Genomic DNA, 55,424 nt, shown 5'->3' on the forward strand with positions numbered 1-55,424 from the left:
AGTAACGTCCTACCTGCATGGAGGCCGCCGGCGAGCGCCGGGGGCCTGCACCATCACGGCACGGTGGCCAGGGTGGGGGAATTTACGTGTCGATCAGTGGGGGAGTTCGGGTGTCGTTCGGGGGCGACGTAGAGCATGAGGTGTCGTCCGGTCGTTGTTGATCAAGACCGTGATCCTCGCGACCGATCTTCGGCGGTCACCGGACGACACGCATGGCATGCGGGGCACATGGTGCATGCACCTGGCTGCTCACTCTTGGCGACGAGTTCGATGGCCGCGAGAAGGACGCCGAGATCGCTCGTCGTCGTGTCGAACAAATTGACAGCTGAGCGCCGTCAAGCAAATGCTTCGAGCCAAAATCAACAACTTGCAAGCAAGGCATACAAATTGCGTTCGGGTCCTCACTTCGGGAGGTCTGCCATGTTCAAGCTGCTCTTGTGCGCTGTACTCTGGGCCTACGCCGGCGTATCCATCGCCGCGCCAGTAACGTTCTCGTTCGCGGGCTTTCTCATTGCAGTTGATGCACCTCTAGCGGGCGATTTCGCCGTCGGCCACTCGTTCAGCGGCACGATCACCATCGACTCGAACACTCCCGACAGTTCCCCGGGCAACCCAAATTTCGGCAGGTACTCCAGTCCGAACCTCGCGTTGACGGTGGGGGGACACTCCTTTGCCGACCCAGTCGGCCCCGGTGGCGTATTCGGCGTGTTGAATGGGTTTTCGGACACCCTGAACATCCTCGGAGATGCAACGGGGCCGACCGTTGCCGGACTTACGCCGGCCGGCTACTCCCTCTTCTTTGCCGATACCAGCGGTACGGTGTTTGCGGATGACTCGTTCCCGATCTGGCTGGATTTGAACGACTTCGATAGCGGCGCCACGTTTCGCCTGTCATTCCGAGACTTGAGCACCGGGGACATCTTCGGAATCACCGGCGTCATAAACTCTTTCGCCACGACTTCTGTCCCCGAACCCGGTAGCGTCTGGCTTGTCTTCGCCGCCCTTGTGCCGCTGCTCGCTGCCCGTCGCCGCAGCCGGGCTTAAGTCTCCTCCACACCGATCTCGGCCCAAGGCAGACCAGGTAGGGCTCGACTTCTTGCGCTCATCGCAGCCTCTCGTGAAACCAGACCGTGCACGATCAACTGGGCCTCGTCAGGCGCTCCGGGCATTACGTTCTTTGATGCTTGCGGCGATCTCTACGGCGCGCAGGCCCGCGCGTACATCGAAAGGCGCGATTGCGGGTAGGCTGAAATTGAGCAGCGAGACTCGGCTCAGCAAGCCCGCGCCCTTAACGTCCTTCGAGTAGCGCACGTCTGCGTGCTGCTTGCCACGCTTGTGGCCGAGCAGTTCGTACTTGCGGCGCCCGGTCGTGCCCGTTTCTTCAAGCGCGTTGGCGAAGGCATGACGAAGCGAGTGGAACACCTTCTTCCCGTTTCGCGGGATGCCAAGCTGATCCCCTAGGAAGCGGTCGTTGAACCACTTCCCTGCGTCCTTGCCGTAGCCCTTGTCTGCGTCGAAACGAAGTTCGGGGAACAGCCGCTCATGTCCCGCGGCACGTAGCGCGGCTGCGTAGCCGAGGAGGCCGAGCTCGACCAGGTGAGGGTGGATCGGAACGTCTCGCTGGGCGTTCACAGTCTTGAGCCGCTTCTCGGCACCTTCCACATCCGGCTCCTCGTCAGCCGGGTCGAGGTCCAGCTTGTCGGCACGGTCGAGCGAGAAGTGGATGTAGACGTTGCCCTTCTCGTCGAGCTTGAGGTCGTCCAGGTACAGCTGGCTAAGTTCGTTGAGACGGCCACCGGCATATATCCCCAACAGCGGCAACCAGTAGTAGAACGATCGGAAGTGACGCGACAGGACGCCACGGGTGTTCACCACCCGGCCCTTGGCGTACCACTCGCTGGAGAAGATCAGCGCGAGGTCTTCCTGCGAGAAGAGGTCGCGCTCGTCCTCGTCCTTCTCTGTCTTCTCCGGGCGACCGGACGCGAAGGTTGCCGCCGGATTCGCGGTCATGTAGGTCTTGCTCATCGCCCATCGAAAGCACTCGCCCAGCTTCGACACGTACGTGTGAACGGTATCGATCGACATGCACACAGCGCATGGGTTCGAAGAGATCCACTGCTCGATCTTGGGCCAAGTCAGTTCGTGGCCGAGGTCGCGACACATCTTGGAGAGGTCTGGGCCTGTAGGTAGCTGGCGAAGACGTTGCGCGTACTCGTCGACAATGTCCTCTCCTTCAGGCATCAGGCACAGTTCTCCCGACAGCCTGTCGCCGACAAGAGGGACGAACCACTTCAGCCGGTTCTCGCCCTGGCGAATCACCGTGGCACTCCAGGCGGGCTTGCTTTCAGCGCCCTTCGGGCGGCTCTTCATCCTGACAAACTCACGGATGATCGAGCTCACCGGCTTTGCGGCATGGCGGTGCTCTGACCCGTTTTCGCGTCGGACGGGCTCTGGCCGTTGCGCCGCGTCCTTAGCTGTCGCACGGGCCTTCTCGATCAACTCCTTGCTCAGGGTGGACAGGGTAGCGAGGCGGAAAGTCTCGACGTGGCTTTTCGCCACCCACAAGTCGTCCGTGCCGATGTCGATGCCACCTGGTCGGATGAGGAACAGCGCGTGCACTTCCGTGCTGATCCGACCGGAGCCGATCCTCTTGCCTTGCCTCAGTGTTTCGGCAACGAAGTCTGGCTCAAGGAACTGGACGTAGCCCGAGACGGAAGTCAGCTCGCAGAGGTCGGCGACGCTGTCCAGCACGTACCCGCCCGTGTCCTCTCGGTTGATCTGGTGTCCCGGCAGCACCTGACTGGGGTCCCAGCCTTCCCAGTGCAGCGCGTATGCGTACAAAGCGTTGCCGTGGTTGATCGCAAGCTCCGTCGCAAGGAGGAGGGGATCAGTACCAAGCGCTTCGGCGGCGTCTTTAAGGGGAAGAAGTCCCTCGCCCAGCAGGCGAGGACTCCCGTGAACGATGGCGGCGATGTCCAAGCGATCCAACTCGCGGAAAAAGCTGCGCCAGGTCGCTTGCACGACCGCGGCAACCTTCATCGCGGACGAGCGCTCCCGGCAGCCGGTTGAGCTATGGATCTCGCGCCGCCCAAGACGGCGCTGTAGGCGGGCCGGAACGCAGACCCGAGCAACGTAGATCCCACTGGTTCGCCTGAGCAGGCAGAGACCGTACCCCATTGTGACCCCACTTCGTAGTAGTGGGGTGCGCGGACGTCGGTCGTAGCCTCACAAAGTCCTTGTGCCAGAAGCACTTAGAGCATTCGTGGAGCGGGTGAAGGGAATCGAACCCTCGTATGAAGCTTGGGAAGCTGCCGTTCTACCATTGAACTACACCCGCAGCGGCGGCTAGTGTAGCGTGGCAAACCACCGTAATAACCTGCGTGGCGGCATGCGGGCCGCTCGGGCATCATGCGGCGCGCGATGAACGAGCCGATCCAGCTGCTGTACCTCGGCACCGAGGTGCCCGACCTCGGGACCTCGGCCTATGGCCCCTTCGTGCTGCACCCGCTCGGGTCGCTCGACGAGCTGAGCGATGCGCTGGGCCAGCAGGCGAGCGACGCGGTCGTGATCGCCTTCGATGCCGCCGACACGCTGTCGACACTTTCCGCCTGGCCGGCGCTGTCGCGCGCATTGCTCGATACCGCGATGGTCATCGTCGCGCCCGAACCCGATGCCGCCGAGGCCTTGCGCCTGCTGCGGCTCGGCGTGCAGGACGTGCTGCCGACGCGCGAGGCGGGCGCCGATGCGCTGGCGCGGTCGGTGCGGCTGGCGGTCGAGCGCAAGCGCGCCGAGCGCATGGCGCGCAAGGCCTATGCGACCGACCTGGCCACCGGCCTGCCCAACCACGCGCAGCTGATGGAACACATGACGCACCTGCTCGCGTTGCGCGAACGGGAGCCGGCGGCAATGGCGCTGCTCGCGGTGCGGCTCGACGGCCTGGCGGCCACCGAGGCCAGGCTCGGGGCCGAAGCCGCCAACGTGCTGCGCCGCAAGGCCGCCGTGCGGCTGCGCTCGGGCCTGCGCGCGAGCGATGTCGTCGCCTCGGTCGGCGGCGACACCTTCGCGGTGCTGCTGGCGTGGATCGACGACGAGGGGGCGGCCGACGGGGTCGCGGCCAAGCTCGGCGCCGCGCTGCGGCGGCCCTTCAGCGTTGCCGGGCAGGAGCTGAGCTTGAGCATCAGCGTCGGCGTCGGCCAGTACCCGTCGCAAGGCAAGGATGCCGACGGGCTGCTGCGGCGTGCGCTGGCCCATGCGACCGGCGTGGCCGCGGTCGGCGCTTCGGTGCACGGCCTGCGCAGCACCGAGCGCCGCGATCCGGCCGCGAACGACGAGCTCTGAGCTGGGCTCGGCAGCTCTGTCTGCGCTTCAGGCCTACTTCAGGATGTCGCCGAAGCAGAGGTACTTGACCTCGACATAGTCCTCGATGCCCTGGCGTCCGCCCTCGCGGCCGAGGCCCGATTGCTTGACGCCGCCGAAGGGCACCTCGGCGGTCGAGATCAGGCCGGTGTTGATGCCGACCATGCCGTATTCCAGCGCCTCGCCGACGCGGAAGATGCGGCCGACGTCGCGGCTGTAGAAGTAGCTGGCGAGGCCGAACTCGGTGGCATTCGCCGCGGCGATCGCGTCGGCCTCGCTGTCGAAGCGGAACACCGGCGCCACGGGGCCGAAGGTCTCCTCCTTCGCGCACAGCATCTCGCTGGTGACCTCGGCCAGCACCGTCGGCGCGTAGAAGCGCTCGCCGATCTTCTGGCCGCCGACGACGATGCGCGCGCCCTTGGCGACCGCGTCGGCGACGTGGCGCTCGACCTTGTCGATCGCCGCGAGGTCGATCAGCGGGCCCTGCGTGACGCCGGGCTCGAAGCCGTTGCCGACCTTCAGCGCCTGCGTCTTCTCGGACAGCCGGGCGACGAAGCGTTCGTAGATGCCGGCCTGCGCATAGATGCGGTTGGCGCAGACGCAGGTCTGGCCGGCGTTGCGGTACTTGCTCTGCATCGCGCCTTCGACCGCCGCGTCGAGGTCGGCATCGTCGAAGACGATGAAGGGCGCGTTGCCGCCGAGCTCGAGCGAGAGCTTCTTGATCGACGATGCGCACTGGCGCATCAGGATGCGCCCGACCTCGGTGCTGCCGGTGAAGGACAGGTGGCGGATGATGTCGCTCGAGCACAGCACCTTGCCGATCTCGATCGAGTTGTCGGCGTCGGCGCTGATGATGTTCAGCACGCCGGCCGGCATGCCGGCGCGCTGCGCGAGCTCCGCCACCGCCAGCGCCGACAGCGGCGTTGCCTCGGCGGGCTTGATGATCACCGGGCAGCCGGCGGCCAGCGCCGGCGCGACCTTGCGCGTGATCATCGCGATCGGGAAGTTCCACGGCGTGATCGCCGCGCAGACGCCGATCGGCTGCTTGATCACCAGATAACGCTTGTTCTGATCGGTGCTCGGGATCGTCTCGCCGTAGATGCGACGCGCCTCTTCGGCGAACCATTCGATGAAGCTGGCGCCATAGACCACCTCGCCGCGTGCTTCGGCCAGCGGCTTGCCTTGCTCGGCGGTCATGATGCGGGCCAGGTCGTCGGCGTGCTGGTTCAGCAGCGCGAACCACTTCATCATCACCGCGGCGCGCTCCTTCGCGGTCTTCGCGCGCCACGGGCCCCACGCCCTCTCGGCAGCAACGATCGCGTTGTGGCAGTCGACCGGGCCGCAGTTCGCGACGTCGGCGAGCTTCTCGCCGGTGGCCGGGTCGGTGATGTCGAAACGCGCATTGCCGGTGATCCATTCGCCGCCGATCAGCGCATCGGTCTTCAGCAGGCTCGGGTCGTTCAGGGTCGCCAGTGGCGTGGTCTTCATGTCCATTGCAGCAGTCTCCAGGGGGCTTGGCTGCAACTCTACTTCGCTCATCGGTAGCTCACTTTCGGCAGCACGCAAAGCATCTCGTACAGCAGGTTGGCGCCGAGCAGTGCGGTGTTGCCGCTCGGGTCGTAGGGCGGCGAGACTTCGACCAGGTCGGCGCCGACCAGCGTCAGGCCGCGGCAGCCGCGGATGATCTCCAGCGCCTGCGGCACCGTGAGCCCGCCGATCTCCGGCGTGCCGGTGCCACCGGCGAACGACGGGTCGATGCCGTCGATGTCGAAACTGAGGTAACAGGGCGCGTCGCCGATGCGTTCGCGCACCTGCTGCATCAGGGGGCTGAGTGATTGGTACCAGACCTCGTGCGCCGGCACGATCGTGAAGCCCTGGCGGCGCGGCCAGTCGAAGTCATCGGCGGCATAACCGGTGCCGCGCAGGCCGATCTGGAACACGCGGTCACACTGCAGCAGCCCCTCGTCGACCGCGCGGCGGAACGGCGTGCCGTGGGCATAGGGCTCGCCGAACATCTCGTCGTTGACGTCGGCATGCGCATCGACGTGCACCATCGCCACCGGGCCGTGCCGCGCGGCCAGCGCGCGCAGGATCGGCAGCGCGATCGTGTGGTCGCCGCCCAGCGTCAGCGGGATGCAGTTGGCGGCGAGCACACGTTCGTAGAAGCTGCGGATGATCGCCAGCGACTTGTCGATCGAGTAGGTGTTGATCGGCACGTCGCCCAGGTCGGCGACCTGCAGCGTGTCGAAGGGCGCGGCGCCGGTGGCCATGTTGTAGGGCCGCAATAACGCCGATTCGGCGCGGATCTGGCGCGGGCCGAAACGCGCGCCGGGGCGGTGGCTGGTGCCGATGTCCAGCGGCACGCCGATGAAGGCGGCGTCGAGCCCGTCGGGCCGGTCGGCCTGCGGCAGGCGCATCATCGTCGCGATGCCGCCGAAGCGCGGCATCGCATTGCCGCTCAGCGGTTGTGCGCGCGGCGTGGCGAGTCCATCACTCATCGTCGTACTCCGCAAAGAAGCGGCCCAGCTGCGCATCGGGAATCTGCTGCTCCGCGAAGCTGAAGGTGCCACGCTCGCGCATCTCGTCGGCGGCCCGGCGCACGAGGCCGAAGGTCGCGCGGGCCAGGCTGCCGCCGATGCTGATGCGGCGCACGCCCATCGCGCCGAGCTCCTGCACCGAGAGGCTGGCGCCGGTCAGGCCCATCACCACGTTCATCGGCGCCGCGACTTCGCGCACCAGCGCGGCGAGGACGCCTGAGTCGCGCACGCCTGGCACGAAGAGGCAGTCGGCGCCGGCTTGGGCGTAGAGGCGGCAGCGCTGGACCGCTTCGTCGAAGGCGTCCGGATGGCCGCACAGGAAGGCATCGCTGCGCGCCGTCAACGTGAAGTCCAGGCCGCTCGCATCGGCCGCCGCGCGGGCCGCGGCGATGCGCTCGGCGGCCGTGCCGGCATCGAACAGCGGCGCGGCGGCGTCGCCGGTCGCATCCTCGATGTTGCCGCCGGCCGCTCCGGCGTCGATCGCCAGCCGGATCGTCTCGGCCACGTCGGCGGCCGTCGGGCCGTAGCCGGCCTCGAGGTCGGCGTTCACCGGCACCGATACCGCATGCGTGATGCGCCGGATGTTGTCCATCATCTCGCTGCGACTCACGGCGCCGCTGCCGTCGGACCGGCCCAGGGAGTAGGCGATGCCGGCGCTCGTCGTCGCCAGCGCGGCGAAGCCGCCGGCCTCGAGCAATCGCGCGCTGCCGGCGTTCCAGGCGTTGGGCATCAGGAAGACGGCCTCCGCGCGGTGCAGGGCTCGAAAGGCTCGGGCGCGCGCAGCGAGGTCGGCGGCGGTGACATCGAGACGGGGCATCAGGCTTCCTTTCGTGATCGAGACGTGGCGTGCGGGCCAGTGTCAGGGCACCGCCCGCTGACCGAGCCGCTGTTCGAGCGCGGCGCCGCGTTGCGACCAGAACGCGGCGCTGAAGGGCAGTGCGCGGCGCAGGTTGGCCGGGGCCGAGGGCAGGTCGCTGGCGGTCATCGACAGGTCGATCAGTGCGCCGTGCGCGTTGCCGGCGACGGGCTTGCGGCCTTCTTCGTACTTCAGGATCGCATGGAAGTGCGTCGGACCGTAGGGGATCGCGCGCGAGAACGCCAGCTGCGCCTCGGGCGAGGTCGCGTGGTCGATGAAGGCCAGCGCCTCGGCACGGCGCTTCGTGCCCTTGACGATCGCCCAGTAATCGAGCTCGTAGATCGCATCGTTCCAGACGATCTCCATCTGCGTGGCGCCGGCCTGGCGCGCGGCGCCGATGCGGCCGTTGAAGGCGCTGGCCATCACCACCTCGCCGGCGGCCAGCCACTGCGGCGGCTGCGCGCCGGATTCCCACCACACGATGTGCGGCCGCAGCGTCTCGAGCTTGGCCAGCGCACGCGCCTGGCCGGCCTCGGTCGCCAGCACCGCGTAGACGTCGCGCCGGTGCACGCCGTCGGCCATCAGCGCGAATTCGAGGTTGTAGCGCGCGCCCTTGCGCAAGGCGCGCTTGCCGGGGAAACGCGCGACGTCCCAGAAGTCGGCCCAGGTGGCCGGCGCGCGCTTCAGCTTCGAGCCGTCGTAGGCCAGCACGGTCGACCAGACGAAGGCGCCGACGCCGCAATCGTGCACGCTGCCCGGCAGCATCAGGCTGCCGTGGGCGAGCTTCGTGCGGTCGATGCGCTCGAACAAGCCCTCGGCGCAGCCGAGCGCGAGCTCGGTCGACTCGACCTCGATCACGTCCCAGCGGACGGCCTTGGCCTGCACCATCGCGCGGATCGGCGCGAGATCACCGCTGGTCTCGGCGGTGGTCACCGCGAAGCCCTGCTGCCTCGCGAACGGCTGCACGAAGGCCACCGCCTGCGCCTGGCCGTTGGCGCCGCCGAAGTTGGCGAGCGTCAAGGGCTGTGCGTACGCCGCGCCGGCGACGGCCAGCACCCAGCCGCCCGCGATGCGGGCCCACGTCGACAAGACCATGTTCAGCTCCGGTGGGAGGGCTGTTCGTTCACGCGCGCCGGCCGCGTATCCATTCGAGCGCCAGCATCAGCCCGGTGGTGAAGATCGTCAGCAAGGTGGCGACGGCGGCGATCGTCGGATTGATGTTCTCGCGGATGCCGGTGAACATCTGGCGCGGCAGCGTCACCTGCTCCGGCCCGGCGATGAAGAGCGTGACGACGACCTCGTCGAACGAGGTCGCGAATGCGAACAGCGCGCCCGAGATCACGCCCGGCGCGATCACCGGCAGCGTGACGCGGAAGAAGGTCTCCAGCGGCGACGCACCGAGGCTCAGCGACGCACGCACCAGGTTGTGGTTGAAGCTCTGCAGGGTGGCGAGCACGGTGGTGACGACGAAGGGCGCGCCGAGCGCGGCATGCACCAGGATCAGCCCGAGGTAGGTGTCGGCCAGCCCGATGCGGGCGAAGAACAGGTAGCAGGCGACGCCGACGACGACGATCGGCACGACCATCGGCGCGATCAGCAGGCTCATCAGCAAGCCTTTGCCCGGGAACTGCACCCGCGCCAGGCCGACCGCCGTCAGCGTGCCCAGCACGGTGGCGATCAGCGTTGCGGCTGGCGCGACGATGAAGCTGTTCTTCGCCGCGCGCGCCCATTCGCCGGAGGTGAAGAGGTTGTGATACCACTGCAGCGACCAGCCCGGCATCGGGTAGGCGAGGAAGGAGCTGGCCGAGAACGACAGCGGCACGATCACCAGGATCGGCAGCAGCAGGAAGACCAGCAGCAGCACCGCGAACACGCGCAGCGCCCACCAGCCGAGCTTGTCGGCGAGCGTGTAGTACGCGGGGAACGTCGGGATCAGCGCGTGCATCGTGCTCAGCCCAGGCTCAGCTCGGTTTTGACGACGCGCCGGTACACCGCATAGAGCAGCAGCGTTGCCGTCAGCAGCACGGTACCGAGCGCGCAGGCCATGCCCCAGTTGATGTCCACATTGGTGTACTGCGCGATGTAATAACTCAGCATCTGGTCGTCCGCGCCGCCCAGCAGCGCCGGCGTCACGTAGTAGCCGATGCTCAAGATGAAGACCAGCAGCGCGCCGGCGCCGATGCCAGGCCAGGTCTGCGGCACATAGACTCTGAAGAACGCGGCCAGCGGCGGGCTGCCGAGCGAGACCGCGGCGCGCAGGTAGGTCGGCGGCACCGACTTCATCACGCTGTACAGCGGCAGGATCATGTACGGCAGCAGGATGTGCACCATCGCGATCACGACGCCGGTGCGGTTGAACAGCAGCGTCGCCGGCTCGCCGAGGATCGACAGCGACACCAGGCTCTTGTTCACCAGCCCCTCGCGCTGCAACAGCACGATCCAGGCCGCCACGCGCACCAGGATCGAGGTCCAGAACGGCACCAGCACCAGGATCATCAGCACGTTGGCGCGCCGCGCCGGCAGCGTCGACAGCCAGTAGGCGAGCGGATAGGCCAGCACCAGGCACCACAACGTGACGACCAGGCTGATCTCGAAGGTGCGCAAGAGGATGCGGGAAAAGACGCGCTGCTCGGGCTCGACGACGCCGATGCCGCCCTCGGCGCGGCGCTTCAGGTCCACCGCTGTCAGCAGGTAGTCCGGCGTCCAGCGCGAGCTGTTCTTGGCAATCGCTTGCCAGTAGCGCAGCTCGGCCCAGCGCTCGTCGAGCGCGAGCAGTTTCTCGCGCGTCTGCTCGGGTGTCAGCTTGTCGCCGAGCGGCAGCGCGCGGTAGGTGCCCATCACCAGCGAGCGGGCGCCGGAGGCTTCGGTGTTGAGGCGTCGTGCGACGGCACCGGCATCGGAGCCCTCGCTGATCGCACCGAGGTCGGCCACCAGCGCGGCAAAGGCCGCCACTGGCGGAGGGCTCGTGCGGTCCCAGTCGGCGAGCGCCGCGCCGGTGCGCGTCAAGGACTTTGCTATCTCGGGGTTCTCGATCGCCCGCTGCAGCAGCGCACCGATCGGCACGAGCAGGGTTGCCAGCAGGAACAGCAGCAGCGGCAATGTCAGCGCAATCGCCATCCAGCGCTTGCGCTGCTCGACGAGCGCGAGCGAGCGCTTCAGCGCCGGCGAGCCGATGGCAATGGTGGCGGTGGTCATCGTCTCGACTCCGGACGCTGCTGTGCTGCTAACGCCCTTACTGCGCGGCCCAGGACGCGAAGCGCTTCTCGAGCTCCTCGCCCTGGTCGGCCCAGAACTTGATGCCGAACTGCATCGCGTCCTTGACGTTCGCCGGTGAGGTCGGCAGGTTGGCCAGCACCTTGGCATCGAGCTTGGCCAGCGCCTTCTGGTTGGTCGGGCCGTAGGCGATGTTCTTCGCGTACTCGGCCTGCGCCTCGGGCGTGCTGGCGAAGGCGATGAACTTGTAGGCGGCGTCCTTGTTCGGCGTGCCCTTGACGATGACCCAGTAGTCGAGGTCGTAGATGCCGCCGGTCCAGGTGATCTTCAGGTTCTTGCCTTCCCGGTTCGCGGCGTCGATGCGGCCGTTGTAGACCGTGCTCATCACGACGTCGCCGGCCACCAGGTACTGCGGCGGCTGCGCGCCGGCTTCCCACCACTGGATGTGCGGCTTGAGCTCGGTGAGCTTCTTGAACGCGCGGTCGGCGCCTTCCTTGGTGCGCAACTGCGTGTAGACGTCGGCCACCGGCACGCCGTCGGCCATCAGCGCGAATTCGAGGTTGTAGCGCGCGCCCTTGCGCATGCCGCGCTTGCCGGGGAATTTCTTCGTGTCCCAGAACTCGGCCCAGCTCTTCGGACCGTCCTTGAGCTTGTCGCCGTTGTAGGCCATCACGGTGGACCAGACGAAGACGCCGATGCCGCACTCGGTGACGCCGGCGCGCAGGAAGTCGGCGCGGTTGCCGATCTTCGTGTAGTCCAGCTTCTCGAACAGGCCCTCGTCGCAGCCGCGCGTGACGTCGGGCGATTCGACCTCGACGACGTCCCAGGTGACCTTCTTGGCCTCGACCATCGCCTTGATCTTGGCCTGCTCGCCGTTGTATTCGACCGGCACGATCTTCGCGCCGCCGCTCTTCTCGAACGGCTCGACGAAGGCCTTCTTCTGCGCCGCGCCATTGGCGCCCCCGAAGTTGACGACGGTAAGCTGGGCAGACGCTGAATGAGCGAAAGCAGCCGCGAGAGCGGCGACGCCCAGAATGCTCTTCTTCATGACGGTTCTCCTTGAGGAGCGGGTGAGGGAGGGGATGTGCTCAGGCGTAGACGCGCAGGAAGGGCGGCGGGATCTGCAGCCACACCGTCTGCCCCGGCACCGGCTGCTCGCCGGCGGACAAGGGCAGCTTGACGGTGGCCTGGGCCTGGCCGGCCAGTGCGCAGCGCAGGCGCAGGTGGTCGCCGAAATAGATGACGTCGTTGACAGCAGCCTTCAGCACGTTGATGGCATCGCGCGGCAGCGCGAGGTGGGCTTCGATGCGCTCGGGCCGCACCGAGGCCAGCACGTTCGCGCCGGGCAGCGCGCCGTTGACGTTGATGCCGGCCAGGCGCTCGCCGGTCGGCAGCACCAGCTCGCAGGTGCCGCCCGCACCGCCCTGCGCGGCGCCGAGCGTGCCGGCCAGCTGCGTGCTGTCGCCGACGAAGCCGGCGACGAAACGGTTCGCCGGTGTTTCGTACAGCCGCTCGACGCCATCGATCTGCTGGATCTCGCCGTCGTTGAACACCGCCACCCGGTCGCTCATCGTCAGCGCCTCGCCCTGGTCGTGCGTGACGTAGACGAAGGTGACGCCGAGCTGGCGGTGCAACTCCTTCAGCTCGATCTGCATGTGCTCGCGCAGCTGCTTGTCGAGCGCGCCGAGCGGCTCGTCCATCAGCACGAGCTGCGGTTCGAAGACCAGCGCGCGGGCGAGCGCCACGCGCTGCTGCTGGCCGCCGGACAGCTGCGCCGGATGCCGCTGGTCGCGCCCGGTCAGCTGCACCATCGCCAGCGCTTTCGCGACCCGTTGCGCGATCTCGGCCTTGGGCAGCTTGCGCACCGTCAGCGGGTAGGCCACGTTCTCGGCCACCGTCATGTGCGGGAACAGCGCGTAGTTCTGGAACACCATGCCGAAGTGGCGCTTGTGCGGCGGCGTGCCGGTGATCGGCTGGCCGTCGAGCAGGATCTCGCCGGCGGTCGGCGATTCGAAGCCGGCCAGCATCATCAGGCAGGTGGTCTTGCCCGATCCGGAGGGCCCAAGCAGCGACAGGAACTCGCCGCGGCGGATATCCAGGTCGAGCGAGCGCACGACCAGCGTCTGTCCGTCGTACGTCTTCTGCACGCCGCGGAATTGCACCAGCGTGTCGCGAGCCGGCTCGGCCGTGGGCGGCGCGGCGCTGCCGTCGGTCGACACGACGCGCAAAGGGCTCGCGGGGCGTTTGTTCATCGGCATGCTTATCAGACCTCGGGCTCAGGCCAGCGCGGCGTCGAAGACGCGGGCCAGGATCGCGAGGCCTTCATCGATCAGGGCGTCGGAGGCCGTCAACGGCACCAGCACGCGGATCACGTTGCCGCTGGGGCCGCACGATAACAAGATCAGGCCGGCTTGGGCAGCCGCGGTGACGATCGCTTTCGCCAGCGCGCCGTCGGGCTGATGCGGATCGCCATCGCGAAAGAGCTCGATCGCCACCATCGCGCCGATGCCGCGCACGTCGCCGATCACGGCGTGCTTCGCGGCGATGGCCCGCAGGCCGGCGCCCAGCCGTTCGCCGAGCGCGCGGCTGCGTTCGAGCAGTTGCTCCCGGTCGAAGGCCTCGATCACCGCCAGCGCCGCCGCGCAGGCCAGCGGGTTGCCGGCGTAGGTGCCGCCGAGGCCGCCGGGTGCCGGCGCGTCCATCACCTCGGCGCGGCCGATGATGGCCGACAGCGGGAAGCCGCCGGCCAGCGACTTGGCCATCGTGATCAGGTCGGGCGCGATGCCGTCCCAGTGCTCGCAGGCCAGCCAGGTGCCGGTGCGGCCCGCGCCGGTCTGCACCTCGTCGGCGATCAGCAGGATGCCGTGGCGCTTGCACAGCGCGTGCAGGCGGCGCACGAAGTCCAGCGGCGCCACGTGGAAGCCGCCTTCACCCTGCACCGGCTCGAGGATGATCGCCGCCACGCGCGCCGGCTCGACGTCGTGCTGGAAGATCGCCTCGATCGAGGCCATCGCGTCGTCGATCGACACGCCGAGCAGCGCATTCGGGAAGCGCGCGTGGAAGACCTCGGCCGGGAACGGACCGAACCCGGCCTTGTAGGGCTGCACCTTGCCGGTCAGCGCCAGTCCCATCATCGTGCGGCCGTGGAAGCCGCCGCCGAAGGCGATCACCGCCGAACGCTTCGTGTAGGCGCGGGCGACCTTGATGGCGTTCTCGACCGCTTCCGCACCGGTGGTCATCAGGAAGCTCTTCTTGGCGAATGCGCCCGGCGCCAGCGCATTCAAGCGCTCGCACAGCTCGACGTACGGCTCGTAGGCCAGCACCTGGAAACAGGTGTGCGTGTAGCGCTCGAGCTGCGCGCGCACCGCGGCCGAGACGCCGGGGTGGCGGTGGCCGGTGTTGAGCACCGCGATGCCGCCGGCGAAATCGATGTAGCGCCGGCCCTCGACATCCCACACTTCAGCGTTCTCGGCACGCTCGATGAAGATCTCGTGGGCCTGCCCCAGGCCGGCCGGCAGCGCGGCGCGGCGGCGGGCCATCAATGCGGCGTTGTTCAGGTACGGGTCGCGGTGCATCGGTGTCTGTCCTTGCCTTCTGGCTGGCTTGGGGGGCGACTCTAGGCACGAGACCCGACAGCTACCATGTACAGCTTGTGGTCTTCGCTCGATGCACTGTGCAGGCGCGGCGACCTGTACAGATTCCGGAAGTCACGGTCTTCGCACGCATGTTCACGCTTCAACCCGAGTCGCCGGTGCGGCTGGTGACCCAGATCGTCGAAGGCTTCAGCCGGCTGATCGAGGAGGGGGCCTTGCGCGCCGGCACCAAGCTGCCCTCGATCCGCCAGTTCGCGCAGGCCCACGGCGTCAGCGTGTTCACCGTCGTCGAGGCCTACGACCGGCTGGTCGCCCAGGGCTGGCTGCAGTCGCGGCCGAATTCCGGCTTTTTCGTGCGCCGCCGGATCGGCGGCACGGCGGCGCCGGCGGCCACCAGCAGCGCGCTCGGCGGCAACGCCTTCGACGCGATGTGGTACCTGCGCAAGATCTTCGAGAACCGGCACCTGACGATGAAGCCGGGCTGCGGTTGGCTGCCGCGCGACTGGCTGTTCGAGGACGGCCTGAAGCGCAGCCTGCGCAGTCTGGCCGGCGAGGACGTCGACCTGGCGGGTTATGGCGATCCGAAGGGCTTTCTGCCGCTGCGCAAGCTGATCCGCGACACGCTGGCCGAGCAGGAGATCGCCGTCACGCCCGACCAGGTGCTGCTGACCCAGGGCAGCAGCCAGGCGCTGGACCTGGCTGCGCGGCGCCTGGTGCGTGCCGGCGATGCGGTGCTGGTCGACGATCCGGGCTACGCGAACCTGCTGTTCGGCCTGCGCTTCCTTGGCGCACGGTTGATCGGTGTGCCGCGCACGCCGGCGGGCTACGATCTGGCCGCGCTCGAGCGCTTGATCCAGCTGCACCAGCCGCGCGTCTTCTTCACGCAGCCGCGGTTGCAGAGCCCCACCGGCTCGGTGGCTCAGCTCGCGCACCTGCACCGCGTGCTGCAGCTGGCCGAGAAGCACGACCTGCTGATCGTCGAGAACGACATCTACGCCGAGCTCGACCCCGACCCGCGGCCGTCGCTGGCCAGCCTGGACCAGCTGAACCGCGTACTGCAGATCGGCAGCTACTCGAAGACCGTGTCGCCGAACATCCGCGTCGGCCACCTCGTCGCGCATCCGGATCTGATCGAGGACCTGGCGCAGCTGAAGATGATTGCCGGACTGACCTCGTCGGAGTTCGGCGAGCGGCTGGCCTATGGCGCATTGACCGAGGGTCGCTGGCGCAAGCATCTGAAGGGCTTGCGCGAGCGCCTGGCGCAGGCGCACGAGCGTGTCGCCGGCCGGCTCGACGGCCTGGGCTTCGAGCTCTTCGCCGAGCCCAAGGCCGGCATGTTCCTGTGGGCCCGCCATCCGGCCATCGCCGACGCCGCGCAGGCGTCGATGCAGGGCGCCGAGAGCGACATCCTGCTCGGCCCCGGCCACCTGTTCGCCGCCGACCTGCAGCCGACGTCGTGGATGCGCTTCAACGTCGCCTACTGCGGTGATCAGCGGGTCTTCGCCTTCCTCGAAGGGCAGATACCCCCCAGATAGAATCGCGGCCCTATGAAAGCCGCAGAAATCCGCTCCACGTTCCTGAAGTTCTTCGAGTCGAAAGGCCACCAGGTCGTGGCCTCGTCCCCGGTGGTGCCCGGCGACGACCCGACGCTGCTGTTCACCAACGCCGGGATGAACCAGTTCAAGGACGTCTTCCTCGGCTTCGACAAGCGGCCTTATTCGCGCGCCGCCACCTCGCAGAAGTGCATCCGCGCCGGCGGCAAGCACAACGACCTGGACAACGTCGGCTACACCGCGCGGCACCACACCTTCTTCGAGATGCTGGGCAACTTCAGCTTCGGCGACTACTTCAAGAAGGACGCGATCCAGTACGCCTGGGAGCTGCTGACGGTGAATTTCAAGCTGCCGTCGGACAAGCTGTGGGTCACCGTCTATGCCGAGGACGACGAGGCCTACGAGATCTGGAACCAGGTGATCGGCGTGCCGGCCGAACGCATCGTGCGCATCGGCGACAACAAGGGCGCGCGCTACGCCTCCGACAACTTCTGGATGATGGGCGACACCGGCCCCTGCGGTCCGTGCACCGAGATCTTCTACGACCATGGTCCCGACGTCGCTGGCGGCCCGCCGGGATCGCCCGAGCAGGACGGCGATCGCTACATCGAGATCTGGAACAACGTCTTCATGCAGTTCAACCGCACCGAAGACGGCACGATGCACAAGCTGCCCAAGCCCAGCGTCGACACCGGCATGGGCCTGGAGCGGCTGGCCGCGGTGCTGCAGCACGTGCATTCGAACTACGAGATCGACCTCTTCGTCGCGCTGCTGGCGGCGGCGAAGAAGGCGGTCGATGCGGCCGGCGGCGGTGATTGCGACAAGGATTCGCCGTCGCTGAAGGTCATCGCCGACCACATTCGCGCCTGCTCGTTCACCGTCGTCGACGGCGTGATCCCCGGCAATGCCGGCCGTGGCTACGTGCTGCGACGCATCGCCCGCCGCGGCATCCGCCATGGCTACAAGCTGGGCGCGCGCGCGCCGTTCTTCCACAAGCTGGTGCCGGCGCTGGTCGCTCAGATGGGCGAGGCGTACCCCGAGCTGCGCCAGGCCGCCGCGCGCGTCACCGAGGTGCTGCAGCAGGAGGAAGAGCGCTTCTTCAAGACCATCGCCAACGGCATGGAGATCCTGGAAGCGGCGCTGGCCTCGGGCACGAAGCAGCTCGACGGCGACACCGCGTTCAAGCTGCACGACACCTTCGGCTTCCCGGTCGACCTGACCGCCGACGTCTGCCGCGAGCGCGGCGTGACGGTCGACGAGGCGCGCTTCAACGTGCTGCTCGAGGAGCAGAAGCAGCGTGCCCGCGAGGCCGGCAAGTTCAAGATGGCGCAGGGGCTGGACTACACCGGCATCTCGACCACTTTCCACGGCTACGACCAGCTGGCGCACGACAGCGCCAAGGTCACCGCGATCTATGTCGACGGCACGCCGGTGGCCGGCGCGACGGCGGGCGACGACGTGGTGATCGTGCTCGACCACACGCCGTTCTATGCCGAGAGCGGCGGCCAGGTCGGCGACAGCGGCGAGCTGCGCAATGCGACGACGCGCATGCTGGTCGAGGACACCGTGAAGATCCAGGCCGACGTCTTCGGCCACCACGGCCGCATCACCGAGGGCTCGGTGGCGGTGGGCGACGGCTTCATCGCCCGCGTCGATGCCGACCAGCGCGCGAAGACCGTGCGCAACCACAGCGCGACGCACCTGATGCACAAGGCGCTGCGCGAGGTGCTGGGCGCGCACGTGCAGCAGAAGGGCTCGCTGGTCAACGCCGACCGCACGCGCTTCGACTTCGCGCACAACGCGCCGATGACAGACGATCAGATTCGCCGCGTCGAGGCGATCGTCAATGCCGAGATCCTCGGCAATGCGGCGACCGATGCCTCTGTGATGGCGCTCGACGATGCGCAGAAGTCGGGCGCGATGATGCTGTTCGGCGAGAAGTACGGCGACAAGGTGCGCGTGCTGTCGATCGGCACCAGCAAGGAGCTGTGCGGCGGCACGCACGTGCAGCGCACCGGCGACATCGGCCTGTTCAAGATCGTCGCCGAAGGCGGCATCGCGGCGGGCATCCGCCGCGTCGAGGCGGTGACCGGCGAGAACGCGCTGCACTACCTGCAGACGCTCGAAGCCACCGTCGGCGAGGTGGCTGGCGCGCTGAAGGTGACGCCGGGCGAGGTGCCTTCGCGCATCGGCAGCGTGCTCGACCACGTGCGCGCGCTCGAGAAGGAGATCGCCGCGCTGAAGGGCAAGCTCGCGTCCGCGCAGGGCGACGAGCTGCTGGCGCAGGCGGTCGACGTCAAGGGGCTGAAGGTGCTGGCGGCAACGCTGCAGGGCGCCGATGCGAAGACGCTGCGCGAGACGATGGACAAGCTGAAGGACAAGCTGAAGACCGCGGCGATCGTGCTCGCGGCGGTCGACGGCGACAAGGTCCAGCTGGCCGCTGGCGTCACTGCCGACAGCATTGGCAAAGTGAAGGCTGGCGAGCTCGTCAATTTCGTCGCGCAGCAGGTCGGCGGCAAGGGCGGCGGCAAGCCGGACATGGCAATGGCCGGCGGCACCAATGCCGCGCTGCTGCCGCAGGCGCTGGCGTCGGTGCAGGGGTGGGTGGCGGAGCGGGTCTAGTTCCCGCTCGTCCGGCGCGTTCGGAGTTGTTGGTCGCAGACATTCAGCGGCCTGTGCGCCAAAGCCGGCGGCGGGCACGCTGGCCGGGCGGAGGCCGCGATCGGCCCTGGGGGCCGATTGCCCTGCGCTGCTCGCGGACGCGGGATGGGCGGACAACTCGGCCCCGAGTACAGGGCCTCAGACACGTCCGCCCAGCTCCCTTCGGTCGCCGACCCGCGCCCGCTGCGCTGCTCGGCGCGACCTCCTGACTGCCCGGCCAGCGTGCCCGCCGCCGGCTTTGCAGAGATGGGGTGGCATGCGACGAGAAACCTCTGCGTGACGGGTGTTGGGTCTTCTTCGCGCACCTCAGTGGTTTTGCAAAGCCGGGTGCGGGCTGCGTGGCCCGGGCATTCAGAGATGAGCGCCGAGCAGCGCAGCGGGCGCGGGTCGGCGACCGAAGGGAGCTGGGTCCACGTGTCTGAGGCCCTGTACTCGGGGCCGAGTTGTGGACCCATCCCGCGTCCGCGAGCAGCGCAGGGTAGTCGGCCCCCAGGGCCGACCGCCATCTCGCCCGGGCCGCGCAGCCCGCGTCCGGCTTTGCCGCACCAATGGTTGCAAGACCTGCAACTCAACAGCGCACCGAAGGCTGCTTGAAGTACCTATTCCTTGACCGCCCCGGTCATCCCCGACACGTAGTACTCGACGAAGAACGAGTACAGCACCGCCACCGGTAGCGAGCCGAGCAGGGCGCCGGCCATCAGCGCCCCCCAGTGGTAGACGTCGCCCTCGACCAGCTCGGTGATCACGCCGACCGGCACCGTCTTGGTCTCCGACGACGAGACGAAGGTCAGCGCGTAGATGAACTCGTTCCACGACAGCGTGAACGAGAAGATGCCGGCCGAGATCAGCCCGGGCACCGCCAGCGGCAAGACGATCTTGGTCAGGATCTGCCAGCGTGTCGCGCCGTCGATCAGCGCGCATTCCTCGAGCTCGTAGGGGATCGAGCGGAAGTAGCCCATCAGCAGCCAGGTCGAGAACGGCACCAGGAAGGTCGGGTAGCTCAGGATCAGCGCGAAGCGCGAATCGAAGAGCCCGAGCTGGAAGATGATCGTTGCCAGCGGGATGAACAGGATGCTGGGCGGCACGAGATAGGCGAGGAAGATCGCCAAGCCCACCGAGCGTGAGCCGCGAAAGCGCAGCCGCTCGATCGCATAAGCCGCAAAGACGCTGGCCACCAGCGACAGCGTGGTCGCCACCACCGACACCAGCAGCGTGTTCAGCAGCCACTGCGGGTACTCGGTGTCGAACAGCAGCTTGCGAAAGTGCGCCAGCGTCGGCTTGAGGATCCAGAACGGGTTCGCGCTGCGCGACACCAGTTCCTCGTTCGGCTTGAACGAGGTCATCGCCATCCAGTAGAACGGGAACAGCAGCACGATCAGGAACACGCCGAGCGGCAGGTAGGTGCTGATCCAGCGCCGCGGCAGCGTGTCCAGGTAGTGCATGCCGCCCGAGTCGGCGGTGGGCTCGGCCTTCATGCGTCGCTGCCGCCTTGCTGCCAGCGCCGGCGCTGCAGCCCGAAGTAGCTGAACAGGATCGCCGCCAGCAGGAACGGGATCATCGCGGTCGCCAGCGCGGCGCCTTCACCTAAAGCGCCGCCGGGAATCGCGCGCTGGAACGACAGTGTCGCCATCAGGTGCGTGGCATTCAGCGGGCCGCCGCGCGTCAGCACGTAGATCAGCTGGAAGTCGGTGAAGGTGAAGAGCACCGAGAAGGTCATCACCACCGCGATGATCGGCGTCAAGAGCGGCAGCGTGACGTGGCGAAACTGCTGCCAGCGGTTCGCGCCGTCGATCGCCGCCGCCTCGTGCAGCGAGGGTGGCACCGTCTGCAGCCCGGCCAGCAGGCAGATCGCGACGAAGGGCACGCCGCGCCAGACGTTGGCGGCGATCGTCGACGCACGCGCCATCCACGGGTCGCCGAGGAAGTCGATGTAGCGGTCGATCAGGCCGAGCCGGGTCAGCGCCCACGACAGCACCGAGAACTGCGCGTCGTAGAGCCACCAGAAGGCGATCGCCGACAGGGCCGTCGGCACGATGAAGGGCAGCAGCACGATCGCGCGGATGAAGCTCTTGAACGGCAGGTGCCGGTTCAGCAGCAGCGCGAGCCAAAGGCCGAGAACGAACTTGAGCACGCTGGCGACCAGCGTGTAGACGATGGTGTTGAACAGCGACAGCAAGGCGATCGAATCGCCGGCCAGGAAGGCGAAGTTGTCGAGCCCGACCCACACACCGGCACGCCCGATCTTCGTGTCGGTGAAGCCGAGCCAGGTGCCCAGCCCGAGCGGGTAGGCCAGGAAGACCAGCAGCAGTGCGCCGGCCGGCAGCATGAACAGCGCGCCGAGCAGGTGGCGGTTGTCGAGCCAGCGCGCTGCCATGGTCGCGTCTTTCGGATGTCAGACCTTGTAGTAGCGGGCGGCGCGGGCGGCGGCGCGCTCGGCCGCTTCCTTCGGCGTCTTCGACCCGCTGGCGGCCTCGGCGACCATGTCGACGACGATGAAGTCGGCGATGGCGCCGGCCGAGGCATATCCCAGCTGCCCGGCGTAGCCATGGTGGCGCATGCGCGACAAGCCATGGCGGAAGGCTGCTGCCTTCGGCTCCTGCGTCCAGATGGGGCTGTTCTCGTAGGCCTTCAGCGGTTGCATCACGTAGCCGAGCGATGCGGTCTGCCACGGCACGTACTGCTCCTGCTCCATCATGAAGCGCAGGTACTCCTTGGCCGCCTTGGGGTACTTGCTGTACTTGAAGACCATGCCCTGCGTGATCTGGTGCAGCTCGCTGCCCTTGCCGGTGGGGCCCAGCGGCCAGTTGGCGTGGTCGATGTCATCGGCCATCAACTTGAGCTTCTCGTCGGGCGAGTTCTTCGCCACGTAGTAGACCGAGATCGCGTTGTTGGTGCAGCTGATCTGGCCGTCGAGGAAGGCCTTGTTGTTGCTCGGGTCCAGCCACGACAGCGTGCCGGGCGGGAAGGTCGCGTAGAGCTGCTTGACGTACTCCAGCGCGGCGATCGTTTCGGGGCTGTTGATGACGACGTTGCCCTTGCCATCGACCATCTGGCCGCCGAAGCCCCAGACGATCCAGTAGCACCAGGTCGTCGCATCGCCGCTGGCATGTCCGAGCGCGTGGCCCACCGGCGTGCCCTTGGCATGCATCGCCTGCGCGAACTTCAGGTAGTCGGCGGTGGTGGCCGGGAAGCTGTCGAAGCCGGCCGCCTTCATGTGGCTCTTGCGGTAGACCATCGCGCCGCCGTTGGCGCCGATCGGCAGGCCGATCCAGTCCTTGCCGCGCATGCCGTAGTCGCGGCACACGGGGTACCAGCCGCCGTACTTGCGGCCCAGGTACTCGGCCACGTCGGTCAGCGACACCAGCTTGTCGGGGTACAGGTGCGCGTCGTCGTACCAGCCGAGGATGATGTCCGGTCCGCTGCCGACGTTGGCTGCCACCGCGGCCTTCGGCCGGATGTCCTCGAAGCTCTCGCTGTCGACGCGCACCTCGACCTTGAACTGTTCAGCGAACTTCTTCGTGTTCGCCAGCCACAGCTCCTCGTCGCCGGCGACGAAGCGCTTCCAGCGCATCACGCGCAGCTTGGCGCCTTTTTCGACCTGCGGCGTCCAGGTGGCTTGCGACAGCGCGTCGGTCGACAGCACGGCGGCGCCGCCGGCGAGCAGGATGTCGCGTCGATTGAACTGCGCCATGGTGGTCTCCTTCGCTCCTGGGGTGGGTCTCATGCGGCGAGGCGCTCGCCGGTCTCGGGGTGAAACAGGTGCACACGTTGCGCGCTCAAGCGCAGCGTGTCGCCGATGCGCAGGTCGCGGCGCTCGCGCAGCAGCACCGTCAGGTCGTGCGGGCCGGCGCGGCACAGCAGGTGGGTGTCGGCGCCGGTCGGCTCGATCACCCGCACGGTGGCGGGCAGGCCGTCGGGTCCGGGCACCAGGTGTTCGGGGCGCACGCCGAGCAGGCAAGGACGGCCAGCCGGCGGCAGCGCGCCGTTCGCCGGCACGGCCACGCGCAGGTCGGCGCCGAGCTCGACGGCGGTGCCGCTGTCGCTCAACCGGCCGGGCAGGAAGTTCATCGCCGGCGAGCCGATGAAGCCGGCGACGAAGCGGTTCACCGGCGCGTCGTACAGGCCGAGCGGCGTGCCGATCTGCACCACGCGGCCGGCATCCATCACGACGATGCGGTCGGCCATCGTCATCGCCTCGATCTGGTCGTGCGTGACGTAGATCGAGGTCGTTGCCAGCCGCTGGTGCAGCGCCTTGATCTCGGTGCGCATGGCCACGCGCAGGGCCGCGTCCAGGTTCGACAGCGGCTCGTCGAACAGGAAGACGCGGGGCTTGCGCACGATCGCGCGGCCCATCGCCACGCGCTGGCGCTGGCCGCCGGACAGCTGCCGCGGGTAGCGCTCGAGGTAGGGCTGCAGGCCGAGCACCTGGGCCGCTTCGCCGACGCGCGCCTTCACCTGCGTTTCCGGCTCGTGCGCCAGGCGCAGGCTGAAGGCCATGTTCTCGAACACCGTCATGTGCGGGTACAGCGCGTAGTTCTGGAACACCATCGCGATGTCGCGCTCCTTGGGCGGCAGCCGGTTGACGACCTGGCCGGCGATGCGGATCTCGCCGTCGCTGATCTCCTCCAGCCCGGCGACCATGCGCAGCAGCGTCGACTTGCCGCAGCCGGACGGGCCGACCAGCACGCAGAACTCGCCATCGGCGACCTCGACGTCGACGGCGCGCACGACCTCTATCGTGCCGAAGCGCTTTCGCACCTGGTGCAGGCTGACGTCGGCCACCACGACTCCTGGACAACACTAAATCGTTCTACTAAAACGATACACAACGCCGACGCGAGCGCGCCGAGTGCTTACCCGTAGCGGCTGCGAATCCGGCCGGTGTATCGTTTTACTGTATCGTTCGATCCCACATGAGCACGATCCAGGATGTCGCGCGGCACGCCCGCGTCTCGGTCAGCACGGTGTCCAACGTGCTGAACGGCCGCGCCGATCGCATGGGGCGCGAGACGCTGGCGCGCGTCGAGGCGGCGATCGCGCTGCTCGGCTTCCGCCCGAACCGCGCCGCACGGCAGCTGAAGACCGGCCAGGCCGGCATGCTCGGGCTGCTGGTGCCGTCGATCGCCAACCCGATGTACGGTGCGGTCGCGCGCGAGATCGAGTCGGTGGCGCAGGAGCGCCACGGCTTGCGCGTCGTGCTCGGCAACACCTACCGCGATCCCGACAAGGAAGCCGGTTTCTTCCAGGACCTGCTCGAACACGGCGTGCGCGGCGTCGTCGTGATCTCGTCGCTGCAGGACGAGCGGCATCTGGAGCGCGCCGTCGATCGTGGGCTGGTCGTCGTCAGCGTCGACCGGCGGGCGTCGCCGGGCTCCGATTCGCGCGTCGACCACGTGTCGGTCGACAACGCCGAGGCCGCCCGCCTGGCCACCGAGTGCCTGATCGGGCACGGCCACCAGCGGCTTGCCTTCGTCACCGCGGCGGGGCAGACGATGAGCCGCAGCGAGAAGATCCGCGGCTTTCGCGCCGCCTGCGCGGCGGCCGGGCTCGAGGCCGATGCGATGGTGGTCGACGGGCATACGCGGTCGGAATACGGTGATGCCGAGATGGCCGAGCTCGGCCGCGCCGAGGCGCTGCGCCTGGCCGCCCTGCGCCAGCGGCCGACGGGTGTGATTGCTGTCAACGACATGCTCGCCTACGGCCTGATGGCGGGCTTGCGCGATGCCGGCCTCGCGGTGCCGCGCGATGTCTCGGTGATCGGCATCGATGGCCTGTTTCTCTCCGCGCTGGTGACGCCGGCACTGACGACCGTGCAGCTGCCGCTGCCGGCCATGGCCGTGACCATCGTCGAGCGCCTGGTCGGCCGGCTCGCCGACGCGGGCGTTCCGACGGGCGAGTTCCTGTTCCAGCCGACGCTGATCGAGCGCGAGTCGGTGGCCGCGCCGCGCCGCGTGGGCGCTGCACGCGCGCGGGCCTGATGCGATGACGCGCGTGCTGCTGACCCATGCCGCGACGGCCCGCGCGCACTACTTCGGCCCGCGCGCGCTGGCGGCCCTCGAGCGCCTGGCGCAGGTGCGTCTGAATCCGCACGACCGGCCGTTGTCGACCGCCGAGCTGATCGACGCCGCGCGCGGCTGCCGCTACGTCATCGCCGACCGCGCCACCGAAGGGCGCGCCGAGCTGTTCGACGGCTGCCCGGACCTGCAGGCCTTCGTGCGCTGCGCGGTCGACATCCGCACCGTCGACGTCGCCGCCGCCAGCCGCGCCGGCGTGCTGGTGACGCAGGCCAGCGCCGGCTACGTCGCCGCGGTGGCCGAATGGGTGATGGGCGTGAGCATCGACCTCGCGCGTGGCATCGGCGACGCGAATGCCCGTTACCACGCCGGAGCGCCGCCGGCGCCGCGGATGGGGCGCGAGATGCGCGGGGCGATCCTCGGGTTGGTCGGATATGGCCAGATAGCGCGTTATCTGAGCGGCCTGGCACAGGCCTTCGGCATGCAGGTGCTGGTGCACGACCCGCATGCCCCGCGCGACGCCGATGCGCCGCCGGCGCGGTCGCTGCCGCAGCTGCTGGCCGAGTCGGACATCGTCGTCTGCCTGGCCGCCGCAACGGCCGAGACGGAAGGGCTCTTCGACGCCGCGGCCTTCGCCGCGATGAAGCCGGACGCCTGCTTCGTCAATGCCGCGCGCGGCGAGCTGGTCGACGAGGCGGCGCTGCTGGCCGCACTGAATGCCGGCCGGCTCGCCGGCTGCGCGCTCGATGTCGGGCGCGCCGCCGACCAGCGGCCGAGCGACGCGCTGGCGCGCCATCCGCGCGTCATCGCCACGCCGCACATCGGCGGCCTGACGCTGCCGGCCGTCGAGCACCAGGCCTTCGAGACGGTCGAGCAGGTCGGCGCGCTGCTGCGCGGCGAGCTGCCGCGCGGGGCGGTCAATGCAGCGCACGCCGCGCGCCTCGGCAGCGACTCCGGGAGTCCCGGTTGACGAACGCGTCGGGCCACCCGCATACTGGCCGCGTCATGAAGCGCTCGCTGCAGCTATCCCCCCAAGTCCACGGCATGGCCGGCGGCGCGTGCATGCGCCTGCGGATCGCGATGATCACCATCGTCCATGCCACCACCCCCGGGCGGGCCCTGCACCTGAGCTGAACGAATCCAGTTTTCACCGCAAAGGCCCGCTCCACCCAGCGGGCCTTTGTCATTTCAGGAGACCGACGATGAGCCCTTCCGCACCGCCGATCACCGTGCGCCGCGCCACCCAGGCCGACGCCGCCGCCTACGCCCGGATCATGGGCGACCCGGACGTGCTGCCCGGCCTGCTGCAGGTGCCGTACACCAGCGAGGAGCTGTGGCGCACGCGCCTGGCCGAGATCCTGGCGCCCGGCAAGCCCGACCTGATCCTGGTCGCCGAGCGCGCCGGCGCCGACGGCCTGCCGCAGGTCGTCGGCAATGCCGGCCTTCACCCGGCAGGCCTGCAGGTGCGCCGCCGCCATGTGATGGGCTTGGGGCTGGCCGTCGCCAGCGAAGCGCAGGGCCAGGGCGTCGGCACTGCGCTGATGCAGGCGCTGTGCGACTGGTCCGACCGCTGGGGCCAGGTGCTGCGCATGGAGCTGAACGTCTTCGCCGACAACGCGCGCGCGATCGCGCTGTACACCCGCTTCGGCTTCCGCCAGGAAGGCGTGCACCGGGCCTACGCGCTGCGCGACGGGCAGTACGTCGACACCGTGTCGATGGCCCGGCTGCATCCGGCGCCGCCGCGCATCGACGCAGTGGCGGGGGGCGCTTGATTCGCTGCTGCGCCGCCGTCCTGTTCGCCGCGCTGGCGCTGCCCTGCGTCGCCGCCGGCGTGCCGCCGCAAACGGTCGAAGTGCCCAGCCTCGACCGTCGCGACGGCGCGGCCTTGATGCTGCGCGGCTACTGGTTCCCGCGGCCGGGTGAGCGGCCGGCGCCGGCGATCGTGCTGCTGCACGGCTGCGGCGGGCCGTACGAGCGCGGCGGCCGGCTGTCGCGCCGCATGCACGACTACGCCGAGCTGCTGAACCGCGAGGGCTGGCACGCGCTGGTGGTCGATTCATTGACGCCGCGCGGCGAAATCGAGCTGTGCACGCAGCGCATCGGCGAGCGTGCCGTCACGATGACGCAGCGGCGCCGCGACGCCCAGGGCGCCTTGCGCTGGCTGGCCGCGCAGCCCGGCGTCGATGCCACGCGGCTCGGGCTGCTCGGCTGGTCGAACGGCGGCTCGACGGTGCTCGCGACGCTGCAGCGCGGCCATCCCGAGCTCGCGGCGGCCGAGGTCAAGCCGGCCTTCGGCATCGCCTTCTATCCCGGCTGCGAAGACCCGCTGCGCCGGCGCTGGCAGCCGGCCGCGCCGCTGCTGATGCTGCTGGGCAGCGCCGACGACTGGACGCCCGCCGCGCCCTGCGAGGCGCTCGCCGCGCAGGCCGGCGCGGCGGTGCAGGTCGAGAGTTATGCCGGCGCGTACCACGGCTTCGACGGCGAAGCACCGCTGCGGCTGCGCCGCGACGTGCCCAACGGCGTGAAGCCGGGGCAGGGCGTGCACGTCGGCGGCGACCCGGCGGCGCGCGCCGCATCGCGTGAACGCCTGCAGCGCTTCCTGCGCGAACAAGCCGGCGCCGGGCGGTGACAATCGCCGCTTCAAACGACAGCGAGGGATGGTGATGAGCAGCGTGGTGCCGCACAGCAGCGAGAACGACATCGAGCGCCTGGAGGCGCTGTGCGAGCGGCTGGCCGGTTTCGGCGCCGATGTCTCGCTCGAATGGGTCGACGGCTTCCTGACCGCGCTGGCGGCCAGCCGGCGCGCGATCGCGCTGGACGAGGCGCTGCCGGCGATGTTCGACGATGCCTTCGCGCGCGCCTTCGCCGATCCCGCCGATGCCGCGCAGGCCACCGCCACTGCCCAGGCGCGATTCGACGTGCTCAAGGGCCAGCTCGACCCCGAGGCCTTGCTCGACGGGCCGGACACGCTGCGCATCGCGCCGCTGATGCTCAGCTACGACGACGACGCGCGCCGCGAGGTCGTCGAGGCCGGCCACATGAGCGCCGAGGAGGCCGAGGAGCTGCTGCAGACCGGCGCGCTGTGGGCCGAGGGCTTTCGCGCCGCGATCGAGGCGTTCGCGGCCGACTGGCCCGAAGCCTCGACCGACGACGAGGAAGACGCCTGGTTCGACGACTGCCTGATGCGCGTGATGGCGCTGATGCTGTCGCCGGCCGACCTGACCACCTACGCCGCCGAGCACTACCCTGGCGAGACGCTGAGCCGCGACGAGCTGATCGACGACGCCTGCTTCGGCGTGCAGGACCTGCGCGTCTACTGGCTCGACCATGCGCCGAAGCCGGAGACCCGCCGCGTCGAGCCGACGCCGGGGCGCAACGACCTCTGCCCCTGCGGCAGCGGCAAGAAGTTCAAGAAGTGCCACGGCGCGGGCTGAACGAACTGCCGGCTGCGCGCCACGAGCGGCAGGATCGGGCGCCTGAGCCGCGCGGCGCGCGGCCGACAATGAGCGCATCGCATCCTCCCGCACGGCGCCTGCCATGAAGATCGGTTTCGCCCTCAACGAAGTGCTGGCGCTGCTGGCACTGGCCACCGGACTGCTGAGCCTCGCCTGGTGGCGCCTGCGCCGTGGCGGCCGCCGCGACAAGCCCTGGTGGGCGCACTGGGGGGCGGACTTCTTCGCCGTCGTCATGCTGATCTTCACCTGCCGTGTCGCGCTGGCCGACTGGCAACGCGTGCCCACCAGCTCGATGGAGCCGACGCTGCGCATCGGCGACCTGCTGCTGATCAACCACCTGGCCTACGGCCCGCGGCTGCCGTTCACCAACACCGCGCTGCCGACCGGGCGCCCGCAGCGCGGCGACATCTTCGTCTTCCGCTACCCGCCGGACGTCTCGCAGTTCTACGTCAAGCGCGTGATGGGTATCGCCGGCGACCGGGTGCAGTTCCGGGACGGCGGCGTCGCGATCAACGGCGAGCCGCTGCGCCTGCGCGACATCGGCTGGGGCGAGCACGAAGCCGACCTCGGCACGCGCCTGGTGCGCGAAACCAGCGCCGGCCACGAGCACACGGTGAAGATCAACCCCTTCGTGCTCGGCCGCCTGCCGCTGACGATCGGCGAGCCGCACTGCCGCAGCGAGCGGCCCGGCGCCTGGGAGTGCACCGTGCCGCCGGACCACCTGCTGGCACTCGGCGACAACCGCGACAACTCGGCCGATTCGCGGGCCTGGGGCTTCGTGCCCGAGCGCGAGGTCTATGGCCGCGTCGATCGGGTGATATTGAACTACCGCGAGGGCGGACGCTGGTGGCACAAGCCGTCGTGAACGGCTCGCGCTAGCGGGTCGTCGAAGCAGCCGCCTTCGCCGCCTGCCAGCGGTCGAGCTTCTCGCGCGCGCCGTTGCGCGCCGGGTCCATCGCGTCGTCGTGGCCCGCGCGCGGGCAGGTCAGCTCGATCACGTAGCCGTTCGGGTCGCGGAAGTAGATCGAGTCGATGAACCCATGGTCCGAGATGCCGCGCGTCTCGACGCCGCAGGCCGGCCCCTTCTCGAACATCGCATCGAGCGTCGCGCGGTCGACCGCGAGCGCGATGTGCAGGTCGAAGTCGTGCTGCGGCTTGAACTCGAACGGCATGTCCGGCGCCTCGAAGAACGCGAGGAACGAGCCGTCGCCCAGGCGGTAGAAGGTGTGCAGCGTCTCGGTCTTGCGGCCGCTCTTGGTCTCGCCGATCTCCAGCGTGCCGGCCAGCGGCAGGCCGAGGAAGCCTTCGTAGAAGCGCCGCGTCTGCTCGGAATCGCGGCAGCGGTACGCGTTGTGGTGCAGGCCCTTGATCATCGCCGGCTCCGCCTCGAGTTCACACCGATGCCAGCTGCCCGCGCGGCAACTGTTGCGCGAAGCCGTTGATCGCCGCGTAGACCGTCTCCCAGGTCGGGCGCGTCTTCATCCGGTCGAGCCAGCGCCTGACGTTCGGATAGTCCGCCAGGTCGGAGCCGACGACCTCGGCCAGGTGCACGAAGGACGCGCCGTAGTAGTCGGCGATCGTCAGGCTGTCGCCGCACAGGTAGGGCTTGTCGGGGCCGAGCAGGTGCCGGTCGAGGATCGTCATCCAGCGCTTCGCGCGTTCCTGGCCCCACGCGACGGTGGCGCGCTGCGCCTCGTCGGTCGGCCGCTTGTGGTGCGGGAAGACCTGCACGTAGACGGTGCCGTACCCGAGGTCGCGGTTCAGCTGCGTATTGATCCAGTCCATCATCTCGTTGACCTTGGCGCGCTGCTTCAGGCCCTTCGGATAGGCCGGCGAGTCGATGCTGTCGGCCAGGTACTTCAGGATCGCCGAGCTCTCGGTGAGCCGGAAATCGCCGTCCTCGAGCACCGGCACCAGGCAGTTCGGATTCACTGCGCTGAAGGCTTCGCCCATGTGCTCGCCGCTGAACAGATCGACGACCTGCAGCTCGGCGGGGATCGCGTTGTCCTCGATGAACATCACCAGCGGACGGCTGGTGGTGGACGCTGGGTGGTAGTACAGCTTCATGGGCTTGGTCTCCCGGTGCTGGACCCAAAGGTGGGGCAACGAGGATGCACCCATCAGGCCGACAAGTCCATCAGGCGTAGCTCGGCACCGTGGCCTTGCCGCCGAACACGCGGTACGAATAGATCGTGTAGCCGCCGATCGCCGGCACGGCGACCGCGCAGCCGACGAGGATCACTGCCAGCGAGGCCGGCGCGCTGGCCGCCTGCCACACCGTCATGCGGTCCATCACGACGAAGGGGTAGAGGCTGTAGGCCAGGCCCAGCGCGCCCATCACGAAGACCCCGATCACCAGCGTGAACGGCAGCCAGCACAGCTTGCCGAGGATGCGGTGCGAATTCAGCAGCGCGCGCACGCCGAGCAGCGCGGCGGCGGTGGACAGCGGGATCGGCAGCAGGCCGATGAAGCCGGGCAGCGTGAACCAACGCTCGGCGACCGTCGGGCTGACGATCGGCGTCGCCACCGAGACCAGGCCGACGCCCAGCACCATCGCCGGCCAGGCACGCTTGGCCCAGGTCACGGCGCGCTTCTGCAGCTCACCTTCGGTCTTGAGAATGAGCCAGCACGCGCCGAGCAGCACGTAGGCCGCCGGCAGCGTCACGGCGATCGCCGCGGCGAACAGGTCGAAGGCCCAGCCGTCGGCGAAGCCGGTGATGTAGCGCCCCAGCATCCAGCCCTGCGAGACGGCGGCGATCAGCGAACCGGCGAAGAACGCGCGCGTCCACAGCCGCTTGTGTCCGGTCGGCGCCTTGACGCGAAAGTCGAACGCCACGCCGCGCAGGATCAGGCCGATCAGCATGAAGGCCACCGGCAGGTACAGCGCGCCCATCACGACGCCGTGGGCCTTCGGAAAAGCGATCAGCAGGATGCCGATGCCCAGCACCAGCCAGGTCTCGTTGGCATCCCAGAACGGGCCCAGGCTGCCGATCATCAGGTCCTTCTCGTCGTCGTCGGCATGGCGCAGCAGCATGCCGACGCCGAGGTCGTAGCCGTCGAGCACGACGTAGAGCAGCATCGCGAGCCCCATCAGGCCGAGGAAGGCGATGGGCATCCAGTGGGCGGCATTCATCATTCGTGTCCTCAGGCGAAGGCGCGGCTTTGCACCGGGGCGTGCGGCGCGAGCAGCGCGGCCTCGGGCTTCTCGGCCATGTAGCGCAGCACGGCGACGTAGGCGACCAGCAGGCAGGCGTAGACGGTCAGGTACAGCGCCAGCGTCAGCGCGATGTGCGGCGCGGGCTGCGTCGAGGCGACCTCGGCGGTGCGCAGCAGGCCGTGCACGATCCACGGCTGGCGGCCGATCTCGGTGACGTACCAGCCGGCCAGCGTCGCGACCCAGCCCGAAAAGCTCATCGCTGCCAGGGCCCAGAGCAGGCTGCGCGGCAACCGCTCGGCCACCCAGCCGCGGCGCCACAGCAGCGTGAGGCCGGTCCAGCCGAGCAGCAGCATCAGCACGCCGGTGCCGACCATGATGCGGAAGCCGAAGAACAGCGGCTTGACCGGCGGGTGGGCGTTCGGGAATTCATCGAGGCCGCGGATCACGGCATTGGCATCGTGCTTCAGCACCAGGCTCGCGCCGCCGGGGATGCCCAACGCGTAATCGTTGCGGCGCTCGGCCTCGTTGGGCCAGGCGAACAGCAGCAGCGGGGCGCCGGCCTCGGTTTGCCACACGCCTTCCATCGCGGCGATCTTCTGCGGCTGGTGTTCGAGCGTATTGAGGCCATGCACGTCGCCGACGACGATCTGCAACGGCACCAGCAGCGCGGCCATCGTCAGGCCCGTTCGCAGCGCCTTCGGTGTCGAGCGGTTGGTCGTGCTGCGCAGCAGCTGCCAGGCCGACAAGCCGGCGATCAGGAAGGCGACGGTCAGCGCCGACGCGAGCAGCATGTGCGCCAGCCGGTACGGGAACGACGGGTTGAACACCACCTCGAGCCACGAGCGCACGTGGAACTCGCCGTCGATGATCTCGTGGCCGGCCGGCGTCTGCATCCACGAGTTCAGGCTCAGGATCCAGAACGCGCTCAAGGTCGTGCCGAAGGCGACCAGGAAGGTTGCGACCAGGTGCATGCGCTCGCCGACGCGGCCGTGGCCGAACAGCATCACGCCCAGGAAGGTGGCTTCGAGGAAGAAGGCCGTCAGCACCTCGTAGCCGAGCAGCGGCCCGGCGATGTTGCCGGCCTTCTCCATGAAGCCCGGCCAGTTGGTGCCGAACTGGAAGCTCATCACCAGGCCGCTGACGACGCCGAGCGCGAAGGTCAGCGCGAAGACCTTGGTCCAGAAGCGGTAGGCCAGCAGCCAGCCGGTCTGGTGCGTCGACAGCCAGCGCCAGCGGAAGAACAGCAGCACCCAGCCGAGCGCGATGCTGATCGTCGGGAACAGGATGTGGAAGCTGATGTTGGCAGCGAACTGGATGCGGGCGAGCAGCAGGGCGTCCATGGTCTTTGTCAGTTAGGTCGTGCGGGGTTTGGCGCGGCCGGTGAATTCGAGCAGGCGTTGCACCTTCGCGCCCATGCGCATCAGCTGCGACAGTGTCTGCGCGTCGAGCCGCTGCACGTCGTCGAACCAGGTCGTCAGCATCTCGATCAGGTCATGCATGCCGCGCATGCGCTCCTGCGCGATGCGGTCTTCCTCGCTGGTCGGCGCTTCGAGCAGCGCGTTGCGCAGCATCGACAATGTCGGCTCGATCTCCCGCCGCCGCCGCTCCTCGGCCAGCGTGCGGAAGATCTCCCAGGCGTCGTGGGGTGCCTCGAAGTATTCGCGCCGGTCGCCCTGGAGGTGGCGCAGCTGCACCAGGCGCCAGGCCTGCAGCTCCTTCAGCCCCATGCTGACGTTCGAGCGGCTGAATTCGAGGTGCTGCGCGATCTCGTCGGCGTTGACCGGCCGCGGCCAGACGAAGATCAGCGCATAGATCTGGCCGACGGTGCGGTTGATGCCCCAGCGGCTGCCCATTTCACCGAAGTGACCGATGAAAGCGCGCATCAGCGGGGTGGGTGCATCCATGGCGGCGAGGCTCTTTCGGCAAAGCTTGATCTGGGTCAGAGTTTGCCTGAATTTCAGGAATTACTGAAAGTTCAAGATGCTTTGCCCGTGTGCCGCGGTAGGGGATCGGAGGCCTGCGCTACATTGCGCAGCCATGTCGATTCCGTTGCCTCTCGCAGGTCGCCATGTCGTGCTCGGCCTGTCCGGCGGCATCGCCTGCTACAAGTCCGCCGAGCTGGTGCGCGAGCTCACCAAGGGCGGCGCCACGGTGCAGGTGGTGATGACCGAGGCCGCGCAGGCCTTCATCACGCCGGTGACGATGCAGGCGCTGTCGAACCGCCCGGTCGCGCTGAGCCAGTGGGATGCGCGCGAGCCGAACAACATGGCGCACATCAACCTGTCACGCGAGGCCGATGCGATCCTCGTCGCGCCGGCGTCGGCCGACTTCATTGCCCAGATCGCGCAGGGGCGGGCGGACGAGCTGCTGTCGCTGCTGTGCATCGCGCGGCCGATCGAGCGCTGCCCGCTGCTGCTGGCGCCGGCGATGAACCGCGAGATGTGGGCGCATCCGGCGACGCAGCGCAACGTCGCGCAAGCGGTGGCCGATGGCGCGACGATCCTCGGCCCGGGCGCCGGTGACCAGGCTTGCGGCGAGATCGGCGACGGCCGCATGCTCGAAGCGGTGGAGTTGTGCGAAGAAATGATCGCCTTCTTCCAGCCGAAGCTGCTGGCCGGCCGCAGGGTGCTGATCACCGCCGGCCCGACCTTCGAGGCAATCGACCCGGTGCGCGGGATCACCAACCTCTCCAGCGGCAAGATGGGCTTCGCGATCGCCCGCGCGGCGCAGGAGGCGGGCGCCCAGGTCACGCTGGTCGCCGGACCGGTGCACCTGCCGACGCCGCGGCATGTGCAGCGCATCGACGTGCGCAGCGCCCAGCAGATGCATGACGCGGTGCTGCCGCAGGCCGCGGCGCACGACGTCTTCGTCGCCACCGCGGCGGTCGCCGACTGGCGGCCGGCGACGCTGGCCGAACACAAGATCAAGAAGGACGGCACGCAGCGCGTGCCGAGCTTCGAGATGACCGAGAACCCGGACATCCTGGCGGCAGTGGCCCGCCTGCCCGACCGGCCCTATTGCGTCGGCTTCGCGGCCGAGAGCCAGGACTTGGCGCGCCATGCGCGCGAGAAGCTCGTACGAAAGAACGTGCCGCTGGTGGTCGGCAATCTCGGCCCCGCCACCTTCGGCCGCGATGACAACACGCTGCTGCTGGTCGATGCCCACGGCGAACGCGAGATCGCCACCGCCGACAAGCTCGGCCTCGCGCGCGAACTGGTGCGCGAGATCGCCACTCGCCTATGAAATTGATGGACCCCAAGCTCACTTCGTTCGCTGCCCCCGAGGGGCGCTGTGCCCTTCGGGCGGCCGGGCGGGCACACGCATGACGACCATCGACGTGAAAGTGCTCGACCCCCGCATGGCCGAGCAATTGCCGCACTACGCGACGCCCGGCAGCGCCGGCCTGGACCTGCGTGCCTGCCTCGACGCGCCGCTGACGCTGGAGCCCGGCCAGTCGGCGTTGATCCCGACGGGGCTCGCGATCCACATCGGCGATCCCGGCCTGGCGGCGATGCTGCTGCCGCGCTCGGGCCTCGGCCACAAGCACGGCATCGTGCTCGGCAACCTGGTCGGCCTGATCGACAGCGACTACCAGGGCCCGCTGATGGTCAGCTGCTGGAACCGCGGTCAGCAGGCCTTCGTCGTGCAGCCGCTCGAGCGCATCGCGCAGATGGTCATCGTGCCGGTGGTACACGCCGCCTTCCGCCGCGTCGACGAGTTTGAAAGCTCGTCGCGCGGCGAAGGGGGCTTCGGCTCAACCGGCAAACACTGATCAGCTGCCGACCCGGCCGCCGTCGTTCTTCGTGATGACGATGGTCGCCGAGCGCGGCCGCTTGCCGGCACCGTAGCCGGCGTTGCTCGGCCACTGGCTGGTGTACTTGGCCGGATCGGCCAGGTTGGCCAGCGCGGTGTTCTCGCCCGGGTGCTGGATGTTGACGAACAGCGTCTTGCCATCCGGCGTCTCGGCCAGGCCGGTGATCTCCGAGCCGACCGGGCCGACCAGGAAACGCTTCAGCGTGTCCGCCGTCGGCTGCTTGCCGATGAAGGTGTCGACCGACAGCGCAGCGCCGGTCGCGCGCGCATGCGTGATCGTCTTCTTGCCGCCATCGCCCACCTGGCCCGGCAGCGCGGCCAGCATCATGCAGTTGGTGACGTCGGTGTAGGCGCCGTCGTCGGTCTGGATCCAGAAGATGCCGGTCGCGGCGCTGAACGCCACGCCGTCGGGGCTCGAGAAGTCGCGGTCGGCGGTCAGGCCGGACAGGTTGACGTCGGCTGCCGAGCCGGCTTCCGCGCCGAACAGGTAGACGTCCCAGGTGAAGCTCGTCGCGCCGGGCGTCGCATCCTTCAGGCGCACGATGTGGCCGTGCACGTTGCCCAGCTGCTGAGTCGAGGCGCCCTTGGTGTCGGTGTAGGTGCGCGGGTTCGCGCTGTCGGGCGCCGATTGCGACGAGCCGCTCGGCTCCGCGCGCCGGTTGCTGTTGTTGGTCAGCGTGTAGTAGACCTCGCCGGTGACCGGATGCACGGCGCACCACTCGGGGCGGTCCATCTTCGTCGCGCCGACGGCGTCGGCTGCCAGGCGCGCGTTGACCAGCACGTCGGCCTGGTTCGCGAAGGCGTACTTCGCATAGCCGGCGATCGCCGGGGTCGTGATCGACAGCTCGAGCCACTGGCCGGTGCCGTCGGCCGCGAACTTCGCGACATAGAGCTTGCCGGCGTCGAGGTACTTGTCGCCCGCCGCCATGCGGTTGGCCGCGTTGGCATCGGCGGCATCCCACAGCGCCGTCGAGACGAACTTGTACATGTACTCGTTGCGCGAATCGTCGCCCATGTAGGCCGCCAGCGGCTGGCCCGCGACCGGCTTCGAGAACGCCGCGCTCTCGTGCGCGAAACGGCCCAGCCCGCTGCGCTTCTTGGCCTTCTTCGACTTGTCGTACGGGTCGATCTCGACCATGTAGCCCATGCCGTTCATCTCGTTGCGGTAGTCATCGCTACCGTTGGTCGAGCTGCCCGTCTTCGCGTTGTTCCAGCGCGCGAAGCGGTCTTCGCTGCCGCCCGACTCCCAGCCATGGCGCGTCGCGACGCCCTCGGCGTTGCCGTAGCGGTTGTTGGCGGTGACGCTCCTGTCGTTGCCGCGTGCGGCGTTGTCCCCTGTGGCCCGCGTGAAGTAGCCGGCCCAGTTTTCCTCGCCGGTCAACAGCGTGCCCCACGGCGTCTTGCCGGTGCCGCAATTGTTCAGCGTGCCGCGCGTGACGGTGCCGGTCGTCGAGTACTTCGTCACCAGCAGCGCGTCGCCGCGCGCGGGGCCGGCGATCTCCATCTCGGTCAGCGCGGTGAAGCGGTTGTTGAAGGCCGAGCCGGCGAGGTATTCCCACGCGCCGGCGGCGTTCTTGCGCACCTCGACCACCGAGACGCCGTGCACCGCGACCTCCTTGTCGACCTCGGCGGCCGGGCGCGGCAGCGTGGAGGTGCCGCCGTTGGCATGCAGGAAGTGCGAATTGAGCTTCTCGTTGGTCGTCGCCTCGTGGTTCATCGCCAGCAGGCCACGGTCCGCCGCGGTGGTCGACGGCGTGCCGGTGGCGCTCAAGCCGAACCAGTCCATGCCGTCGTGGTGGTCGCCCGCGCGCTGCTCGAAGCTGCCGTCGCTGCCGTCGTTCTTGAACGCCGGCGTGGCCGAGCTCAGCGGGTCGCCGAGTGCATACAGCACGCTCGCCGTGTAGCCGGCGGGCACGACCACCGCATCGGCCAGGCTTTTCGACACGGCGTTGAAGGCGAGCAGCTTCTCGGTCGGCGCCGGCGCCGGCGCGGGGCCGTCGTCATCGGTCGAGCAGGCGGCCAGGCTCAAGCTTCCGAGAACGGCGGTGGCCGCACTGCCGACGCCGCCGCGCAGCAGGCTGCGGCGGCTCAGGCGTGCATCGAGCACGCTCTGGAAACTGGTATTGCCGGAATTGTTGTTGTCTTCGTCGTCGTGCAGGCGGGGACCGTGCGTGCTCATGGCGGGCGCTTGTGAGTGGATCAAGCGCGCGAGCCTAGGCAAGCGGGGTGAATCGGCCGTGACGCCTTCGTGTCAGCGGGATGACGCGGTGGCCGCGCCGCGAGCGAGCGATCAGTGCAGCGTGTCGGCGCCCGGACCGCCCGCCACCACGCTCAGCGGGCCTTCGGCGACCGAGCCGGCCTCACGCTCCTCGTCGGTCGCCGCGCGCACGGCGATCACCTGCACCCGCAACTGCAGCGCCATGCCGGCCAGCGGGTGGTTGCCGTCGAGCACGATGTGCGTCGGGTAGACCTCGGTGACGGTGTAGATCGTGTCGGTGGGCATGCCCACCGTCTGCGCGCCTTCGGGCAGTCCGTCGAACTGCATGCCTTCTTCGATCCCCTCGGGGAACAGCGCGCGGTCCTCGAAGCAGACCAGCTCGGCGTCGTAGTCGCCGAAGGCCTGCTCGGGCTCGAGGCGCACGTGGGTCTCGAAGCCGGCGGCCTGGCCGTCGAGCACTTCCTCGAGTTTCGGCAGCAGGTCGTCGCCGCCGTAGTAGAACTCCATCGGCTCGGTCAACTCATCGATCGCCTCGCCTTGACCGTCGGCGAGGGTCCACGTCAGGCTCACGACGCAGGGCTTTGAAATCAGCATCGAAGAATGATCGCACATCGTCTGCTGCGGGCAGCGCCGACAGTGCGCTGGCCTGAGCCGTGGTGACAATCGCGCCCATGGATGTCCATGCAATGACCGCCTTGCTCGGCGGCCTGACCCCGGCTCAGTTCATGCGCCGCCACTGGCAGAAGAAGCCGCTGCTGGTGCGCCAGGCCTGGGCCGGGGCGCGACCACCGCTCGAGCGCAGCGCGCTGTTCGCACTGGCCGGCCGCGACGACGTCGAATCGCGCCTCGTCGTGCGTGATGGCGATCACTGGCGCATGCGCCGCGGTCCGTTCACGCGGCGTGCGTTGCCGCCGCTCGCGCGGGCCGACTGGACCTTGCTGGTGCAAGGCCTCGACCTGCACGACGACGGCGCGCGCGCGATGCTCGATCGTTTCCGTTTCGTGCCCGAGGCGCGGCTCGACGACCTGATGGTCTCGTATGCCACGCCGGGCGGCGGCGTCGGTGCGCACCTCGATTCCTACGACGTCTTCCTCCTGCAGGTTCAGGGTCGGCGGCGCTGGCGCGTCGGGCCGGTGGCCGACCGCTCGCTGGTCGACGGCCTGCCGGTGAAGATCCTGCGCCACTTCGTGCCGACCGACGAGTGGGTGCTCGAGCCTGGCGACATGCTCTACGTGCCGCCGCTGTGGGGCCACGACGGCATCGCCGAGGACGAGTGCATGACCTGCTCGATCGGCTTTCGCGCGCCGGGCCGCGCCGCGCTGGCGTCCGAGCTGCTGCAACGGGCCGCTGATGAGATCGAGCCGCCGGAGGTCGATGCGCTGTACCGCGATCGATCGCAGGCCGCGACCGCCACGCCGGCGTTGATCCCGCCCGCGCTGAGCGACTTCGCGGCCGCGGCGCTGCGCCGCGCGCTCGCTGATCCGGCCGTGCTGGCGCGGGCGCTCGGTGTGCAGCTGACGGAACCGAAGGCGCAGGTCTGGTTCGACGGCGGGGCGCCGCTGCCGGATGGCGGCGCAGCGCTGGTGCTGGACCGCCGCACGCGGATGATGTACGACGCGCAGCACGTCTTCATCAACGGCGAGGCCTTCCGGGCCGGCGGCGCCGATGCACGCCTGATGCGGCAGCTCGCCGATCGGCGCCGCCTCGATGCGCGGGCGCTGGCGCGGGCGAGCGACACGGCGCGCGCCTTGCTCGAGGACTGGGCCGAGGCCGGCTGGCTGCATGCCGAACCGGCGTCACAATCCTGAGTGGAGGCCCCGATGGCAGACCGCAATGACCGGATCGATGGCCGCGACGCGTGTCTCGCCGCGCTGCGCGAACGCCTGCTCGCGCTGCCCGGCGAGGCGCCGCGTGTCGTCTGGTGCATCGACTCGGACTTCGCCGACTGGCCGTTCGATGACACGGCGGTGCTGCAGGCGCTGCAACGTTGGGCCCAGGCGCCCGGCCGGCTGCTGAAGGTGGTGGGCGTCGACTACGACGCTGTCACGCGCCGCTTTCCGCGCCTCGCGGCATGGCGGCGCGACTGGTCGCATTGCGTGCAGGCGTGGCAGCCGGCGCCGGATGAACGCGTTGATCTGCCGAGCGTGCTGCTGGCCGGCACATCGGCGGTCGAGTTGCTGGACCGCGAACGCTGGCGCGGCCGCACGCTGCGCGACGCGGCGGAACTGCGCCAGCTCGGTGAGGCGTGTGACGCGATCACGCAACGTTGCGAGCCCGCCTGGCCAGCAACGACGCTCGGTCTCTAGGGTTCATCCCTAGGATGGTTATAATCGCGGGCTGGGCTCAAGAGAGGCTCGAGCTTTCCTGATCCCGGACTGAACAAACTGCTCTGCAGGATCAGTCAAACCGTTACCGGTAATTGGTCGACACTTTTCACTGAAGGACACAAATGAACAAGTCGCTCCTGTTGGCTTCCATGGTTGCTGCCGTCGCACTGTCTGCTTGCGGCAAGAAGGAAGAAGCTCCGGCGCCCGCGCCCGTGGTCGTCGCTCCGGCCCCGGCCCCGGCTCCGGCCGCTTCGGTTGCCGACGCCGCTTCGGCCCCCGCCGCTGCCGACGCCGCTTCGGCCGCTGCCAGCAAGTAATTCGGCTTCAGCCGATTGCCAAGAAAGCCGCCCACCGGGCGGCTTTTTTCATCCCGTGAGCGAATGTGTGCGGGGCATCCCGCTCACGCTGCCGATGGCCGCTCGCTAGCATGCCGCCATGCGAATCCTGCTGGTGGAAGACGACAGCGCGCTGTGCCTGGGCATCGGCCGGGCCTTCGAGCGCGAAGGCTGGCGCGTCGATGTGCTGGGCGACGGCCAACAGGCCATGGCGGAGGGCCTGGCCGTGCCCTACGACGTGGCGGTGCTCGATCTCGGCCTGCCGCGGCGCGACGGCATGGAAGTGCTGCGCCACTGGCGCGGCCGCGGCGCCCGCTTGCCGGTGCTGCTGCTGACGGCACGCGACGACCTCAGCGACCGCGTGCAAGGCCTGGACGCCGGGGCCGACGACTACCTGGTCAAGCCCTTCGACGTGCCCGAGCTGGTGGCTCGCGTGCGCGCGTTGAAGCGCCGCGCCGACGGCCGCATCGACGAGGTGCTGGCGGTGGGCGAGTTGACGCTCGACGTCGCGCACCGCGAGCTGACGTTTCGCGGCGAGCGCGTGCGCATGAGCCCGCGCGAGATCGCGCTGACGCAACTGCTGATGCAGCGTGTCGGCCGCGTCGTGCCCAAGGAAAGCATCGTAGGCACGCTGTCGAGCTGGGAGTCCGACTTCAGCGAGAACTCGGTCGAGGTCTATGTGCACCGCCTGCGCAAGCGCTTCGCCGAGCTCGGCGTCGTCATCAAAACCGTGCGCGGCTTCGGCTACGTGATGGAGCCGGCCGCGCCTGGCGAGCCCGCGGCCTGATGCCCGAGCTGCGAACGCTGCCGGCCGGACGCCGGCACGGCCCCAGCCTGCGGCGGCAACTGCTGCAGCCGCTGTTCTGGGTCTGGGCGCTGGGCATGGCGGTCGCGGTCGCCGGTGCCTTGCTGCTGGCGCGCGCCGCGGCCAATGCCGCCTTCGATCGGGGGCTGCAGGACGAGGCGAGCGCGCTGGCCGCCAAGGTCATCTGGACCGACCGCGGACCGCTGCTCGACCTGAGCCGCCAGGCGATGGAGCTGATCACCTGGGACCGTGCCGACCGCAACGCCTTCGCGATGGTCGATGCCGACCGCAACGTGCTGGCCGGTGACGGGCAGGTGCCGGTGCCCGATTGGCATCGCCGCAGCACGCAGCAGCCGACGGTGTTCGAGGACCTGTATGGCGGCGAGCCGGTGCGGGGCGTGGTGTTCTCGGTGATGTCGCCGATGCTCGACCGCGCCGTCTCGATCATCGTCGTCGAGAGCACGCGCAAGCGTGCGCAGGCGACCCGCGACATCCAGATCGGCATCGTGCTGCCCTCGCTGGCGCTCGGTGCGATCACCTTCACCTTGCTGGCGTGGGGCATCCGGCGCGGCTTGCAGCCGCTGCGCGACGTCGCCGCCGAAGTCGCCGCGCGTGACACGCACGACTGGCGGCCTCTGCCGCTGCAGGACGTGCCCGCCGAGGCAGTGCCGCTGATCGAGCGCATCAACACCTTGCTCGACAACGTGCAGCACGCGATGTCGGTGCAGCGGCGCTTCATCGCCGATGCGGCGCATCAGCTGCGCACGCCGGTCGCCGGCATCCGCGTGCTGGTGCAGGACCTGCAGCAGGAGCTGTCCGCGGTTGCGCCGGCCAGCGGCGATCGGCCCTGGGAGCCGGTGCTCGCGCAACTGCTGGGCTCGAGTGACCGCATGGCGCGGCTGATCGGCCAGCTGCTGAGCCTGGCGCGTTCGGAGACGGCGTTGACAGTCGATGCCGATCACCGCGTGCACGAGCTGGTGCCGCTGCTGCGCGAGGCGACCGAGCCGCTGGTGCTGCGTGGTCTGCGCGAGGGCCGCAGCGTCGTGCTGGATGCGCCGCCGCTACCGGTCGAAGCGCGGGTGCACCCGATGTGGTTCGGGGAGGTCGTCGTGAACCTGCTCGACAACGCCTTGCGCTACGGCGGCGAGCACATCGTGCTGCGCGTGCAGGCCGCGCATACCGGTACGGGCGCGACCATCGAGATCGAGGACGATGGCGCCGGCGTCGCGCCCGAGCTGCTGCCGCGGCTGTTCGAGCCGTTCTGGCGCGGCGAGCGCGCCGATCTGCGCAACGACGGCGGCACCGGCCTCGGGCTCGCGATCGCCCGCGAGATCATCGAACGCATGGGCGGTCGCCTCGACGCGGCAACGCGCCCGGCGGTGCCGGGCATGCGCTTCACGATCCGGCTGGCCGCCTGACGGCGATCGGTGTCATTCAGGACGGCTGCTTGGCGAACGGTGCGCCGCCGAGCTTGAAGCCCGCACCGATGCCACGTTTGGCGAACCAGCCCAGGTTCATCTCGAGCGCGTAGCGCACCGGCTTGGTCGAGCAGTGCGACTGCTCGGACAGCGGCTTCATGTCGGCCAGATTGACGATGGTGCCGTCGTCGGCGACGAAGGCGATCGTCAGCGGCAACAGCGTGTTGCGCATCCAGAAGCACTGTTGGGTCGGCTCCTCGAAGATGAACAGCATGCCCTCGTTCGCCGGCATGTCGCGCCGGTACATCAGGCCGACCTGCCGCTCATCCGGCGCCTTGGCGACCTGGGCCTGGATGTTGTGCATGCCGGCGTTGAGCTTCAGCGTCGGCAGTTGCTGCGGCTGTTGCGCCGCGGCCGGCGCGAGCCAGACGAAGAGCGCGACGGCGGGCAGGGCGGCGGACCAGGAAAGGAGCGGCTTCATCATCGGCGCGTAAGTGGGCTGGCGGGGATTATCTCGGCTGGCGCCCGAGCCCGGCGGGTGCAGCAGAAGTGAAAACGCCCGGCTTCAGGCCGGGCGTTTCACGAAGCGGGCCGCCGTGACCGGCGACCGCAACGAACCAGGAATTACTTCTTGGCTTCTTCCTTCTTGGCTTCCTTCTTGGCTTCGGCGGGCTTCGCTTCGGCCTTCTTTTCTTCCTTCTTGGCGGCGGAAGCGGCGGCGGCCGGAGCGGCCTCGGCCTTCTTCTCTTCCTTCTTGGCGGCTTGGGCGAAAGCGCCAGTGGCGAAAGCGGCGGCGATCAGGGCGGCCAGGAGCTTGTTCATTTGTGAATGCCTTTCGAAAGTTTGAATTCACCTTCCTTCATTGGGAAGGCACCCACGAAACGTGCTGCCGCAAGGGTCGGTTGACAGCAGCGCTGACATAAAATTTGCCGGTTTACCCCAAACGGATGCGCAGAGCGCGGAGCCAAACCACATGTACCAGCACATCAAGGTGCCCGAGGGCGGGCAGAAGATCACTGTCAATGCGGACTTCTCCCTGAACGTGCCCGACCAGCCGATCATTCCGTACATCGAGGGGGACGGCACCGGCTTCGACATCACGCCCGTGATGATCAAGGTGGTCGATGCGGCGGTCGAGAAGGCCTACGGCGGCAAGCGGCGCATCCACTGGATGGAGATCTACGCCGGCGAGAAGTCGACCAAGGTCTATGGCCCCGACGTCTGGCTGCCCGAGGAGACGCTGGCCGCCCTGCGCGAGTACGTGGTCTCGATCAAGGGGCCGCTGACGACGCCGGTGGGCGGCGGCATCCGCTCGCTGAACGTCGCGCTGCGCCAGGAGCTCGACCTCTACGTCTGCCTGCGTCCGATCCAGTACTTCAAGGGCGTGCCGTCGCCGCTGAAGGAGCCGGAGAAGACCAACATGGTGATCTTCCGCGAGAACTCGGAGGACATCTACGCCGGCATCGAGTACGAGGCCGAGAGCGACAAGGCCAAGAAGGTCATCAAGTTCCTGATCGAGGAAATGGGCGTCAAGAAGATCCGCTTCCCGAATACCTCGGGCATCGGCATCAAGCCCGTCTCGCGTGAAGGCACCGAGCGCCTGGTGCGCAAGGCGATCCAGTACGCGGTCGACAACGACAAGCCCAACGTGACGCTGGTGCACAAGGGCAACATCATGAAGTACACCGAGGGCGGCTTCCGCGACTGGGGCTACGCGCTGGCGCAGCGCGAGTTCGGCGCGGAGCTGATCGACGGCGGACCGTGGTGCAAGTTCAAGAATCCGCGCACCGGCAAGGACATCGTCGTCAAGGATTCGATCGCCGACGCGTTCCTGCAGCAGATCCTGCTGCGCCCGGCCGAGTACTCCGTGATCGCGACGCTGAACCTGAATGGCGACTACGTCTCCGACGCGCTGGCGGCCCAGGTCGGCGGCATCGGCATCGCGCCGGGCGCGAACATGTCCGACTCGGTCGCCTGCTTCGAGGCCACGCATGGCACGGCGCCGAAGTACGCCGGCAAGGACTACGTCAACCCGGGCTCCGAGATCCTGTCGGCCGAGATGATGCTGCGCCACATGGGCTGGAAGGAAGCCGCCGACCGGATCATCTCGTCGATGGAGAAGTCGATCCAGAGCAAGAAGGTCACCTACGACTTCGCCCGCCTGATGGACGGCGCGACGCAGGTTTCCTGCTCCGGCTTCGGCCAGGTGATGATCGAGCACATGTAAGGCGCTCGAACGCCCGAAGCAAAGGCCCGCTGTCGCGGGCTTTTGCACTTCAGCGGACCCCTACCGCGATCCTAGGCCTCGGTCATCGCCGGGCTGGCAAGCACCGGCTGGATGCCCTGGGCCAGCTGGCCCTTCGGCCCCTGGACCATCTCGAACTGGACCTTTCCGCCTTGCTTCAGCGTCCGGAATCCATCCATCTCGATCGCCGAAAAATGGGCGAACACATCGGGTCCTCCGGCGTCGGGTTCGATGAACCCGAATCCTTTGGCGTCGTTGAACCACTTCACCGTACCGGTCTGCTTCACTTCAGAACTCCCCGAGCAATTTCTTGTGTTGCTGTGCGGAAAATTCTGGTCGGCATGAAAGATGCACGTCAAGGCGGCGATCTGGATGATCAGCGTCGTACTCTCCCTACAGGTACGCGGCGCGCGATGGCGCAAACGGCGTGCCGAGCATCTGGCGACCTGCTGCGCCGCTTTTCACGGCTTGCATCTGGCGCGGTTGCCGCAACATCCGGCGGTGGCACCTCGTGCGACACCCAACTCGATAGAATGAAGCATGCCCGATTCGACCCCGCCATCACCACCGACGCCGCCGCCTGTCGTGCCGCGTCGGGACGATGCGGGTGCGGTGGTCGCCGAGCGCAAAACCGCCCGGACCAAGCCGCCGCAGATGTACAAAGTGGTGTTGCTCAACGATGACTACACCCCAATGGAGTTCGTGGTCATGGTTTTGCAGCAATACTTCAAGCGCGATCTGGAGACGGCCACGCAGATCATGTTGAAGATTCATCACGAAGGACGCGGCGTCTGCGGCGTCTATACGAAAGACGTTGCAGCGACGAAAGTCGAGCTGGTGCTAGCCGCGGCCCGCCGTGCCGGGCATCCGTTGCAGTGCATTATGGAGGCCGCATGATTGCGCAAGAGCTTGAAGTCAGCCTGCACATGGCGTTTGTCGAAGCACGCCAGCAGCGCCACGAGTTCATCACCGTCGAGCACCTGTTGCTGGCGCTGCTGGACAACCCTTCGGCCGCTGAAGTGCTGAAGGCCTGCGCCGCCAACATCGACGACCTGCGCAAGAGCCTGACGACCTTCATCAAGGAAAACACGCCGACCGTCGGCGGTACGGAAGAGGTCGACACCCAGCCGACGCTGGGCTTCCAGCGCGTGATCCAGCGCGCGATCATGCACGTGCAGTCGACCGGCTCGGGCAAGAAGGAAGTCACCGGCGCCAACGTGCTGGTGGCGATCTTCGGCGAGAAGGACTCGCACGCCGTCTACTACCTGCACCAGCAGGGCGTGACGCGGCTGGACGTCGTCAACTACATCGCCCACGGCATCAAGAAGTCCGAGCCGCCGGAGCCGACGAAGTCCAACGAAGGCAACAACGAAGGCGAGAAGGAAGAGGCCACCGACACCAAGGGCTCGCCGCTGGACCAGTTCACGCAGAACCTGAACCAGCAGGCGCGCGACGGCAAGATCGATCCGCTGATCGGCCGCGAAGCCGAGGTCGAGCGCGTGATCCAGGTGCTGTGCCGCCGGCGCAAGAACAACCCGCTGCTGGTCGGCGAGGCCGGCGTCGGCAAGACGGCGATCGCCGAGGGCCTGGCCTGGCGCATCACGCAGAACGACGTGCCCGAGGTGCTGGCCGAGTCGACGGTCTACGCGCTCGATATGGGCGCGCTGCTGGCCGGCACCAAGTACCGGGGCGACTTCGAGCAACGCCTGAAGGGCGTGCTGAAGCAGCTGAAGGATCAGCCGAACGCGATCCTCTTCGTCGATGAGATCCATACGCTGATCGGCGCCGGCGCGGCATCGGGTGGCACGCTGGACGCCAGCAACCTGCTCAAGCCGGCGCTGTCCAACGGCGCGATGAAGTGCATCGGCGCCACCACCTTCACCGAGTACCGCGGCATCTTCGAGAAGGATGCGGCGCTGTCGCGGCGCTTCCAGAAGATCGATGTCGTCGAGCCGACGGTCGAACAGACGATCGAGATCCTGAAGGGCCTGAAGTCGCGCTTCGAGGACCACCACAACGTCAAGTACGCGCTGGGCGCGCTGCAGGCGGCGGCCGAGCTGTCGGCCAAGTTCATCAACGACCGCCACCTGCCCGACAAGGCGATCGACGTGATCGACGAGGCCGGTGCCGCGCAGCGCATCCTGCCCAAGAGCAAGCAGAAGAAGACGATCACGCGCAGCGAGGTCGAGGACATCGTCGCGAAAATCGCGCGCATTCCGCCGGCCTCGGTGTCGAACGACGACCGCGGCAAGCTGCGCAGCCTGGATCGCGACCTGAAGAGCGTGGTGTTCGGCCAGGATCCGGCGATCGACGCGCTCGCCGCGGCGATCAAGATGGCCCGCTCGGGCCTGGGCAAGCCGGACAAGCCGATCGGCTCCTTCCTGTTCTCCGGCCCGACCGGCGTCGGCAAGACCGAGGTCGCGCGGCAGCTGGCGTTCATCCTCGGCATCGAGCTGCTGCGTTTCGACATGTCCGAGTACATGGAGCGTCACGCGGTCAGCCGCCTGATCGGCGCGCCGCCCGGTTATGTCGGTTTCGATCAGGGCGGCCTGCTGACCGAGGCGGTGACGAAGAAGCCGCATTGCGTGCTGCTGCTCGACGAGATCGAGAAGGCGCATCCGGACGTCTACAACGTACTGCTGCAGGTGATGGACCACGGCTCGCTGACCGACAACAACGGGCGCAAGGCCGACTTCCGCAACGTCATCATCATCATGACGACGAACGCCGGCGCCGAGACGATGAACAAGTCGACGATCGGCTTCACGACCCGGCGCGAGCAGGGCGACGAGATGGCCGACATCAAGCGCATGTTCACGCCCGAGTTCCGCAACCGGCTCGACGCCATGGTCAGCTTCCGTGCGCTCAACGAGGACATCATCCTGCGCGTGGTCGACAAGTTCCTGCTGCAGCTCGAGAGCCAGCTGGCCGAGAAGAAGGTCGAGGTCACCTTCACCGACAAGCTGCGCGCTCACCTGGCAAAGAAGGGCTTCGATCCGCTGATGGGCGCCCGGCCGATGCAGCGCCTGATCCAGGACACGATTCGCCGTGCGCTGGCCGATGAGCTGCTGTTCGGCCGACTCGTGGACGGTGGCCGGCTGACGGTCGACGTGGACGATGCCGGCGAAGTGCAGCTGGACATCCAGCCGCCGCGCCGCAGTGACAAGCCGAAGACCGAGCCGACGCCTGCCTGAGGCCAATCACCCGGTGTAGCTGGCCGGATCCTGATCGAAATAGCGCGCCAGCATCCCGTACAACTCGGGATGCTCGGCGCGCATTGCTTTCGGGTTGACGAAGAAGGCCTCGCTGGCGACCGCGAAGTACTCGTCGACGCCCTCGGCACCGTACGGATCGAGCACCGTCTCTTCGCCGGCGTCGACCCGCTCGCAGAAGCGCTCGTAGTCGGCATCGATCAACGCGGCCCAGGCCTCTCGCTCGGCCACGGTCGGCAGTGGCGGTACGCCGTCCGCCTCGCCGTCGCCCATGTCGAGCACGTGGGCGAACTCGTGGATCACGACGTTGTAGCTCCACTCGGCCGTGTTGCCGGCCTCGTGCACGTCGTGCCAGGACAGCATCACCGGGCCGCCTTCCATCGCCTCGCCGGACAGCACTTCGTCGTAGGCGTGCACGACGCCATCGTCGTCGGTCACTTCGCGGCGCGCGACCACCTCGTCCGGGTGCACGACGATGCCGACGAAACCGCGATACGGCTCGAGCCCGAAGCGCAGCACCGGCAGGCAGGCCTGGGCCGCGATGCACACGGCCATCGCGTCGTCGACGACGAGGTCGCCGCCGCCGATGAACTCTTTCTGATCCAGGAACAGGCTCGCCAGCTGACGCAGCCGCTGCAGGTCTTCCGCCGGGCGGGCGGCGAGGAAGGGCAGGCGGACAACCGTCAGCTCCCACAAGGCGTCGGGGATCGCGCGGCGCTCGAGCGCCCGCGCTTCACGGTGGGAGCGCCAACGCGCGAGCCAGCGCTTCATGCGTGGGCGAGGTCGAGCGTCGCGAGGCCGGCGCGCGTCAGGCGCAGGGCGAGCGCGCGCGGATGCGGCCCGTCGAGATCCCAGTCGCCTAACACGTGACGTCGGCGGCCACCGGGCAGCGCATGCACCGCCGGGCGGTGCGTGTGGCCGTGCACCATGCAGTCGGTGCCGGCTTGCGCCAACCAGTCTGCCGCCGCGGCGGCATCGACATCGGCCCATTGATCCGGCGGCATGCCAGCCTGGTGCGCCGCACTGGCATCACGCATCGCCCGCGCGGCCGCCTGGCGCTCGGCCAACGGCAGGGCGAGAAACTGCCCCTGCCATTCTTCGCCGCGCACCTGGCTTCGGAACTGCTGGTAGGCGGTATCGGCCAGGCACAGCGCGTCACCGTGCGTCAACAGCAGGCGCTGGCCCCAGGCCTGCAGCAACGTCGGATCCTGCAGCCGCATCACGCCGCACTCGCGCAGCAGCGTATCGCCGACGAGGAAGTCGCGGTTGCCCGGCAGGAAGCCGAGCACACGCTTCGCGGCCGCCTCGCGCAGCACGTCGGCACAGGCCTTCTCGAAGCCATCGAAGCGCGCGTCGTCGCCGACCCACACCTCGAACAGGTCGCCGAGCATCAGCACCGCATCGGCCGGTGTCGTCAGCAGGTGCCGTCGCCAAACCTCGAAAGTACGCGGCATCGCCGCATGCAGGTGGACATCGGACAGCAGGTCGATCGCGTCCCAGGCGGGGTCGGCGTGCAGCTCGCCGGGGGCCGGCATCTCACTCGACTTCGACGACCTTCTGGATCAGCACGTCTTCATTGGGCACGTCGTCGTGGAAGCCCTTGCGGCCGGTCGCGACGCGCTCGATCTTGTCGACGATGTCGGTGCCCGAGACCACCTTGCCGAACACCGCGTAGCCCCAGCCCTGCGGCGACTCCGACTTGAAGTTCAGGAACTCGTTGTCGGCGGTGTTGATGAAGAACTGCGCGGTCGCCGAATGCGGGGCGCTGGTGCGCGCCATCGCCAGCGTGTACTTCTGGTTCTTCAGGCCGTTGCCGGCCTCGTTGGCGATCGCTTCGCGCGTGGGCTTCTGCTGCATGTCGGGCCCGAAGCCGCCGCCCTGGACCATGAAGCCCTTGATGACGCGGTGGAACACCGTGCCGTCGTAGTGGCCGGCGCGTACATAGGCGAGGAAGTTTTCGACGCTGGCCGGGGCCTTCGCATCATCGAGCTCGATGCGCAGCACCCCGGCGCTGGTGGTCATCTCGACGGTCTTGGTCATGTCATTTCTCCACGGTGGCTTTGTTGATCACGATCGGCTGCACGGGCACGTTCTGGTGGCCGCTCTTGTTGCCGGTGGGTGCGGTCTTGATCTTTTCCACGACCTGCTCGCCTTCGACGACGCGGCCGAACACGGCATAACCGTCCTTCGTGTCGGCAGCATTGAGGAAGGCGTTGTCGTTCACGTTGATGAAGAACTGCGAGGTCGCCGAATGCGGGTCGGAGGTGCGCGCCATCGCAACCGTGCCGCGCTGGTTGGTCAGCCCGTTGCGCGCTTCGTTCTGGATCGGCGCGCGTGTCGGCTTCTCCTTCATGTCGGCCGTCATGCCGCCGCCCTGGATCATGAAGTTGTCGATCACGCGGTGGAAGATCGTGCCGTTGTAGTGGCCGGCCTTCACGTACTGCAGGAAGTTCTCGACCGACTTCGGAGCCTTCTCGGCATCGAGCTGCAGCACGATGTCGCCAGCCGTCGTCGACAAGCGCACCTTCTGGGCCGCTGCAACGCCACAGAGACTGGCGCCGATCGCCAGCGCCAAAGCACAACGCATCAAAGAGGATCGCATCCGGTACAGGCTCCAGAGAGGGGTGAGTGAAATCCGTTCAGCGCGCGCCGAAGTCGCGCACCAGCTTCAGCTTGCGCTGCAGGCTCGGTTCGGCCCGCGGGTTGGAGCCGGCTTGCTCGTACGCACGCTGCGCCAGCCGCACGAACACGTCGCCGAGGTTCTCCAGCGCGGCGAAGTAGGTCGGGTCGTAGCGAAGCGCCTGTTCGAGCAACTCGCGTGCGCGGTCGAGCTGGCCGCGCGCCGCGTGCAGCACCGCGAGGTTGTTGTACGGCTCGGGCAGATCGGGATGGTCCTGCGTCAGGCGCTCGAAGACCGTGATGGCCTCGGCTTCGCGCCGCGTCTCGGAGAGCATCACGCCGCGCAGGAAGCGCAGCTTCACGTTGCTGGCCTGCGCCACCAGGGCCTGGTCGAGCCGCTGGAAGGCCAGCGCCGTGTCGCCGCTGCGGTACAGGCGCTCGATGTCGCGCGCCACGTCCGGCCCCTCGGCGGCGTGCACGACGACAGCGGCGGACAGCGCCGCGAGCGCGGCGGCGAGGCGAGAAAGGAAGGGAAATCGGGGCATCGGATCAGGAAGCGGAACCGGCCCATCGCCGAAGGGTGCCGCGAGGCGCCGCGACGGTGCGCCGCTATACTGAATCGATTGTAAGACCCGCCGCCGCCCGGTCCACCACAGCCCCACGGCGCGACGGCTCCTCCCGCACCCACCTCTTCGAGCCGACCCGGCGCCCAAGCGCTCCAGTCGGCCGCTTGCGTCGCCAGATTCCGATGAGCCTCCGCCTGTACAACACGCTCACCCGCCGCATCGAGCCCTTCGTGCCGATCGAACCCGGCCACGTGCGGATGTACGTCTGCGGCATGACGATCTACGACCTGTGCCACATGGGGCATGCGCGGATGATGATGGCCTTCGACGTCGTCTACCGCTGGCTGCTGGCGAGCGGCTACCGCGTCACCTACGTGCGCAACATCACCGACATCGAGGACAAGATCATCAGGCGTGCGGTCGAGCGCGGCATCACGATCCGCCAGCTGACCGACGAGATGATCGCCGCGATGCGCGAGGACATCGGCGCGATCGGCATCGCCACGCCGACGCACGAACCGCGGGCGACCGAGTACGTGCCGCAGATGCTCTCACTGATCGGCACGCTCGAAGACAAGGGCCTGGCCTACCGCGCCGACAACGGCGACGTGAACTACGCGGTGCGCAAGTTTCCGGGTTACGGCAAGCTCTCGGGCAAGTCGATCGACGAGCTGCGTGCCGGCGAGCGCGTGGCGGTGGCCGACGGCAAGGACGACCCGCTCGACTTCGTGCTGTGGAAGGCCGCGAAGGCCGACGAGCCGGCCGATGCGAAATACCCCGGCCCCTACGGCGAAGGGCGTCCCGGCTGGCACATCGAGTGCTCGGCCATGTCCTGCGCCGTGCTCGGCGAGCGTTTCGACATCCACGGCGGCGGCATGGACCTGCAGTTCCCGCACCACGAGAACGAGATCGCGCAGAGTGAAGGCGCGCTCGGCAAGCCCTTCGTCAACTACTGGTTGCACAACGGCTTCCTCAATGTCGACAACGAAAAGATGTCGAAGTCGCTCGGCAACTTCTTCACCATCCGCGACGTGCTGCAGAAGTTCGACGGCGAGACGCTGCGCTTCTTCATGCTGCGCACGCACTACCGCAGCCCGTTCAACTTCAGCGACGTGAATCTCGAGGATGCACGTTCGGCGCTGCGGCGGCTCTACACGGCGCTCGACGGTGTCGACGTGCCGGCGCAGGGCCCTGCGATCGACTGGGCGCAGCCGCAGGCCGCGGCCTTCCGCACCGCGATGGACGACGACTTCAACACGCCGGCCGCCCTGGCCGTGCTGTTCGAGCTGGCCAACGAGCTGAACCGCACGCGCTCGCCGCAGACGGCCGCCTTGCTGCGCCAGCTCGCCGGCACGCTCGGCGTGCTGCAGCAGGTGCCGCGGGCCTACCTGCAGGCGGGCAGCACGCTCGACGAAGCGACGATTCAGCAGTCGATCGACGCGCGTGCCGCGGCCAAGCAGGCGAAGAACTTCGCTGAAGCCGACCGCATCCGCCGCGAGCTGGCCGAGCAGGGCATCGAGCTGAAGGATTCGCCGCAAGGCACGACCTGGTTCCGGGCCTGACCGTGCCGACGAAGAGCAGTGCAGCGGGCGTCACGCCCGACTACTGGGACGACGCCTGCCGCCACCTCGGCCGGCGCGACCGGGTGATGAAGAAGCTGATCCCGCAGTTCGGCGAAGCGCGGCTGCAAAGCCGCGGCGATGCCTTCACGACGCTGGCGCGGTCGATCGTCGGCCAGCAGATCTCGGTGAAGGCGGCGCAATCGGTGTGGGACCGCTTCGCCGCCGCCGCGGGTGGGCTGTCGACCCGGCTCTCGCCGGGCGCGGTGCTGAAGCTCGATGCGCCGGTCTTGCGCGGCGCGGGCCTGTCGGCGCGCAAGACCGAATACCTCGCGGACCTGGCGCGCCACTTCGAGGCCGGCACCGTGCACGTCAAGCTGTGGCAGCAGATGGACGACGAGGCGATCATCGAGGAGCTGGTCGCCATCCGCGGCATCGGCCGCTGGACCGCCGAGATGTTCCTGATCTTCCACCTGATGCGGCCGAACGTGCTGCCGGTCGACGACCTCGGCCTGATCAAGGGCATCAGCCAGAACTACTTCAGCGGCGAGCCGGTGTCGCGGGCCGAAGCACGCGAGGTCGGCGAGGCGTGGGCGCCGTTTCGCTCTGTAGCCACATGGTACATTTGGCGCAGCCTCGACCCCCTCCCGGTCGACTATTGACGCCCTCGAAGCCCACGCGCGCTTCGCGTCACGCCGGACCCCTCCACTCAACCTGCTGAGGCGGATGAGCAAAAGACACTTCCTCGAGTTCGAGCAGCCGATCGCCGAGCTCGAAACCAAGATCGAAGAGCTGCGCTACGTGCAGAACGAGTCGGCCGTCGACATCTCCGAAGAGATCGACCGCCTCGACAAGAAAAGCCAGCAGCTCGCGAAAGAGATCTACGCCAACCTGTCGCCCTGGCAGGTGACGCAGATCGCGCGGCACCCGCAGCGTCCCTACACGCTCGACTACGTCAACGAGATCTTCACCGACTTCCAGGAGCTGCACGGCGACCGCTCGTTCGCCGACGACGCCTCGATCGTCGGCGGCATGGCGCGCTTCAACGGGCAGCCCTGCATGGTGATCGGCCATCAGAAGGGCCGCGACACGAAGGAGCGCGGGTTGCGCAACTTCGGCATGTCGCGCCCGGAGGGCTATCGCAAGGCGCTGCGCCTGATGAAGCTGGCCGAGAAGTTCGGCCTGCCGGTGTTCACCTTCGTCGACACGCCGGGCGCCTATCCCGGCATCGGCGCCGAGGAGCGCGGCCAGTCGGAAGCCATCGGCCGCAACATCTTCGAGATGTGCCAGCTCGAGGTGCCGATCATCTCGACGATCATCGGCGAGGGCGGCTCCGGCGGCGCGCTGGCGATCTGTGTCGCCGACCAGGTGCTGATGCTGCAGTTCTCGGTCTATTCGGTGATCTCGCCGGAAGGCTGCGCCTCGATCCTGTGGAAGACCTCGGAGCGCGCGAGCGATGCCGCCGAGGCGCTGGGCATCACCGCGCATCGGCTGAAGGCGCTGGGCCTGATCGACAAGGTCGTCAGCGAGCCGGTCGGCGGCGCGCACCGTGATTCGCGCCACATGGCCTCGCAGCTCAAGCGCGCGCTGGTGGATGGCCTGCGCCAGGTCTCGGACCTGAAGGTCAAGGACCTGCTGCAGCGCCGCTACGACCGCCTGCAGGCCTACGGCCGCTACGCGGACACCAAGGAACGTTGAGCGTCTCGCCCGCCACGCTGAATGCCGCCACCGTGGCGGTGGCCTTCAGCGGCGGACGTGATTCGCTGGCCTTGCTGCACGCCACCGTGCGGGCGGCGAAGCCGCTCGGGCTGTCGGTGGTCGCCTTGCATGTGCACCACGGGCTGCAGCCGCAGGCAGGCGACTGGGTGCGCTCTGCGATTCGCTTGTGCGGGCGCTGGCAACGCCAAGGCTGGCCGGTGCGCTTGCGCTGGCATCGCCTCGTGGGTGCGCCTGCCGCGGGCGACAGCATCGAGGCCTGGGCCCGCCGCGAGCGGTATGCGGCGCTCGAGCGCATGGCGATCGAGGAGGGCGCTTCGCTGGTGCTGCTGGCGCAGCACCGTCGCGACCAGGCCGAGACGGTGCTGCTGCAGGCGCTGCGTGGCGCGGGTCCGCGTGGCCTGGCCGCTATGCCACGTCGCTTCGAGCGCGGCGGCATCGACTGGGCCAGGCCCTGGCTGAATCAGCCGCGCACGGCGATCGAGCACTACGTGCAGCGCCATCGCCTGCGCCCGATCGACGATCCTTCGAATGCCGATCCGCGGTTTGCGCGCAGCCGCCTGCGGCTCGCGCTGTGGCCGGCGCTCGAAGGCCACTTTCCGCAGGCCGAGACGGCGCTGGTAGCCGTCGCCGAGCGGGCGTGGGAAGCGGCCGCGGCGCTCGTCGAACTGGCCGAATCCGATCTGCGCGCACTCGTCGATGAACGCGGTCTCGACGTCGCCGCATGGCAGGCCTTGTCCCCAGCGCGGCGCGCGAATGCGCTGCGGCACTGGCTGGCGGGCGCGCCGGAGAGCCTCGTGCAGCGCCTGCTCGTCGAGTTGCCCGATCGCCGGCAAGGCGCGTGGCCGCTCGATGTGCAGCGTCGCCTGAGCTGCTATCGCGGTCGACTGCGTTTCGTCGAGGGCGCCCCATCGCCGCGCGAGACGCCGACGCTCGACCTGTCGACCCCCGGGATTCACGAACTGCCTCAGTGGCAGGGCGCGATTGAAGTCACCGCCGTCGCGAGCGGTGGCATCGGCGTCGACGCGCTGCGGCAGGTGAGCATCGCAGCCCGCAGCGGCGGCGAATCGTTCCAGCGCGCGCCGCGCACACCCCCGCGCAGCTTGAAGAAGCAGTACCAGCAGGCCGGCATCGCGCCCGACGAGCGCAGCGGCCCCTTGTTGTGGTCCGGCGACCGCCTGCTCTTCGTCCCCGGC

54 protein-coding genes and 1 tRNA gene (1 of these 55 running past the window's edge) are annotated in these 55,424 nt (G+C 68.5%); 25 read left to right on the forward strand and 30 right to left on the reverse strand.

Annotation, left to right across the window (positions count from 1 at the left end; genetic code table 11):
- Positions 1-420 precede the first annotated feature (420 nt).
- Positions 421-1,044, forward strand: a complete 624-nt coding sequence (locus HLB44_RS22085) for a PEP-CTERM sorting domain-containing protein (RefSeq protein ID WP_173127168.1) — start codon at positions 421-423, stop codon at positions 1,042-1,044.
- A 108-nt stretch (positions 1,045-1,152) separates the two neighbouring features.
- On the opposite strand, the gene HLB44_RS22090 is transcribed toward HLB44_RS22085, so the two are convergent.
- Both HLB44_RS22090 and HLB44_RS22095 read right to left on the reverse strand, forming a co-directional pair.
- A complete protein-coding gene (locus HLB44_RS22090) occupies positions 1,153-3,177 on the reverse strand; it encodes a DUF6538 domain-containing protein (protein ID WP_343051471.1) in 2,025 nt (674 codons plus the stop codon).
- Positions 3,178-3,263: 86 nt separating this feature from the next.
- Positions 3,264-3,337 (reverse strand) — tRNA-Gly (locus HLB44_RS22095).
- Between the two features lie 83 nt (positions 3,338-3,420).
- On the opposite strand from HLB44_RS22095, the gene HLB44_RS22100 reads away from it, so the two are divergent.
- Positions 3,421-4,338 (forward strand): GGDEF domain-containing protein, encoded by a 918-nt coding sequence (locus tag HLB44_RS22100; protein ID WP_173127174.1) that lies wholly within the window; start codon positions 3,421-3,423, stop codon positions 4,336-4,338.
- Positions 4,339-4,371: 33 nt separating this feature from the next.
- On the opposite strand, the gene HLB44_RS22105 is transcribed toward HLB44_RS22100, so the two are convergent.
- From HLB44_RS22105 to gabT, 9 genes are read right to left on the reverse strand one after another with little or no spacing between them, the layout of a single operon-like run.
- Positions 4,372-5,850, reverse strand: a complete 1,479-nt coding sequence (locus HLB44_RS22105) for an NAD-dependent succinate-semialdehyde dehydrogenase (protein WP_173127177.1) — start codon at positions 5,848-5,850, stop codon at positions 4,372-4,374.
- A 41-nt stretch (positions 5,851-5,891) separates the two neighbouring features.
- Positions 5,892-6,854 (reverse strand): agmatinase, encoded by a 963-nt coding sequence (gene speB, locus HLB44_RS22110; RefSeq protein WP_246312410.1) that lies wholly within the window; start codon positions 6,852-6,854, stop codon positions 5,892-5,894.
- Positions 6,847-7,710 carry an isocitrate lyase/PEP mutase family protein gene (locus tag HLB44_RS22115; protein WP_173127183.1) on the reverse strand — a complete coding sequence of 288 codons (864 nt, stop codon included), beginning with the start codon at positions 7,708-7,710 and terminating at the stop codon, positions 6,847-6,849. Before HLB44_RS22115 ends, speB begins: the two co-directional genes overlap by 8 nt.
- Before the next feature lie 42 nt (positions 7,711-7,752).
- Positions 7,753-8,850, reverse strand: coding sequence for an ABC transporter substrate-binding protein (locus HLB44_RS22120; RefSeq protein WP_425500852.1), 1,098 nt, complete (start codon positions 8,848-8,850; stop codon positions 7,753-7,755).
- A gap of 22 nt (positions 8,851-8,872) precedes the next feature.
- Positions 8,873-9,694, reverse strand: a complete 822-nt coding sequence (locus HLB44_RS22125; RefSeq protein WP_173127189.1) for an ABC transporter permease — start codon at positions 9,692-9,694, stop codon at positions 8,873-8,875.
- A gap of 5 nt (positions 9,695-9,699) precedes the next feature.
- A complete protein-coding gene (locus HLB44_RS22130; RefSeq protein WP_173127191.1) occupies positions 9,700-10,944 on the reverse strand; it encodes an ABC transporter permease in 1,245 nt (414 codons plus the stop codon).
- A gap of 37 nt (positions 10,945-10,981) precedes the next feature.
- Positions 10,982-12,010: an ABC transporter substrate-binding protein gene (locus HLB44_RS22135; RefSeq protein WP_173127194.1), complete on the reverse strand. Its 1,029-nt coding sequence runs from the start codon at positions 12,008-12,010 to the stop codon at positions 10,982-10,984.
- A 40-nt stretch (positions 12,011-12,050) separates the two neighbouring features.
- Entirely contained in the window at positions 12,051-13,214 is a 1,164-nt protein-coding gene (locus HLB44_RS22140) for an ABC transporter ATP-binding protein (RefSeq protein WP_173127197.1), read from the reverse strand.
- A 24-nt stretch (positions 13,215-13,238) separates the two neighbouring features.
- A complete protein-coding gene (gene gabT / locus HLB44_RS22145) occupies positions 13,239-14,537 on the reverse strand; it encodes a 4-aminobutyrate--2-oxoglutarate transaminase (protein ID WP_173127200.1) in 1,299 nt (432 codons plus the stop codon).
- Positions 14,538-14,686: 149 nt separating this feature from the next.
- Here gabT and HLB44_RS22150 point away from each other — a divergent pair, with 149 nt between their 5' ends.
- Complete coding sequence (locus HLB44_RS22150) at positions 14,687-16,090, forward strand: aminotransferase-like domain-containing protein (protein ID WP_173127203.1); 1,404 nt, start codon at positions 14,687-14,689, stop codon at positions 16,088-16,090.
- A gap of 12 nt (positions 16,091-16,102) precedes the next feature.
- Entirely contained in the window at positions 16,103-18,730 is a 2,628-nt protein-coding gene (alaS, locus tag HLB44_RS22155) for an alanine--tRNA ligase (protein WP_173127206.1), read from the forward strand.
- Between the two features lie 638 nt (positions 18,731-19,368).
- Here alaS and HLB44_RS22160 read toward each other — a convergent pair.
- From HLB44_RS22160 to HLB44_RS22175, 4 genes are read right to left on the reverse strand one after another with little or no spacing between them, the layout of a single operon-like run.
- The gene (locus tag HLB44_RS22160; RefSeq protein WP_173127209.1) at positions 19,369-20,244 is read right to left on the reverse strand and encodes a carbohydrate ABC transporter permease; all 876 of its coding nucleotides are present in this window, start codon (positions 20,242-20,244) and stop codon (positions 19,369-19,371) included.
- Complete coding sequence (locus HLB44_RS22165; protein WP_173127212.1) at positions 20,241-21,143, reverse strand: carbohydrate ABC transporter permease; 903 nt, start codon at positions 21,141-21,143, stop codon at positions 20,241-20,243. Before HLB44_RS22165 ends, HLB44_RS22160 begins: the two co-directional genes overlap by 4 nt.
- 18 nt (positions 21,144-21,161) lie before the next feature.
- Positions 21,162-22,460, reverse strand: coding sequence for an ABC transporter substrate-binding protein (locus HLB44_RS22170; RefSeq protein WP_173127215.1), 1,299 nt, complete (start codon positions 22,458-22,460; stop codon positions 21,162-21,164).
- A gap of 29 nt (positions 22,461-22,489) precedes the next feature.
- Positions 22,490-23,551, reverse strand: coding sequence for a sn-glycerol-3-phosphate ABC transporter ATP-binding protein UgpC (locus tag HLB44_RS22175; RefSeq protein WP_173127218.1), 1,062 nt, complete (start codon positions 23,549-23,551; stop codon positions 22,490-22,492).
- A gap of 131 nt (positions 23,552-23,682) precedes the next feature.
- Here HLB44_RS22175 and HLB44_RS22180 point away from each other — a divergent pair, with 131 nt between their 5' ends.
- From HLB44_RS22180 to lepB, 7 genes are all read left to right on the forward strand, one after another.
- Positions 23,683-24,747 carry a LacI family DNA-binding transcriptional regulator gene (locus tag HLB44_RS22180; RefSeq protein ID WP_173127220.1) on the forward strand — a complete coding sequence of 355 codons (1,065 nt, stop codon included), beginning with the start codon at positions 23,683-23,685 and terminating at the stop codon, positions 24,745-24,747.
- Positions 24,748-24,751: 4 nt separating this feature from the next.
- Complete coding sequence (locus HLB44_RS22185; RefSeq protein WP_173127223.1) at positions 24,752-25,753, forward strand: NAD(P)-dependent oxidoreductase; 1,002 nt, start codon at positions 24,752-24,754, stop codon at positions 25,751-25,753.
- A gap of 35 nt (positions 25,754-25,788) precedes the next feature.
- The gene (locus HLB44_RS37960) at positions 25,789-25,917 is read left to right on the forward strand and encodes a hypothetical protein (RefSeq protein WP_281375214.1); all 129 of its coding nucleotides are present in this window, start codon (positions 25,789-25,791) and stop codon (positions 25,915-25,917) included.
- Positions 25,918-25,985: 68 nt separating this feature from the next.
- Positions 25,986-26,555, forward strand: a complete 570-nt coding sequence (locus HLB44_RS22190; protein ID WP_173127226.1) for a GNAT family N-acetyltransferase — start codon at positions 25,986-25,988, stop codon at positions 26,553-26,555.
- On the forward strand, positions 26,552-27,412 hold the full coding sequence (locus HLB44_RS22195) for a dienelactone hydrolase family protein (protein ID WP_173127229.1): 861 nt from the start codon (positions 26,552-26,554) through the stop codon (positions 27,410-27,412). Before HLB44_RS22190 ends, HLB44_RS22195 begins: the two co-directional genes overlap by 4 nt.
- A gap of 34 nt (positions 27,413-27,446) precedes the next feature.
- The gene (locus tag HLB44_RS22200; protein ID WP_173127232.1) at positions 27,447-28,217 is read left to right on the forward strand and encodes a UPF0149 family protein; all 771 of its coding nucleotides are present in this window, start codon (positions 27,447-27,449) and stop codon (positions 28,215-28,217) included.
- 103 nt (positions 28,218-28,320) lie between these two features.
- Positions 28,321-29,103, forward strand: a complete 783-nt coding sequence (lepB, locus tag HLB44_RS22205) for a signal peptidase I (protein ID WP_173127235.1) — start codon at positions 28,321-28,323, stop codon at positions 29,101-29,103.
- A 10-nt stretch (positions 29,104-29,113) separates the two neighbouring features.
- Here lepB and HLB44_RS22210 read toward each other — a convergent pair whose 3' ends face one another.
- The 5 genes from HLB44_RS22210 to HLB44_RS22230 all read right to left on the reverse strand — a co-directional run bounded on the left by HLB44_RS22210 (position 29,114) and on the right by HLB44_RS22230 (position 33,299).
- Positions 29,114-29,611 (reverse strand): VOC family protein, encoded by a 498-nt coding sequence (locus tag HLB44_RS22210; RefSeq protein ID WP_173127238.1) that lies wholly within the window; start codon positions 29,609-29,611, stop codon positions 29,114-29,116.
- Positions 29,612-29,630: 19 nt separating this feature from the next.
- Entirely contained in the window at positions 29,631-30,305 is a 675-nt protein-coding gene (locus HLB44_RS22215) for a glutathione S-transferase family protein (protein WP_173127241.1), read from the reverse strand.
- Positions 30,306-30,375: 70 nt separating this feature from the next.
- Positions 30,376-31,371, reverse strand: coding sequence for a cytochrome d ubiquinol oxidase subunit II (locus tag HLB44_RS22220; RefSeq protein WP_173127244.1), 996 nt, complete (start codon positions 31,369-31,371; stop codon positions 30,376-30,378).
- 11 nt (positions 31,372-31,382) lie between these two features.
- Positions 31,383-32,735, reverse strand: a complete 1,353-nt coding sequence (locus HLB44_RS22225) for a cytochrome ubiquinol oxidase subunit I (RefSeq protein ID WP_173127247.1) — start codon at positions 32,733-32,735, stop codon at positions 31,383-31,385.
- Positions 32,736-32,747: 12 nt separating this feature from the next.
- Positions 32,748-33,299 (reverse strand): GbsR/MarR family transcriptional regulator, encoded by a 552-nt coding sequence (locus tag HLB44_RS22230; RefSeq protein WP_173127249.1) that lies wholly within the window; start codon positions 33,297-33,299, stop codon positions 32,748-32,750.
- 133 nt (positions 33,300-33,432) lie between these two features.
- Here HLB44_RS22230 and coaBC point away from each other — a divergent pair, with 133 nt between their 5' ends.
- Together coaBC and dut are read left to right on the forward strand one after the other, a co-directional pair.
- Positions 33,433-34,638: a bifunctional phosphopantothenoylcysteine decarboxylase/phosphopantothenate--cysteine ligase CoaBC gene (coaBC, locus tag HLB44_RS22235; RefSeq protein WP_173127252.1), complete on the forward strand. Its 1,206-nt coding sequence runs from the start codon at positions 33,433-33,435 to the stop codon at positions 34,636-34,638.
- A gap of 79 nt (positions 34,639-34,717) precedes the next feature.
- Positions 34,718-35,167, forward strand: coding sequence for a dUTP diphosphatase (dut, locus tag HLB44_RS22240; protein WP_173127255.1), 450 nt, complete (start codon positions 34,718-34,720; stop codon positions 35,165-35,167).
- On the opposite strand, the gene HLB44_RS22245 is transcribed toward dut, so the two are convergent.
- Positions 35,168-37,387, reverse strand: coding sequence for a PhoX family protein (locus HLB44_RS22245; RefSeq protein ID WP_173127258.1), 2,220 nt, complete (start codon positions 37,385-37,387; stop codon positions 35,168-35,170). It lies immediately after the preceding gene.
- Positions 37,388-37,498: 111 nt separating this feature from the next.
- On the reverse strand, positions 37,499-38,020 hold the full coding sequence (locus tag HLB44_RS22250) for an FKBP-type peptidyl-prolyl cis-trans isomerase (RefSeq protein WP_173127261.1): 522 nt from the start codon (positions 38,018-38,020) through the stop codon (positions 37,499-37,501).
- A 77-nt stretch (positions 38,021-38,097) separates the two neighbouring features.
- Here HLB44_RS22250 and HLB44_RS22255 point away from each other — a divergent pair, with 77 nt between their 5' ends.
- From HLB44_RS22255 to HLB44_RS22275, 5 genes are all read left to right on the forward strand, one after another.
- Entirely contained in the window at positions 38,098-39,234 is a 1,137-nt protein-coding gene (locus HLB44_RS22255) for a cupin domain-containing protein (RefSeq protein WP_173127264.1), read from the forward strand.
- Positions 39,235-39,246: 12 nt separating this feature from the next.
- Positions 39,247-39,732: a hypothetical protein gene (locus tag HLB44_RS22260; protein WP_173127267.1), complete on the forward strand. Its 486-nt coding sequence runs from the start codon at positions 39,247-39,249 to the stop codon at positions 39,730-39,732.
- A gap of 143 nt (positions 39,733-39,875) precedes the next feature.
- A complete protein-coding gene (locus tag HLB44_RS22265; RefSeq protein ID WP_173127270.1) occupies positions 39,876-40,070 on the forward strand; it encodes a hypothetical protein in 195 nt (64 codons plus the stop codon).
- A gap of 118 nt (positions 40,071-40,188) precedes the next feature.
- A complete protein-coding gene (locus HLB44_RS22270; RefSeq protein WP_173127273.1) occupies positions 40,189-40,875 on the forward strand; it encodes a response regulator in 687 nt (228 codons plus the stop codon).
- The gene (locus tag HLB44_RS22275; protein ID WP_173127275.1) at positions 40,875-42,311 is read left to right on the forward strand and encodes a sensor histidine kinase; all 1,437 of its coding nucleotides are present in this window, start codon (positions 40,875-40,877) and stop codon (positions 42,309-42,311) included. The genes HLB44_RS22270 and HLB44_RS22275 overlap by 1 nt, the downstream gene beginning before the upstream one ends.
- Before the next feature lie 16 nt (positions 42,312-42,327).
- Here HLB44_RS22275 and HLB44_RS22280 read toward each other — a convergent pair whose 3' ends face one another.
- Both HLB44_RS22280 and HLB44_RS22285 read right to left on the reverse strand, forming a co-directional pair.
- The gene (locus HLB44_RS22280) at positions 42,328-42,792 is read right to left on the reverse strand and encodes a DUF192 domain-containing protein (RefSeq protein ID WP_246312411.1); all 465 of its coding nucleotides are present in this window, start codon (positions 42,790-42,792) and stop codon (positions 42,328-42,330) included.
- 143 nt (positions 42,793-42,935) lie between these two features.
- On the reverse strand, positions 42,936-43,133 hold the full coding sequence (locus HLB44_RS22285; RefSeq protein WP_173127280.1) for a hypothetical protein: 198 nt from the start codon (positions 43,131-43,133) through the stop codon (positions 42,936-42,938).
- Between the two features lie 151 nt (positions 43,134-43,284).
- Between HLB44_RS22285 and icd the strand changes: the two genes are divergently transcribed.
- On the forward strand, positions 43,285-44,538 hold the full coding sequence (icd, locus tag HLB44_RS22290) for an NADP-dependent isocitrate dehydrogenase (protein WP_173127283.1): 1,254 nt from the start codon (positions 43,285-43,287) through the stop codon (positions 44,536-44,538).
- A 71-nt stretch (positions 44,539-44,609) separates the two neighbouring features.
- Here the strand turns inward: icd and HLB44_RS22295 are convergent, their stop codons facing one another.
- Positions 44,610-44,843 (reverse strand): cold shock domain-containing protein, encoded by a 234-nt coding sequence (locus tag HLB44_RS22295; protein ID WP_173127286.1) that lies wholly within the window; start codon positions 44,841-44,843, stop codon positions 44,610-44,612.
- A 253-nt stretch (positions 44,844-45,096) separates the two neighbouring features.
- On the opposite strand from HLB44_RS22295, the gene clpS reads away from it, so the two are divergent.
- Positions 45,097-45,453 carry an ATP-dependent Clp protease adapter ClpS gene (gene clpS / locus HLB44_RS22300; protein ID WP_173127289.1) on the forward strand — a complete coding sequence of 119 codons (357 nt, stop codon included), beginning with the start codon at positions 45,097-45,099 and terminating at the stop codon, positions 45,451-45,453.
- Complete coding sequence (gene clpA / locus HLB44_RS22305; protein ID WP_173127292.1) at positions 45,450-47,750, forward strand: ATP-dependent Clp protease ATP-binding subunit ClpA; 2,301 nt, start codon at positions 45,450-45,452, stop codon at positions 47,748-47,750. Before clpS ends, clpA begins: the two co-directional genes overlap by 4 nt.
- A 6-nt stretch (positions 47,751-47,756) precedes the next feature.
- On the opposite strand, the gene HLB44_RS22310 is transcribed toward clpA, so the two are convergent.
- Genes HLB44_RS22310 through HLB44_RS22330 form a run of 5 tightly spaced genes read right to left on the reverse strand, consistent with a single transcriptional unit; the run spans position 47,757 to position 50,932 of the window.
- Positions 47,757-48,539, reverse strand: coding sequence for a M90 family metallopeptidase (locus HLB44_RS22310; RefSeq protein WP_173127295.1), 783 nt, complete (start codon positions 48,537-48,539; stop codon positions 47,757-47,759).
- Positions 48,536-49,303: a UDP-2,3-diacylglucosamine diphosphatase gene (locus HLB44_RS22315; protein WP_173127298.1), complete on the reverse strand. Its 768-nt coding sequence runs from the start codon at positions 49,301-49,303 to the stop codon at positions 48,536-48,538. The genes HLB44_RS22310 and HLB44_RS22315 overlap by 4 nt, the downstream gene beginning before the upstream one ends.
- A gap of 1 nt (position 49,304) precedes the next feature.
- Complete coding sequence (locus HLB44_RS22320) at positions 49,305-49,808, reverse strand: peptidylprolyl isomerase (RefSeq protein ID WP_173127301.1); 504 nt, start codon at positions 49,806-49,808, stop codon at positions 49,305-49,307.
- 1 nt (position 49,809) lies between these two features.
- A complete protein-coding gene (locus HLB44_RS22325; RefSeq protein ID WP_246312432.1) occupies positions 49,810-50,355 on the reverse strand; it encodes a peptidylprolyl isomerase in 546 nt (181 codons plus the stop codon).
- A gap of 52 nt (positions 50,356-50,407) precedes the next feature.
- Complete coding sequence (locus HLB44_RS22330; RefSeq protein ID WP_173127307.1) at positions 50,408-50,932, reverse strand: tetratricopeptide repeat protein; 525 nt, start codon at positions 50,930-50,932, stop codon at positions 50,408-50,410.
- Between the two features lie 203 nt (positions 50,933-51,135).
- Between HLB44_RS22330 and cysS the strand changes: the two genes are divergently transcribed.
- From cysS to tilS, 4 genes are all read left to right on the forward strand, one after another.
- Complete coding sequence (cysS, locus tag HLB44_RS22335; protein ID WP_173127310.1) at positions 51,136-52,515, forward strand: cysteine--tRNA ligase; 1,380 nt, start codon at positions 51,136-51,138, stop codon at positions 52,513-52,515.
- Positions 52,516-52,517: 2 nt separating this feature from the next.
- A complete protein-coding gene (locus HLB44_RS22340) occupies positions 52,518-53,174 on the forward strand; it encodes a DNA-3-methyladenine glycosylase family protein (protein ID WP_343051474.1) in 657 nt (218 codons plus the stop codon).
- 64 nt (positions 53,175-53,238) lie between these two features.
- Positions 53,239-54,210: an acetyl-CoA carboxylase carboxyltransferase subunit alpha gene (locus HLB44_RS22345; protein ID WP_173127313.1), complete on the forward strand. Its 972-nt coding sequence runs from the start codon at positions 53,239-53,241 to the stop codon at positions 54,208-54,210.
- Positions 54,207-55,424, forward strand: partial view of a tRNA lysidine(34) synthetase TilS gene (gene tilS / locus HLB44_RS22350; RefSeq protein WP_246312412.1) — the 5' portion only. Its footprint extends 81 nt past the window's final position; 1,218 of the gene's 1,299 nt are visible here — the first part of the coding sequence; its start codon is at positions 54,207-54,209; the stop codon falls past the right edge of the window. Before HLB44_RS22345 ends, tilS begins: the two co-directional genes overlap by 4 nt.

It is taken from the genome of Pseudaquabacterium terrae, from assembly GCF_013266755.1.
Classification (GTDB): domain Bacteria; phylum Pseudomonadota; class Gammaproteobacteria; order Burkholderiales; family Burkholderiaceae_C; genus Pseudaquabacterium; species Pseudaquabacterium terrae.

Excerpts from the sequence above, each read along its gene's own strand:
- cysS (WP_173127310.1), top strand. The coding sequence starts at position 51,136 with ATGAGCCTCCGCCTGTACAACACGCTCACCCGCCGCATCGAGCCCTTC.
- HLB44_RS22265 (WP_173127270.1), top strand. The coding sequence starts at position 39,876 with ATGAACAAGTCGCTCCTGTTGGCTTCCATGGTTGCTGCCGTCGCACTG.
- HLB44_RS22315 (WP_173127298.1), bottom strand. The coding sequence starts at position 49,303 with ATGCCGGCCCCCGGCGAGCTGCACGCCGACCCCGCCTGGGACGCGATC.
- HLB44_RS22310 (WP_173127295.1), bottom strand. The coding sequence starts at position 48,539 with ATGAAGCGCTGGCTCGCGCGTTGGCGCTCCCACCGTGAAGCGCGGGCG.
- HLB44_RS22130 (WP_173127191.1), bottom strand. The coding sequence starts at position 10,944 with ATGACCACCGCCACCATTGCCATCGGCTCGCCGGCGCTGAAGCGCTCG.
- HLB44_RS22320 (WP_173127301.1), bottom strand. The coding sequence starts at position 49,808 with ATGACCAAGACCGTCGAGATGACCACCAGCGCCGGGGTGCTGCGCATC.
- HLB44_RS22260 (WP_173127267.1), top strand. The coding sequence starts at position 39,247 with ATGGCAGACCGCAATGACCGGATCGATGGCCGCGACGCGTGTCTCGCC.
- HLB44_RS22170 (WP_173127215.1), bottom strand. The coding sequence starts at position 22,460 with ATGGCGCAGTTCAATCGACGCGACATCCTGCTCGCCGGCGGCGCCGCC.
- HLB44_RS22140 (WP_173127197.1), bottom strand. The coding sequence starts at position 13,214 with ATGAACAAACGCCCCGCGAGCCCTTTGCGCGTCGTGTCGACCGACGGC.
- HLB44_RS22245 (WP_173127258.1), bottom strand. The coding sequence starts at position 37,387 with ATGAGCACGCACGGTCCCCGCCTGCACGACGACGAAGACAACAACAAT.
- HLB44_RS22160 (WP_173127209.1), bottom strand. The coding sequence starts at position 20,244 with ATGAAGGCCGAGCCCACCGCCGACTCGGGCGGCATGCACTACCTGGAC.
- alaS (WP_173127206.1), top strand. The coding sequence starts at position 16,103 with ATGAAAGCCGCAGAAATCCGCTCCACGTTCCTGAAGTTCTTCGAGTCG.
- HLB44_RS22150 (WP_173127203.1), top strand. The coding sequence starts at position 14,687 with ATGTTCACGCTTCAACCCGAGTCGCCGGTGCGGCTGGTGACCCAGATC.
- HLB44_RS22190 (WP_173127226.1), top strand. The coding sequence starts at position 25,986 with ATGAGCCCTTCCGCACCGCCGATCACCGTGCGCCGCGCCACCCAGGCC.
- HLB44_RS22285 (WP_173127280.1), bottom strand. The coding sequence starts at position 43,133 with ATGAACAAGCTCCTGGCCGCCCTGATCGCCGCCGCTTTCGCCACTGGC.
- HLB44_RS22270 (WP_173127273.1), top strand. The coding sequence starts at position 40,189 with ATGCGAATCCTGCTGGTGGAAGACGACAGCGCGCTGTGCCTGGGCATC.
- HLB44_RS22200 (WP_173127232.1), top strand. The coding sequence starts at position 27,447 with ATGAGCAGCGTGGTGCCGCACAGCAGCGAGAACGACATCGAGCGCCTG.
- HLB44_RS22230 (WP_173127249.1), bottom strand. The coding sequence starts at position 33,299 with ATGGATGCACCCACCCCGCTGATGCGCGCTTTCATCGGTCACTTCGGT.
- HLB44_RS22255 (WP_173127264.1), top strand. The coding sequence starts at position 38,098 with ATGGATGTCCATGCAATGACCGCCTTGCTCGGCGGCCTGACCCCGGCT.
- HLB44_RS22345 (WP_173127313.1), top strand. The coding sequence starts at position 53,239 with ATGAGCAAAAGACACTTCCTCGAGTTCGAGCAGCCGATCGCCGAGCTC.
- HLB44_RS22275 (WP_173127275.1), top strand. The coding sequence starts at position 40,875 with ATGCCCGAGCTGCGAACGCTGCCGGCCGGACGCCGGCACGGCCCCAGC.
- gabT (WP_173127200.1), bottom strand. The coding sequence starts at position 14,537 with ATGCACCGCGACCCGTACCTGAACAACGCCGCATTGATGGCCCGCCGC.
- HLB44_RS22180 (WP_173127220.1), top strand. The coding sequence starts at position 23,683 with ATGAGCACGATCCAGGATGTCGCGCGGCACGCCCGCGTCTCGGTCAGC.
- HLB44_RS22220 (WP_173127244.1), bottom strand. The coding sequence starts at position 31,371 with ATGAATGCCGCCCACTGGATGCCCATCGCCTTCCTCGGCCTGATGGGG.
- HLB44_RS22105 (WP_173127177.1), bottom strand. The coding sequence starts at position 5,850 with ATGGACATGAAGACCACGCCACTGGCGACCCTGAACGACCCGAGCCTG.
- HLB44_RS22185 (WP_173127223.1), top strand. The coding sequence starts at position 24,752 with ATGACGCGCGTGCTGCTGACCCATGCCGCGACGGCCCGCGCGCACTAC.
- HLB44_RS22100 (WP_173127174.1), top strand. The coding sequence starts at position 3,421 with ATGAACGAGCCGATCCAGCTGCTGTACCTCGGCACCGAGGTGCCCGAC.
- HLB44_RS22280 (WP_246312411.1), bottom strand. The coding sequence starts at position 42,792 with ATGAAGCCGCTCCTTTCCTGGTCCGCCGCCCTGCCCGCCGTCGCGCTC.
- HLB44_RS22210 (WP_173127238.1), bottom strand. The coding sequence starts at position 29,611 with ATGATCAAGGGCCTGCACCACAACGCGTACCGCTGCCGCGATTCCGAG.
- icd (WP_173127283.1), top strand. The coding sequence starts at position 43,285 with ATGTACCAGCACATCAAGGTGCCCGAGGGCGGGCAGAAGATCACTGTC.
- HLB44_RS22085 (WP_173127168.1), top strand. The coding sequence starts at position 421 with ATGTTCAAGCTGCTCTTGTGCGCTGTACTCTGGGCCTACGCCGGCGTA.
- HLB44_RS22165 (WP_173127212.1), bottom strand. The coding sequence starts at position 21,143 with ATGGCAGCGCGCTGGCTCGACAACCGCCACCTGCTCGGCGCGCTGTTC.
- clpA (WP_173127292.1), top strand. The coding sequence starts at position 45,450 with ATGATTGCGCAAGAGCTTGAAGTCAGCCTGCACATGGCGTTTGTCGAA.
- HLB44_RS22330 (WP_173127307.1), bottom strand. The coding sequence starts at position 50,932 with ATGCCCCGATTTCCCTTCCTTTCTCGCCTCGCCGCCGCGCTCGCGGCG.
- HLB44_RS22125 (WP_173127189.1), bottom strand. The coding sequence starts at position 9,694 with ATGCACGCGCTGATCCCGACGTTCCCCGCGTACTACACGCTCGCCGAC.
- HLB44_RS22250 (WP_173127261.1), bottom strand. The coding sequence starts at position 38,020 with ATGCTGATTTCAAAGCCCTGCGTCGTGAGCCTGACGTGGACCCTCGCC.
- speB (WP_246312410.1), bottom strand. The coding sequence starts at position 6,854 with ATGAGTGATGGACTCGCCACGCCGCGCGCACAACCGCTGAGCGGCAAT.
- HLB44_RS22115 (WP_173127183.1), bottom strand. The coding sequence starts at position 7,710 with ATGCCCCGTCTCGATGTCACCGCCGCCGACCTCGCTGCGCGCGCCCGA.
- HLB44_RS22135 (WP_173127194.1), bottom strand. The coding sequence starts at position 12,010 with ATGAAGAAGAGCATTCTGGGCGTCGCCGCTCTCGCGGCTGCTTTCGCT.
- HLB44_RS37960 (WP_281375214.1), top strand. The coding sequence starts at position 25,789 with ATGAAGCGCTCGCTGCAGCTATCCCCCCAAGTCCACGGCATGGCCGGC.
- coaBC (WP_173127252.1), top strand. The coding sequence starts at position 33,433 with ATGTCGATTCCGTTGCCTCTCGCAGGTCGCCATGTCGTGCTCGGCCTG.
- clpS (WP_173127289.1), top strand. The coding sequence starts at position 45,097 with ATGCCCGATTCGACCCCGCCATCACCACCGACGCCGCCGCCTGTCGTG.
- HLB44_RS22215 (WP_173127241.1), bottom strand. The coding sequence starts at position 30,305 with ATGAAGCTGTACTACCACCCAGCGTCCACCACCAGCCGTCCGCTGGTG.
- dut (WP_173127255.1), top strand. The coding sequence starts at position 34,718 with ATGACGACCATCGACGTGAAAGTGCTCGACCCCCGCATGGCCGAGCAA.
- HLB44_RS22090 (WP_343051471.1), bottom strand. The coding sequence starts at position 3,177 with ATGGGGTACGGTCTCTGCCTGCTCAGGCGAACCAGTGGGATCTACGTT.
- HLB44_RS22325 (WP_246312432.1), bottom strand. The coding sequence starts at position 50,355 with ATGCGTTGTGCTTTGGCGCTGGCGATCGGCGCCAGTCTCTGTGGCGTT.
- HLB44_RS22225 (WP_173127247.1), bottom strand. The coding sequence starts at position 32,735 with ATGGACGCCCTGCTGCTCGCCCGCATCCAGTTCGCTGCCAACATCAGC.
- lepB (WP_173127235.1), top strand. The coding sequence starts at position 28,321 with ATGAAGATCGGTTTCGCCCTCAACGAAGTGCTGGCGCTGCTGGCACTG.